Here is a 57,671-nt window from a genome sequence, read left to right on the forward strand (position 1 = left end):
GTTAAAAATGGCCTGTTTTTAACAATGAATCAAATCGGAAATGTTGTAGGTACACATACAGGTTTTGTTATGAATCAGTACGATATAAGTATCAGTTCTGAAACATATCAAATTGCTATAATATATTTTTGGAGCTTTTTATCTTTAATTATAGCCTTTATTTGTGCTTTAACTGTGAAAAATAATAGTAGTTTACTTTTGTGGGTTGTTGTTTTACCATTATTCATAGTAGAAGTATTTACAGGAATAATGCCTAATTTTATATATAATTTAATATTATTTTTTGCTGTTGTTTTATTAACTAATTATTCTTTTATAGGGGTTTCTGAGAACAATAAAATACTTGGTAAAAGTAAGAATAGTATGATATTATATGTAGCTTTTATGATATTTTTATTGTTCCTAGTATTTTCACTTGTGCTTATAGCGGTGAAACCAGCTTCAAACTATTCAAAAAACTCTATTGTAGCTAATATAAAAAATAACGTAGAAGACAAGGTACAAGATTTTAGATATGAAAAGAACAAAACTAATACATTTACTCAAGGAAACTTTAGAAAATTAGGCAAATTAGAATTATTAAATTCAAAAGCTTTAGAGGTAACTATGGACAAACCTACCTCTCTTTATTTAAAGGGATATACTGGTTCTGAATATACTAAAGAAGGATGGACAGATTTAGACAGTAGTATATATTATAATTCCTATGAACTTTTTTATTGGCTTCATAAGTATCAATTTAATAGTTTAAACCAATTGAGTTCAATAAGTGATTTAATGAAAGATTCAAAAGATAAAAATGAAAAGATAGATATATCTGTTAATAATATAAATGCAAATAGTAAATATCTTTATGTACCTTATGAATTAGATACTGAATTGGATAATTCTAAGGATATAAAAATATTCAATGATAGTAAACTAATGTCAACTTCTTTCAAAGGGAAAAGAAAATATAAATATAAATCAAATACAAATTTAGTAAAAAAGTATCCTTTATTAGCAAGCAATTTATATGGAATGAAAGATGAACCAAAAATAAAAGAGTATCTTAAAAATGAAAGTCATTATAATGAATTTGTCTATAAAAACTATACAAGAATTCCAAAGGACATAGAGTCTTTATTTGAAAATCAATTAGGTAAAGTTCCTAAAACTGAAGATGGACATATTCCATATGAAAAAGCAATAGAAATTATAAAAAAATATTTAAATCAAAATATAAAATATACCGTAGATCCAGAACCAGTGCCAAAGGATAGAGATTTTCTAAAATATTTTCTAGAAGAAAGTAAAGAAGGGTATGCAACCCACTATGCAACAGCTGCAACAACAATGTTTAGATATTTTGGTATTCCTTCACGATATGTAGAAGGTTATCTTATTACACCAAAGGATGTAAAGAATATTTCAGAATATAAGCCTATAAATATCAATGGAACTAATGCCCATGCTTGGACAGAAATATATATTGATGAAATAGGTTGGATACCTATAGAAGTAACACCACCTTATTATAATGTGATGGAAACTGTAGATACTTCCCAATATCCAGGTGGGGGAAGTTTGGAAAAAAATAAGAATAATAATTCACCTAGTGATTCAACTCAAGGGAAACAACAGATTATAGATGATGAACAAAAACCACATACTAAATCTAAGGAAGATGATAAAAGAACATTAACTACATTAGAAAAGCTCGGTATTGGAATTAGTTTATTATTGTTAATAACTATTTTAATTTATATTATATATGTAGTTAAAAATAGAAGAAAACTTAAAGAAATGGAAGAAAGTTTTGAAGACTCAAATTATAAATTAGCTATTTCTAGACTTTTTGCATATTCCATGTTTCTAATGCATTATGATGGACTTCCTAAAAAAGGTGGATCAACCTATGATTATATAGAAGATATAGAAGAAAATTACTCTAAAAAATATGTAAAAATATTTAAAAAAGCAATAAGTATTAATCAAGAGGCGATATTTAGCAATCATGAAATATCAGAAGAGCAATATGAATATATGAAAAGGTTTAAAAATCAAATACTTTATGACCTTATAGAATCAAAAAATATTTTCCAACGTATAAAGATGAAATTCTGGGATTTTATATACTAAATATTTGATATAATATAAAAGAAACTTAAATTGTAAGGAGATATAGAATATGAAGAAAACAGTATTAATCACAGGATCTTCTAGAGGAATTGGAAGAGCTACAGCAAAAAAGTTTGCTAAAGAAGGTTATAATGTAATTATTAATTATTATAAAAATAAAGATAAGGCATTTTCATTATTAGAGGATTTGCTTTCTAGTGGTGCTAATGCTATTGCAATACAGGCTGATGTTTCTAATAGAAAACAAGTTGAAGAAATGTGTGAAAAAGGCTATGAAAAATTTGGGAAGGTTGATGTTTTAGTTAACAATGCAGGTATAGCTGATATGACTTTATTTACTGATATTACAGAAGAACAATGGAGAAGAATCTTTGATGTAAACGTCAATGGAATGTTTAATTGTTGCCAATGTGTTCTTCCTAAAATGATTAGTGAAAAGTCAGGAAGAATTATTAATATTGCATCAATTTGGGGACTAGTTGGAGCTTCTTGTGAAGTTCATTATTCAGCTACAAAGGGGGCAATTATAAGTTTTACTAAAGCTTTAGCCAAAGAACTAGGGCCTTCTAATATATTAGTTAATGCTATTGCACCTGGGGCAGTAGATACAGATATGATTGGAGGAGTTAGTGAAGAAATTCGAGAAATAATTAGAGATGAAACTCCCCTTGAAGTAATTGCAAAACCAGAAGAAATTGCAGATGTAATATATATTTTATCAACAGAAGAAACTAAACTAATAACAGGCCAGATAATCAATCCAAGTGGTGGATTTGTAATAGTTTAGAAAAAGCCTATCTATCTTATTTTATTTCAGGAAGTTTGACTTTTAAATAAGAATATGGTATCGTATATGTAATTAGTTAGTTTTGCATATTAAATAAGGGAAAAATCTACAATTTAACTTGAGATCAAAGAAAGCTGAAGTATTATATTCAGCAGGATAATATATATTGTTATCTTTCTGGAATCAGGCGTAAATCCTGAACAGATGCGCTACCGTAAGGTTATGATATAATCAAGTCGGATACAGATTCTTTGAAACAGAAAACTAACCTCGCATATAAGGTATAGTTTCAAGTAAAGTTCTACAGCATATATAGAGCTTCTGTCTAAAGTGTTTATTCACTTATGACGGAAGCTTTTTTGTTTATTTATATTTTGCTGAAAAAGGAGGTTATATGAAAACAACTACTAAAATAATAGAAAGAGTTTGTCCAAGATGTCAGAAAGTTTTTAAGACAAAAGCGTATGACATATTAAACATCAATTTAAACTTAGAAATGAAACCAAAAGTTTTAAATGGAAGTATATTTGATTTTAAATGTGCAAACTGTGGAGCTTTGTTTAGAAACCCATATTCTATAGTTTATGAGGATATGAAGAAAAAATATATTATATTTTTAAATATGGAAGATAAAAATTATGATAAAAAAATAGAAAAGTTAGAAGAATTATATCCTGAGTATAAGATTAGAATAGTTTCTGATATGATGGATCTTATTGAAAAGATATATATATTTGAGGTTAAATTAAATGACAAGATTATAACTTATCTTAGTTACAAAATATATCAAGATGTAACTAGAAAACTTTTAGATATGAAGTCCCCTATAAAAATAAGCAAAGTTTTATTTGATTCTTTTAATCCTTCAAAAAATCAAGTTAATTTCGGAGCACTAAATAACTTTCAAAAACGTATTTTTATCTCAGCTACATATACAGATTATAAAACACTTCAAAATTCTCTAAAGTATATGCAATGTTTTAAAGAAAATTTAGGGGAATATAAAATTGATCAAAACTGGGCAAGAAGAATTTAAAAAAAGGTCTAATGTCCAGTTGAGATAATCTTATATATTGGGAGGGGTGAGGACAAGCATAGTAGGGTGGATGACATCAAAACCAAAACAGGGGAGAACTTATTTTGGTTAGGATTGACAAAAAACAATAATAAAAGGGAGGAGAAGTTATGAAGATCAAAAGAAGTGGAAAAAAAGTATTTGCTTTATTGTGCAGTTTGATTATGATTTTTGCATTTGCAGTTCCAAATTTTGCAGCAAATGAAAGTGCTACAAAGACAGTATATGTAGATGTAGAAAAAAACATTACTGGACAAGATCTTATTCAAGAGCCAGTAAAGGTAGTATTAGATGAAAATAAAACAATTGCAGATGCTACTAAAGAAGCAGTAGGGGTTTACAATGTTAGAATTAGAGGTACTCAATACGGAACTTACATTGAAGCGTTTAAAGATGATACGCCTGATTTTCAGTATCCATTTAAAGAAATATTGTCAGAATTAACAAAGGGTATTGTATTTAGAACAGATATTCCAAACCAACCTATTGTAAATGAAGAAGGATGGTTAGCAGAAAAAGAATATGATGGTATTTCAGGATGGATGTTTACTGTAAATAATACAATGGTTGATGATAATGGTATTTATTATACAGGTGATACTAAATTATCTGATTTACCTGATAATGCAGTAATACGTTGGGAATACTCCATGGCTGTAGGATGTGATCTAGGTTTAGAAGGATATCTGCCAGATGGCACATTAAATGAATGGGGATATTATAATTGGAATACGGAACCAACACCACCTTTTTTCAGTACTAGAGTGGACAAGTCTCATTTAATTAGGAAGATGGCAGATCATGAGAACAAAAATAGTGCTGAATACCTTGATGCAATGGAAGTTTTGAGAGATTTAACAACTGAAGGATATACTCAAGCTGATGTAGATGAAATCGCAGACTCTCTTTAGGAAGTAAAAATAATTAGTTATTAGATTCTTAAGAATTGAAGAGAGAAGTTTCTCTCTTCAATTCTATTAATTTTTTATATTAAAGGTGAGGAGAATTAGTATGAATAATGTAAGAAGTTATAAAAAGCTACTTTCTGTATTGTTGTTAGTAACTTTATTATTGCCGATTATATTTCCAATAGGGGCGGTTCATGCAGCTACTGTAACTATAGACCTATCCGATGAAGAACCATCACTGTCTAAAAATGCAAAAGGCATATATACTATAAAGACTGTTGAAGATATCAATACTTTCAGAGCAGATATTGATAAAGGAATTGATTATACTGGATTGACTGTAGAACTAATGAATGATATAGATATTGCTCAATCTAAAACTTCTTTAAATTCTTTTAAAACAAGACTTAATGAATATGGAGAAGAAGTAGTAGGGATTTTTAATGGTATATTTGATGGAAATGGACATACTATTAAGAATTATAATGATAAAGTGTCAGGTTTTTTCTGTGTAGCAGGTCCAAATGCAGTATTGAGAAACTTTAATATTCATGGAGATGTACTATTGGATGATGCAGATGCTATTTTATTTGATGTTTGGAATGATTCTAATAGTATTTTTAAGAAAGACACAGGATATGGTATGTTAGCAAGTTCTTGTGCTGGTGAGGTTAGTAGATGTTCATCATCAGGCAGTATTGTAAATAAGCTAGCAAATATACATATTGGTGGTTTAATAGGAGAATCTAAGGTATCTATAAAAAAACATGATGGTAGCGAGTCATACTATGGAAATATGAGAGATTGTTATAGTCGTGTAAATTTTGATAATCAATATACTGAAGATATGGGTTCTATACCTCCTGAAATTGGAGGATTAGCTTATGATGGTGGAAAGAGGATAATTAGATCTTATTTTGCAGGAACTTTTAAAGGATATAGTACTGATAGTGTAAGAGAATATAGGAAAATATATCATCCAATTAGGATAACCTGTAGTGCCTATGAATCTGAAAGTGGTGAGAGTTGTGCTTATGACAAGGAGATCTGTGGCTTCTATACACTAGGAAATCGTGGTGGTACAAAGTATACAACGGAGGAAATGAAAAAGAAAGAAACTTTTACTGCTGAAAAACATAATTTTGATTTTGAATATTGTTGGAGTATAGATTCTAATATAAATGATGGTTATCCTTATTTAGACGCTAAAAAGCTAGATAAAAAAAGAACGATATACTTAGATATTCAAGGGATAGCGGAGGATAAAATTTATGATGAAAAACTGGATATAAAAGAAAATTTAAAAACTAAGATAAAAGATGTAAATTTTGCTAATTTAACATCCGAAACAGAAAAATTAATAGATAAGTACGATATAAAATTAAATTGGAAAGTTAATCCATCCAAAAATCCTTCTTTTGATCCAATACATGGTGATAAAGTCAAAGTAAATGTAGAATATGAATCATTGGATCTTGAGTATGATGCAAATCAAGAATATTTATTTAAGATAGGCAAGATATTGCCAGTATATGCAAAATTTGAATACAATGGAAAGAATACTTTAACTAAAGAAGAAAAAGATGAAAAAATAGAAAAATTAAAGGAACTAGAAGGTTATGTAGTAAATACAATTCAAAAGAGACATGGTTTTTTAATCAAAGACATACCTGAGATGAGTTATGATAGAAAAAAAGATCAGTGGGGAAATAATATAATATTAAATGATCATGATTGGTTCGTATTTTCAGCTGCACGTATGGGCTATATTCCAGAAGAAAATCCAGAATTTTATGATGATTGGTTTGAAGAAGTACAAAAGTTTATGGCTAAGTTAAAGGAAGATGGTATTAATGTAGACGATATTCATGCAGATTCAATTAGTAAACTCGCATTAGCTGTTTCAGCTACTGGGTATGACATTCGTGATATTGAAGATTGGGATCTATTAGGTTCATTAACAAAGCCTGGTAGACAAATGTCAGGGTTTTTCTCATCTCAATATAGTTACTATGCTCGTCATTCTCAAGATTATTATACTGATTTCTATCCTAAGGATAAAGAAATGAGTAAAAAAATAAAAGAAAAAGATGAGAAAATGATACATGACCAAGCAAAGACTTTAAAAGAAAAAAATGGCGGAAGTGCAGCTGATATGGTTGTTATGGCATATCAACCTTGCTTACCATTTAATGAAAAAGAAGGATATGAAGATGTAACAGAGGCAGTACAACTTATGAAAAAGGCCTTTTCAGAGCATCAGACTGCTGAAGGAACTTTTTGGGGAGGTTTTGCAGGAGACTTTTATAACCCCTGGACAAATGCTCAAGTATTTATGAATATAAGTATGGCAGGACTCGATCCTTTTGATTCTGCATTTATAAAAAATGGAAATACTATAGTAGAATCTTATCTTAAAGGACAATATTTTAATTTTGATGAAAAAACTTTTAATGGTACCTATGAAATAGGACAAATAATTAGAGGATTTGATTCAGTCGTAAGAGCATATGAAGGACGAACCCATATATTTGATTGCAGAGATTTAGAAGATACATTAGGGCTTAAAACTTCAACAGTAACAGTAAACAATCAAATATTATCCTTAATGGAAAATAGTACTCCTGAAGAAGTATTAGCTGCAAGAGATGCTTATAATGGACCAGGAAGTAAATTAACAGACCGTCAACGTGATTCTATGAGGGAATCTACAATAAAACATTTAGAAGATATAGAACAAAAAGTAATAGAAAATCCAGATAAAGAAGCTGCAGATAGAGTAAATAAATTAGTTGATGAATTGAAATTAGATAAGTTTACAAATGAAAACAAAGAAGCTGTTATTAAGGCAAGAAAAGCTTATAAATTATTAACAGAAGAGCAGAAGAAACTAGTAGACATTGCAAAACTTGAAGAATCAGAAAAGAAAATGAATGAATTAGAGATTAAGAATTTTAAATCTTTAGTAGAAGTCATTGGAGATATTTCAAGTCCACCTACAGAAGAAAATATTAAAGATGTAGAAAAAGCAGAAAATGCATATAATAATATGTCCGAAGAACTTAAAAAAAATTCAGGAGTTATTACAGCTAAAGCTATTTTAGATAAAGCAATAGAAAAAATAAATGAGAATTCTTATGATAAAGAAGTAGAATCAGTTATAAATGCAATAAAAGCATTGCCAAAGTCTATAACATTAGAAGATAAACCAGCAGTAGAAGCTACAAGAAAGTCCTATGATGTATTAGATAGCAAACAAAAAGAAAAAGTAGGAGCTGAAAATCTAGATATTTTAGAAGAAGCTGAAAGAACTATTAAAGAATTAGAATCAGAAGATGATGAGTATGTTGGTACTATTACATTTGCATTAGAAAGATTTACCTTAGGATTAGGATATTTTACGGAACCTATGGAAGTACTAATCTATAAGGGAGAAAATTGTAGAGATATACTTGACCGTATTCTTGAAAAAGAAAATGTAGTTGGAAAGTATGATTATGTAGAAGCTATAAAAGGAGCAGATGAAGGAGAAGTAAATATTCCAGAAGAATTGTTAAGTATGATAGAAGAGAATCCAACTAATGGACAATCATTCCATGGTGAATTAAATGAGCCAGGCCAATTAGGTGAATTTGATTATAGTTCTATGTCTGGATGGATGTATTCTATAAACAATGTACTTCCAAATGTAGGGATGAATGCTTATACTCCTAAAGATGGAGATGTATTTAGAGTTCATTTTACTCTTTGGGGATATGGTGCTGATTTAGGTCAAGATTTTCCAGAAGGAACACCACCACTTCCTGTTGGAGATAAAACTACACTAACTAAAAAAATTGCCGAGATAAATGGAAGACCAGATAAAGGAGAGTTATTAAAAGATCCAGATTTTAAAAAGGCCTATGACTATTCCTATAAAGCTGTTCAAAGAGTAGTAGTTTCAGATGAAGAACTTGAAGAATGTGTTAAATTATTAGATACTTCAATGAAAAAAGCAGATGAAAAAATTATAAAAGAAGTAGAAAATATGATATCTAAACTTCCAAAAATAGATAAATTAACGCTAAATGATAAAGGAAAAGTAGAAGAAGTAAGAAAAGCTTATGATGAATTGACAGCAGAACAAAGAAAACTAGTATCTAATGTTGATAAGCTTATTAAAGTAGAAGATAAAATAGTTGAACTAGAGGCTATAGAAAAAGATAAAGAAAAAGAGAAAAACAAAAAAGCAGCTGACAAAGTAACGAAACAGATAGAAAGCTTAAAACTAGATAAATTTACAAATGAAAATAAAGAGGCTGTCAAAGCTACAAGAAAAGCTTATGAAGCTTTAACAGATGATCAAAAGAAATTAGTAGATGTGAAAAAACTTGAAGCAGTAGAAAAAAAGATTAAAGAATTAGAGATTGAAAACTTTAAGAACTTAGTAGAGGATATTGGAGAAATTTCCAAGCCAGCAACAAAAGAAAATATTAAGGCTGTAAAGGAAGCAGAAAATGCATATAACAATATGTCAGAAGAACTTAGAAAAGATTCTGAGGTAATAAGATTAAAAGGTATATTAGATGAAACTAAAAATGAATTAGATGAAGATATAGCTCCAGATAATGACAATAAAGATACAAAGGATGATAATAACAAACCTCCAAAGATTGATCCAGATGGTGACAAAACAGGAGGAAGCAATGGCAAAGTAATAGACATAAATGATAGGGATAAAAATATAAACAATAAAGGAAAGAGAAAATTACCAGCTACTGGAACAAGTGATAAAGTTAAATATGTAGGTATAGCTATATTATTGGTAGGATTACTTTTACTAAGCAAAAAGCATTTTAAATTAGCTAAGAATACTCATCAAGATAAATAGGGAAATGAGTAAGTATAAATATATTCCTGCTTTCAAAAAGAAGGCAGGAATATATTTGCATTTGCTATGTCATGGCATGTATTAAAGTCTAAGTAAAATCAAAAGTTATATAGTAAAATGAATTATTTGGTTTGATTTCTAGATTAAGGTATGATATCATTTATTCATGTGGATATTATTTTATAAAATTAAGGAAGAAATATTTTTTTATATTGTATTTTGATAATTGAACTTGAAATCAAAGAAAGTTAAAATACATTATATTTAACAAGATAACATATATTGTTATCTTTCTGGAATCAGGTGCAAGTCTTGAACAGATGCGCTACCGTGAAATTATGATAATAATTCATAATTAAGTCGGAAACAGATTCTTTGATAACAGAGACTAACTCCGTATACAGGTTAGTTTGAAGTAAAGTTCTACAGCATATATAGAGCTTCTGTCGGAAGTGTTTATTCACTTATGACAGAAGCTATTTTTGTTTATTTATTTACTTGAAAAATTATATTTTGTTCTATTTTTATAAAATATGAAGATTAAAAAATAGTTATTAATTAGATAAAAGAAAATTAAAATATTTAATTAAGATAGAAATTTGAAAGGAGTGAGTAAATTTAATTGTATTCAAATATCAATAATATGAGGGGGGATGGCGATAAAATCAAGTCAAATTTATAGTTATCACTATTTGGGAGTAGGTTAATTTATTATATAGGAGGTATAATAATGGAAACTAAAAGAATAGTATCATTACTGTTAATTTGTGCGATTTTAGTTGTAACAAATTCAAATGTGTTTGCTAATGAGAATTCTAAATTGAAAGTTATTGAATGTGTAAAAAAGGATGGAAAAACTATTAAAGAAATAAGTAAAATTGGTAATACCTATTATTATTATGAAGACAATAACAAATTTACCTTGTCTATTTCTCGAAATTCTAATGGAGACGTTGAGGTTAATATGAAAGACAAATCTAACCCTAGTATTATTAATTCAACGATGCTGAATAATAGAATTGAAAAAGATTATGTAACAGATTTTAAAGAAATTAGAGAAAATATATTAGAAGAACATATAGAATTAAATAAAAAAGTATTTATACCTGAAGATTACACTAACTTGATAAAAGATGAGCATCATGCAGAAATTGCTAATAATGATATTATGCTTATTAGAGGAGGATTGGTAGATAAATATGGTGAACCTTATAGAAATAAATATTTAGAAAGCTTAACAGAGCGTGGATTAACTGCTAAGTTATATGAAAGTAAGAATTTTGAAATATATAGGTACCACGATTGGCTTGTATATGCAGGGACAACAGCAGGCGCAATAGCAGCATTAATTTCAATTCCAATGAGTGCAGTAGCTGCAGTTCTTACCCTTGTTAGTCTAGGTTCTGGAGTATATGGTGTTGTAGAAGATATTATGGTAAGAGAATTTGTAGCAAATGTACACTATAATAAAACTGTAAATGTAGGTAATAGTTATCCCTATAGAGCAGGAAAAACAGAAAAAAATAGAGCTATTGTAGGAGATAAAGATATAGTAATCTTGCATAAAGATACAATAGCCGACCATGATTATAATGATAATTATAGTTTGTTGAAAAAAGGTATAGATAATTATATTAAGTTTAATTAAAGTTTAATGTATTTAATTAAGTATAACTCATAGTTATATAACTATGAGTTATACTTAAAAAATATAATTTTGTTTTTGAGTTAAATTATAAGGGGGTCAAAAATGAAAAACAATAAACCAAATAAAGTTTTAATTATAATATTGTTAATTAGTATTTTAATATCTACCAAAAGTATTATTAGAAATAAGAAAATAGAAAAATGGATAGATTTGCTAGAAGGGTTACATGAAGTAGATAAGATTGAGGTAATAGGTTATGAAGGTAATAATATGATATTTGAAGATAAAGAGGATGTAGGAGATATAGTGAGGAATTTTTATCCTCTCTGGAATGTTGATATAAATAAAAAGAAAATAGATAAATATGTAGATAAATCTGAGCCTTCTTTCAAGATTAAATTCCATAAGAATGGTTCATTAATAATGACAGAAGAAATTTTAAAACTATCAAAAAATATTGAAAAAGAAAATTCAGCTGAAGATTTAAGGAATTTAACATTTAAAATCAAAGGGGATTATTACATAGTTAAAATTAATAATAAATACTGTAGTGTACAAATGAAAGACGATAATGTATTAGAATTATTTGAAAGATATTAATATTGATATCTTTTATTTTGCCACTATTTATAAATTTACGAAAGCTGAAATAAATTTTATGGTAGGTGATGAAATATGTCAGTTAGAATTTTTACTTTTATTATGATTTTTATAATATCTTATTTAGTATTAACTAAAATAAACTATTTTTTAGCTGAATTGCTTCCTGGAGATAAAAATATAAATTTAATTTCAAATGCAATTATATTATTGGCCAGTTTATTATTAGCAGGCATGATTTAGTATACATATTAGGATTTATTTAATCTTAGTTTTATCAATAAAATCAGGGTATATAACATACTTCTAAAGAGGTGTGCTATTATACCCTAATGAATATATATATGTTTTATTTATTAGCAATATAAGACCATGGCAGTAAATAAAAATATTGCTCCTATTATTCCAAATATAACTTGATATTTTAATATCTTATAAAAAAACTTCTCTTTCTTTTTATTTAAGAGTACATTCCTATCTCTTTTTAAATTGTAGCTAGCTCGAAAGCTCATGGAAAGTAATCCAAAGGTAAGTCCAATACCTAAAATAATTTTTTTCATTATCACTATAGACCTTCCTAGCAAATATATTTAAAATAGAGAAATAACAATAAACATACTGCAATTAAAACATATTGAAACTTAGCTAATTTGACTAAGTTCTACCTTGTTTTTTCTTTTTCATCGTGGCTTTTTTTAGATGTTACGTAAATATTTGCTTCAATATTATAAATTACGCCTATCATAGCAACTATTATACCGATAATAAATAATAAAATAATTGGAGTAATATTAGATCACCTATTTCCTATACATATTTTCTCTTTTCCACTCCATTTTCCTTAAGTATATATAAAATTTGACTTCTTTCTTTGCCTTTAGTATGTACTGTTATTTTTCCCTGCTCTAGCTCTAGAAAGAGTTCCATCTTATCTTGTAGTGGAATGTATCCATCTATATTTGCATATGGATAAAAACCTGTAGGATTATTAAGAGGTTGTCCTAAAGGTATATCTACCCTTAAATCTAATCCTGTGATCATAACTCCATTTTTTAATAATATAATTTCCATAGTCTTTTCTGAAAATTTTAATAGAAAATGTACTATAATAAAGAAGGATACAAAAAGTAATATTTTTTCTATTGTAATAGATGTAAAGAATAATTCTTTAAATACTTGTCCAAAATATATAAATATTAAAAATATATAAATCCATAACTTTTCCGTTTTTGTGAAATTGTCTCCTTTAACTCTTATGAGTTCTTTATTTTTCTTCAATATTTTTTTATTCCAATTCCATTTTAAAAATCCTTGAAAAAACATAAAAAATATAAGTCCTAAGGATAAGAGAAAGGGTAGTATTGTGTTTTTAATTGAAGGCTTTGATATATCCTTAAGTATAGGGTCTAAAAGTATTGTAAAAAATGTAATAAATATGACAGTAACTATAAAAGATAGGAAAAAAGCCATGGACTTTTTCATTGTCTTCATTTGGAAACCTCCTAAAATATTCTAATTATTTATATTATATCTTATAGAATATTGTACTTCAAATTGTTTATGGTATTATAATAATATACCTAAATGATGTTATTTTAGAAAGGTGGTTTTATGTTTAATATAGATGAAGAACTGAAAAAATTGCCTGATAAACCAGGAGTATATATAATGAAGAATGAAAATGGGGAAGTAATATATGTAGGAAAAGCTATTTCTCTAAAGAAAAGAGTTAGACAATATTTTCAGTCTTCAAGAAATAATACTTTAAAAGTAAGAACCATGGTTAAAAATATTAGTGAGTTTGAATATATAATAGTGGACAATGAGGTAGAAGCTTTAATTTTGGAAGCAAATTTGATTAAAAAACATAAACCTAAATACAATGTTCTTCTAAGGGATGATAAACAATATCCTTATATAAAAATAACTACTAATGAGAAATACTCTAGAGTTATAAAAACTAGAAAAATATTAAAAGATGGAGCTAAATATTTTGGCCCTTATCCAAGTGGATATGCAGTAAATGATACATTAGATATAATTAGGACTCTTTATCCAATTAGAACTTGTAAACTAAAGCTTGATGGAACTAAAGTCATAAATAGACCTTGCCTTAACTATTATATAGGAAGATGTTTAGCACCTTGTCAAGGAAATGTAGATGAAAACAAATATATGGAAATGATTGATGAAATAATCATGTTTTTAAATGGAAGGGAAGAAAAACTTGTAGAAGTCATAGAAAATAAAATGGAAGAAGCGGCTAAAAATTTAGATTTTGAAAATGCAGCAAAATATAGGGATCAAATCAACTCCTTGAGAGTGATTCTTGAAAAACAAAAAATTGTTTCTACAAATAATTTAACTGACCAAGATATAATAGGAATGGCAAGAGGAGTTGAAAATATTTGTATTCAAGTATTTTTCATAAGAAATGGCAAAATTATGGGAAGGGAACATTTTTTCATTTCAAATGTAGAGAATACAGAAAGAGCAGAGATTTTAAGTTCATTTATAAAACAATTTTATTTAGGTACTGCCTATGTGCCAAAGGAAATATTTATAGAAGAAGATTTTGAAGATATAGATGTAGTTTCTAAGTGGCTCAGTGAAAAAAGAGGATCTAGAGTTTCCATTAGAATCCCTAAAAGGGGAGAAAAGAGTAGATTAATGGAAATGGTAAGAAAAAATGCAATAGATACTTTAAATCAGTATGATCAAAGTGTTATAATAAGAAAAAGGGAAGAGGAAGAGCCATTAGAGGAATTAGCTAGAGTTATGGACTTAGATGAAGTACCTTTTAGAATTGAAGCATTTGATATATCTAATATTCAAGGAGTAGAGCCAGTAGGTTCTATGGTGGTATTTGAAAAAGGTGTACCTAAAAAGAGTGACTATAGAAGATTTAAAATAAAGACAGTCATTGGTCCTGATGATTATGCTAGTATGGAAGAAGTTATAAAAAGAAGATTTAGACGAGGATTAGAAGAAAAAGAATTAATAAAAGAAAACAATATTAAAGTAAAAGGATTTTCAGTTTTTCCAGACTTAATCATGATAGATGGTGGCAAAGGTCAAGTCAATGTAGTAGAAAGAATACTTTTTCAAATGAATATAGAAATACCTGTGTGCGGTCTTGTTAAAGATGAACACCACAATACAAGAGGAATTATATATAAAAATAAAGAAATATCTTTAGAAAAAAATAGTACTACTTTTAGGTTTATTACTAGAATCCAAGATGAGGCTCATAGGTTTGCTATTAGTTATCATAGAAGTTTGAGAAGTAAGAAAATATTTAAATCTGTACTAGATGATATAAAAGGAATAGGGGATAAAAGAAAGAAAGCTCTTCTTAAAACCTTTGGAAGTATTGAAGGGATAAAAAAGGCTTCTATGGAAGAATTAAAAGATGTGGAAGGCATGAATAAAACTGCAGCAGAAGAAGTCTATAATTTTTTTAGAAAAGGATCCTAGAATACTAAAGGATGTGAATTGAAATGGACTATGTAACCCTTAGTAAATTAGTTGAAGCTTTAGATTTAGAAGTTATGTATAGTTCAAGTGATATAGATGAAGTTAAGATAAATAAAAGTGATGTAAATAGACCAGGACTCCAGTTAGCAGGATATTTTGACCATTTTGCTCATGAAAGACTTCAATTGATTGGAAATGTAGAATGGTATTATTTAAATAGCTTACCTGAAGATATAAGGCGTGAAAGAACAGAAAAAATGTTCTCTTATCCAATACCAGCAGTTGTTATATCTAGGGGATTAGAGCCTTTTCCTGAAATGATAGAATTTGCTAAGAAAAGGGATGTAAGCTTTTTAAGAACAGAGCATTCTACTACTAAGTTTATAAATCTTTTAATAAATTATTTAGATTATGCATTAGCACCAGAAATTACTGTTCATGGAGTATTAGTTGAAGTTTATGGTATGGGAGTGCTCTTAATTGGACAAAGTGGAGTTGGAAAAAGTGAAACTGCTTTAGAATTAATAAAAAGAGGTCATAGGCTAGTAGCTGATGATACTGTAGAAATAAAAAGAGTTGAAGATGATATAAGAGGAACAGCCCCAGAGCTTATAAGGCATTTTATGGAAATAAGGGGGATTGGTATAGTAGATATTGAAAGGCTTTATGGAGTTAGTGCAGTTAAAAACTGGGAATTTATAGATTTAGTTATTGAACTAGAATTTTGGGATGAAGAAAAAGAATACGATAGAATAGGACTAGATGAACGATATGCTAATATATTAGGTATAAAAGTTCCGAAACTAGTAATACCAGTAAGACCAGGCAGAAATACTGCTATGATAATAGAAGTAGCAACTAGAAATAATAGGCAAAAAATGTTAGGTTATAATGCGGCAAAAGCATTAGATAATAAGGTCAAAAAAGAAATTAAAAAAAGGAAAAGAGAAAAGCAAGAAGACTGATAAAAAAATCACAATATTTTGTTTCTTAATATGCATATGTAATCTTTTTATATTCACAATTACGACATAAATAACTATTTTTTTTCCTAGTTGACTTTATTTATAATGTTTAATATACTAAAAATATAGTAATATATGAATTTAATCCTTGTTTAATAAGGAAAGTATGTCAATTTTTATACAAAGTTAAAAATTAGTAAGTACTATTTTAAGGGGGTCTATAAATGGCAAAAGTTATGAAAACCATGGATGGTAATACAGCAGCGGCGTATGTTGCATACGCTTTCACAGATGTAGCAGCAATTTATCCAATCACACCTTCATCAACAATGGCAGAGTTAATTGATGATTGGGCAGCTCATGGTAGAAAAAACATCTTTGATCAAGAAGTAAAGGTAACAGAAATGCAATCTGAGGCAGGAGCAGCAGGAGCAGTACATGGCTCATTAAGTGCAGGAGCCCTAACTACAACATTCACTGCTTCTCAAGGACTATTACTAATGATTCCTAATATGTATAAAATGGCTGGAGAACTTCTTCCAGGTGTATTCCATGTAACAGCAAGAGCAGTTGCAGGCCATGCATTAAGCATCTTTGGAGATCATTCTGACGTAATGGCAACAAGACAAACAGGATTTGCATTACTTGCATCAGGAAGTGTTCAAGAGACTATGGATTTAGCTGGAGTAGCACATTTAACATCCATTAAGAGTAGAGTACCTTTTGTACATTTCTTTGATGGATTTAGAACTAGCCATGAAATTCAAAAGATTGAAGTTATAGATTATGAAGATCTTAAAAAATTAGTAGATATGGATGCAGTTAAAGCATTTAGAAATAGATCTTTAAACCCTGAACGTCCATATACTAAGGGTACTGCACAAAACCCAGATATTTTCTTCCAAGCTAAAGAAGCTGCAAATCCATATTATGATAGAATACCAGATATGGTTAATGATTATATGAAAGAAATATCTGAATTAACAGGAAGAGAATACAAACCATTTAACTATTATGGTCATCCAGAAGCTGAAAATATAATAATTGCAATGGGTTCTGTAACTGAAACAATAGAAGAAACTGTTGATTATTTAATAGATAAAGGAGAAAAAGTAGGTGTTATAGAAGTACATCTATATAGACCTTTCTCAGAAAAATACTTCTTTGATGTATTGCCAAAAACAGTAAAGAAAGTATCAGTTCTTGATAGAACTAAAGAACCAGGAGCATTAGGAGAACCTTTATATTTAGATGTTTGTTCAATGTTCTATGGCAAAGAAAATGCTCCATTAATTGTTGGCGGAAGATATGGATTAGGATCAAAAGATACTACTCCATCACAAATAAATGCTGTATTTGAAAACTTAAAATCAGAAGAACCAAAGAATGGGTTTACAATAGGTATTATAGATGACGTAACTCACAAATCATTAGAAATTAAAGAAGACATAAAAGCAGCTCCAGAAAGCACTATTAGATGTAAATTCTGGGGATTAGGTTCAGATGGTACTGTAGGTGCAAATAAGAGTGCTATCAAAATCATTGGAGATAATACAGACATGTATGCTCAAGGATATTTTGCATATGACAGTAAAAAATCAGGTGGAGTTACTATATCTCACTTAAGATTTGGTCATGAACCTATAAAATCCACTTATTTAATAGATGAAGCAGACTTTATATCCTGTTCAAAACAATCCTATGTTCATCAATATAGTGTAGTAGATGGACTAAAAGATGGAGGTAAATTCTTATTAAATACAAACTGGTCAGTTGAAGATTTAGATAAGCATTTACCAGGGGACGTTAAGAAATATATAGCAGAACACAATATTGATTTCTACACAATAGATGCTACAGCTATTGCAAATGAAATAGGTCTTGGAAACAGAACAAATATGATTATGCAATCTGCATTTTTTAAACTAGCTAATGTTATACCAATAGAAGATGCAGTTAAATATCTAAAAGATTCCATAGTTAAAACTTATGGCAAAAAAGGTGAAGATGTAGTTTCTATGAACCATGAAGCTGTAGATAAAGGTATTGAAGCATTAGTAAAAATAGATATACCTGAAAGCTGGAAGAATGCTGAAGTAGCTGAAGAAACAGCAGTTGATAAAGAATTACCAGATTTTATAAAAGATGTATTAGTTCCAATGAATAGACAAGAGGGAGATAAACTTCCTGTAAGTACTTTTGTAGACAGAGAAGATGGCTCATTCCCACATGGAACTGCAGCATATGAAAAACGTGGTATTGCAGTAAATATTCCAGAATGGCAAATAGACAATTGTATACAATGTAACCAATGTTCTTTTGTATGTCCACATGCTGCTATTAGACCATTCTTATTAGATAAAGAAGAAGTAGCAAACAAACCAGAAGACTTTGAAACTAAGAAAGCAATGGGTAAAGGATTTGAAAACCTAGAATATCGTATACAAGTAAGTGCATTAGATTGTACTGGCTGTGGAAACTGTGCTAATGTATGCCCAGCAAAAAATAAAGCATTAGTTATGAAACCACTAGAAGAACAAGTTGAAAAACAATCCAAGAACTGGGATTATGCAATGACAGTTAAAGTTAAAGACGACTTAATGGCAAAAGAAAATATAAAAGGTAGTCAATTCTCTCAACCATTACTAGAATTCTCAGGAGCATGTGCAGGTTGTGGAGAAACTCCATATGCAAAACTTGTTACTCAACTATTTGGTGACAGAATGATAATCGCAAATGCAACAGGTTGTTCGTCTATTTGGGGAGCTAGTGCACCGGCAACTCCATATTGTGCAAATCAAGATGGAAGAGGACCTGCTTGGGCAAATTCACTATTTGAAGATAATGCTGAGTATGGCTATGGTATGGCGACAGCTGTTAATCAATTAAGAAATAAACTTGAAGTACTAATGAAAGAGTTTATCTCATTAGACATAGACAACGAAATAAATGAAGTATTCAATGAATGGATAGAAGGAAAATCTGATGCTAAAGCTTCAAAAGCAGCAACATTAAAGATTCTTCCACTATTAAATAAAGAAATAGGAAACGATAAAGGAAAAGAAATACTAAATGAAATTGAAGAACTTAAAGAATATCTAATCAAGAAATCTGTCTGGATTTTTGGTGGAGACGGATGGGCATATGATATAGGATTTGGAGGACTTGACCATGTACTAGCATCTGGAGAAGATGTAAATGTATTGGTATTTGATACAGAAGTATATTCAAATACTGGAGGTCAATCATCAAAATCAACTCCAACAGCTGCTGTAGCTAAATTTGCAGCTTCAGGTAAGAGAGTTAGAAAGAAAGACTTAGGTATGATAGCAGCATCCTATGGATATGTATATGTAGCACAAGTGGCTATGGGAGCAAATAAAAATCAATTGCTTAAAGCATTAAATGAAGCAGAACAATATGATGGCCCAGCACTTATCATAGCATATGCACCATGTATCAATCATGGAATAAAAGGTGGAATGGGCAATAGTCAAGAACAAGAAAAGAGAGCAGTAGATGCAGGATACTGGCATCTATATAGATATAACCCAGTATTAAAAGAAGAAGGAAAGAATCCATTTATTCTAGATTCAAAAGAACCAACAGAAGATTTCGTTGAATTCTTAAATACTGAAGTAAGATATACATCATTAAAACGTACTTTCCCAGAAGTAGCAGATCAACTATTTAAGAAAGCAGAAGAAGATGCAAAAGAAAGATATGAAAAATATAGAAGAATGGCTGAATAATTGAATAGGCAAATCTAAAGTAGAGGCTTAAGCCTCTACTTTTTTACATAAAGCTCACCCTATTTGAATAAATATTTAAAGGGGTGAATTTTATGTCCATAAGAAAAGGTGAAGAAATAATTGGAATGTTATTGATTGCATTTATTATATTCTGGTCTTTTTATGTTTCTTTAAATGACCCAGATTTATTAATAGAAGAACCAGAAGAACGTTATACTGGAATTATAAGGGTGTGGGATTATCCAAGGTTAGATATTGATACAGGAAGTAGATACAGTTGGATTCAAGCTAGAATAAAGGAATTTGAAAAGGCAAATCCTGGAGTGTATATAGATTTTACACCACTGGATTGGGAAAGTGGGCCTGAAAAGATAGAAAATGCTATTAAAGATGATGAAAGTCCAGATATTGTACCTATAAGTTATGATTTTCCTTGGATAGATAAATTAGAGGTATTAAATGATTATTTAAAACATGACGAACTTAAAGAGTTTAAATTTGAAACTTTAAAAACAGTAAACTATAATGAAGATATAATTGGTTTGCCTTTTGCGATGACAACCTATACTATGTATCTAAATTTAGATTTATTTAATGAAAGAGGAGTTTCGCCTCCACTAGATGGAAATTGGACCTATGAGGAGTTTGTTCAAAGTTTAAAAGATCTTACCTTTGATTCTGATAATGATGGAGTAGATGATTCTTTTGGTTTTGTTTCTTTTATTGAACCTAATTATTATAATATTTGGGGAATAATCCTTAGTGATGGTGCTGAAATAATAAATTTCAAAAAGAATAAATATAGTTTTTATGGAGATGAAGCTATAAAGGGAGTCCAAAAGGTGGTAGATTTAAAATATAAATATAAAGTAACTCCTAAGGATTTCGGTATTCTTGGAGAAAAAGAATGTTGGGATATGTTTTATAAAGATAAAAAAATAGCTGTATATCCAACTGGGTCTTGGGCATTGAAAGTCTTAGAAGATCTTCAAAACAAAGGAGAAGGATTTAATTTTGATGTGGCAAATTATCCTTTAGGAGATGAAAAACTTCCAATAGCTTTAAATAATGGGGTAGCTTCTTTTGGAATATTTAAGCAGGAAGATGAAAAAAAGTTGGAAATGTGTATTGAGTTTTTAAAATTTTTAACTCAAGATTCTAGTCAAAGGACTTTAGAAGAATTGGGAGTATTTACAGTTAAAAAGGGAATAAATGATATGTATAAAGATAATCCAAAGATGAAAAGAATTGAAGAAACATTGAGTTATACTAAAGTTGTATCTAGAGACGAAAAGTGGAATTCTATAGATATTATTTTACAAGAGGAAATAAAAAAGGCAGTATTGAAAGAAAAGACTGCAAAAGAAGCTATAGAAGAAGCTAAGATACGGGTAGAAAACTTGACAAAATAAAGTATAATATTAGATATGAAAGAAAAAATAAAGGTAGGAGTGGTTTTGTTGGAAAAAATAGATGTTAAAAAGATATTTAGTAGCAATGTAAATGTGGGAAAAGTTCTTTTAGATGAACCTATGAAAAATCATACTTCTTTCAAAATAGGTGGTCCAGTGGATGTAATGATTGTACCTAGTAATGAAAGTGAGTTAATTGAGGGAATAAAAATATGTAGAAATAATAATATAGATTTTTATATAGTGGGCAATGGCTCTAATTTATTAGTAAGTGATAAAGGTATGGAGGGCGTAGTTATTAAAATCTCAGAAGAATTTGGAGATATAACAGTAGAAGGAGATATTATAAGAGCAGAATCTGGAGCCCTTCTTACTGTTGTAAGCAAAAGAGCTTTAAAAAACTCTCTCACTGGATTAGAATTTGCAAGTGGTATACCGGGAAGTATTGGAGGAGCCATAACTATGAATGCAGGAGCCTATGGTGGAGAGATGAAGGATATAGTAACTAAAGTAAGATGTTTAAATAAAAATGGTGATATAGTAGAATATTCTAATGAAGAGATGAATTTTAGATATAGAAAAAGTAGAGTAGAAGAAGAAGGACTTATAGTTTTAGGAATTGAAATGAAACTTGAAAAAGGGGATTATGATGTTATAGATGGAAAGATGAAAGAATTGACGGAAAAGAGGACTTCAAAGCAACCTTTAAATTTTCCTAGTGGAGGAAGTACTTTTAAGAGACCAGAAGGACATTTTGCGGGTCAATTGATTGATGAATCAGGACTTAGGGGAATAAAATATGGGGACGCTCAAGTATCTGAAAAGCACTGTGGTTTTGTAATTAATTGTGGAAATGCCACAAGTAAAGATGTTAGAACTTTAATAAAAGTAGTGCAAAAAGTTGTAAAAGATAAATATAATGTAGAATTAGAACCAGAGTTAAAGATTATTGGAAGAGAATAAAAGGAGAAATATATGAAAATTATTGGAGACTATCATACCCATACTATATATAGCCATGGAAAGGGCACTATAAGAGATAATGTGGAAAAAGCCTTTGAAAGAGGATTAAAAGAGATAGCTATTTGTGATCATGGACCAGGCCATTTTACCTATGGTGTAAAAAGAGAAAATATAAAGAAGATGAGAAAGGAAATAGATGAACTGAATAAGGAGTTTCAACCTAAAGGTTTGAAAATACTTTTAGGAATAGAAGCTAATATCATAGGGTATGATGGTACTCTAGATATAGATGAAGAAATATTAGAAATGCTGGATATTCTTCTCTTAGGATATCATTTTGGAGCAATGCCAAGAACATTTAAAGATGGCTATAAATTGTATTTTTTAAATTTTTTATCTAGGATTATACCAAAGATGAGAGAATCTACAAGAAAAATGAATACTTTAGCTTTGCTTAGAGCTATGGATAGATACCCTATTGATTTAATAACACATCCAGGTTCTAAAGTATATGTAGATATAAAAAAAATAGCTAAGAAGGCTAAGGAAAAAAATACTGCACTAGAGATAAATTCTAGTCATAGCCATTTAACAGTTGAAGAAATAGAAATAGCTTTAAAAGAGGGAGTTTATTTTTATATAAATAGTGATGCTCATCACCCAGAAAATGTTGGAAATTTAAAGAATGGAATAGAAAGAGCTTCAAAGGGAAAGGTACCTGTGGAACGGATAAGAAATATTATAGACTAAATTTTGGAGGTGGCTTTATTTGGATATGGAGTTTGTTATAATCACAGGGCTATCGGGAGCAGGAAAGAGCCAAGCCATGAGGGCATTGGAAGACATTGACTATTATTGTATGGACAACCTGCCACCCCAGTTATTGCCTGAATTTGCAGAGCTTTGTTATGAATCTAAAAGAGATATTAAAAAGGTAGCAGTAGTAGTAGATATTCGAGGGGGAATATTTTTTGATGCTCTTTTTAATAGTTTAGAAAAACTTGGGAAAAAAGGTTTGAAATATAGAATACTATTTTTAGACGCTTTAGATAATGTATTGATAACAAGATATAAGGAACAAAGACGTCCTCATCCTTTAAGTTTAAATGGGAGACTTATAGATGGTATAACTAAAGAAAGGAAACTCCTTAAGGAAGTGAAGGAGAAGGCAGATTATATAATAGATACTTCTAAATTGACTATTGGAATGCTAAAAGGTGAAATAAGGAGAATATTTGTAGAAGGAGGAGAATCAAAAAAGCTTACTATATCAGTAGTTTCTTTTGGATTTAAACATGGTATGCTTTTAGATGCAGATTTAGTATTTGATGTTAGATTTTTACCAAATCCTTACTACATTAAAGAGTTAAGAGATTTTACAGGAAGGGATGAAAATGTAAGAGATTATGTATTAAAATGGGAGCAAACAAAAATATTTATTAATAAGCTTTTAGATATGTTAAATTTTCTCATACCTTATTATATAGAAGAAGGTAAAACTCAATTAGTCATAGGCATAGGATGTACTGGAGGAAAACATAGATCAGTTACTATAGCAAATGTACTATATGAAGAGTTAGCTAAAGAGGGGAATAGAGTTATAATAAATCACAGAGATTCTTAAAGGGTTCTATAAACCCCAAACCTATTTAGTTGGGAGGAATAAAATAAATGGCATATAGAAATAGGATATTATCAAAAGGGCCTAAAATAGTAGCTATTGGAGGAGGAACAGGCCTTTCCATACTCCTAAGAGGGCTAAAAGAATATACTTCAAATATTACAGCTATTGTAACAGTTGCAGATGATGGAGGAGGCTCAGGAATTCTTAGAGAGGATCTAGGGATGCTACCACCTGGAGACATAAGAAATTGTATATTAGCCCTTGCAAATACAGAACCTGATATGGAAAGAATACTTCAATATAGATTTAAAGAAGGTAGCTTAAAAGGACAAAATTTTGGCAATTTATTTATAGCTGCTATGAATGAAATATATGGAAGTTTTGAATTAGCTATAAAAGAGACTTCAAATGTGTTAGCAGTGACAGGAAAAGTTCTTCCTATGACATTAGAGGATGTAGTTTTATATGCGGTTTTAGAAAATGGAAATGTAGTAGAAGGTGAGTCAAATATACCTTTAAAGAATAAAGAAGCATCAAGTAAAATAGACAGAGTATACATGGAGCCAAAGATTAGTTATCCTGTAGAAGAAGCTGTAGAAGCTATAGAAGAGGCAGATATAATTGTATTGGGGCCAGGTAGTTTATATACTAGTGTTATTCCAAACTTATTAGTAAACGATATGGTAGGACATATTTATAAATCTAAAGCTAAAAAGGTATATCTACCTAATGTAATGACTCAACCAGGGGAAACAGATGACTACACTGTATTTGACCATGTAGAGGCTATACTTAAGCATAGTAGAAAAGATTTATTAGATTATGTAATTGTAAATATAGAAAAGATACCAGAGGAGACTTTAGAAAAATATAAAGAAGATGGTTCCAAGCCAGTTATTTTAACTGAAGAAGATGAGAAAAGATTAAATAATTTAAATATAAAAATGATAAAAAGCAATTTAATAGAAGTTAAGAAGGATTATATTCGTCATGATAGTTTAAAAGCTAGTGAATTAATATTTAATTTATCAGTAAGGAAGGATAAATTAAAGAAAGCTTATTCTTAAGCTTTCTTCTAATGTTTTTTATTCTTCTCATTTAACATTCTAGATATTAAAGTTCCTGCTGTTCTTTTAGTTAAATTTTCATAGGGGATTACAAAATTTAATTCATCTGATAATCTTTTTATGGTGTTTAATTGTCTTTCAGTAGGTGGTTCTTCATAGATATTATCAGATGGAATATTTTTATTTTCCTCTTTATCTTCATCTAAAGATACTTCCTCAAAGGAAGTCATACCTATATTATTTAAATCTCTTAAAACTCTTGCTTTGGCCCTAGTAGAAGCCATTCGTATTAGATGAGGAGCTATATTTGAATTTACTGATTGAGGACTAGCATCTCCTATATCAGAGAACTTTTCATTGTCTGTAATAGCAGTGGCCTTGCAAATAGCAGTCATGTTATTTTCTACTGTAGGGATTTGAATAAGGTCTACATCTATAGATTTTAAGTTTTTTTTATGGGCTAGATCTAATAGACCTTCATAGGTTATGAAATTTTTTCCTTGTAGATTTATAATGAATTTTTCGTTTATATTCATATTAGCACCTCCAATATTAGTGTTTGAATTATTTTTAAAAATAAACTGGAAAAATCGAGAGGATTTACAATAAAAATATAAGGGAGTTTTAATATGGGCAGTATGGAAAAGCTTGTAGAATATATAAAGAATGAGAATATTATTTATTTGGGGAAGATACCAACGAATAATATAATAATAGATGAAAAAGTAAGGGAATATTGCAAAGATAATAAATGTGGACAGTATGATAAAAATTTTATGTGTCCTCCAGATATAGGAGAAATAAAAGATTTTAAAAATAAATTAGAAAAGTTTAACTATTGTATTGTAGTTTTAATAAAACAAAAAATTTTGAATAAAGAAGATAGAGAAGAATACTTTAGACTAGCAAGGAAACTTCATAAAATACTTTTAGAGATAGAAAAGAAAGGAAAAGATTTAGGATTTGAAAATGCCCTTGCATTAATTGCGGGAAATTGTAAACTTTGTAATCCCTGTAAAAAGGTGTTGGGATATAGAGAGTGTCCCTACCCAGAGTATTCAAGGCCTTCTTCAGAATCTTTAGGAATAGATGTTATAAATACAGTAGCCAAAATGGGATTAGAGATTGAATTTAAAGATACAGAAGTGACTTGGGTAGGGATGATTATTATTTAGTTAGATATAATATACCTAATTTAATAGTATTTTCTAATGCTTCCTTGTGAGTTCTTTCAAAAGAATGAGAAGCATCTACTCCAGGACCAATAAGTCCAACTTTAAAATCATATCCAGCTCTTAATGCAGCACTGCCATCAGAACCATAATAAGGGTATATATCTACCTTATAGTTTAGATTATTATTTTTAGCTAGATCAATTAAACGTCTTTTTAAATCTAAATCATAAGGACCAGTAGAGTCTTTTGCACAAATAGTAACACTATACTCATTAGAGGTCTGGCCTTCTCCTGGAGCTGCCATATCGATGGCGATAAATTTAGTAGTTTTTTCAGGAATAGCAGCACTGGCACCATGGCCAACTTCTTCATAATTGCTTATAAAAAAGTTAGTAGTGTAGTTAGGAGTTATATTATTGTCTACTAAATATTTTGCAATGCCTAATATGGAAGCAACACCAGCTTTATCATCTAAATGTCTAGATTTAATAAATCCAGAGTCAGTAATTTTAACTCTAGGGTCAAAGAACACATAATCTCCTACAGATATTCCAAGCTTTTCTATATCTTCACTATTTTTAACTTTTTCATCAATCCTTATTTCTATACTATCTTCATTCCTTTCAAGAGTACTAGTATCATCGCCATGAACATGAGTTGAAGCTTTTGTGGTTAAAATTGTACCACTATATAATTTGTCATTAGCACTTTCTATAGTACAATATTCCCCTTCAATTGAGTTCCAAGGGTATCCACCTATTTGAGTTATTTTAAGCCTCCCATTGGATTTAATTTCTTTAATCATTCCACCTAAAGTATCTACATGACCTGATAAAGTAACTTCTTCATCTTTATTTTTTCCATCAATAGTCCCTATAATTGCACCTTTATTAGTCTTATAAGTTTTTATACCTAGTGAATGAAATTCATTTTCTACAAAATTTATAGCTTTTAATGTATTTCCTGAAGGGCTAGGTATATTTAACAATTTATAAAGTATATCTACTACATAATTCATTGAAATTTCCATATAAAACCCTCCTAAGTTTTTAATATATATATATTTATATTCTATAAAAGCTGAAAAAATCCTTTATAAAATGTTATAATATAAATATATAGAGCATAATGTTTTAAATGATACAGGAGTGGGAAGAATGATTGAAGAGGTGAGTGCTGGAGGAATAGTTAGATTTGGAAATGCAATTTTATTGTTGAAAAAATTTAATGGACATTGGGTTCTTCCTAAAGGAAGGGTTGAAAAAGGAGAAGGATTGAAGGCTGCAGCTTTAAGAGAAGTTTTTGAAGAAACGGGAATAAAAGCTGAAATAATAGAATATATAGGTAAAATTAATTATAATTTTATGAATATTAGGGGAGATGAAAATATAAACAAAACTGTACATTGGTTTTTAATGACAGCTAAAAATATGGAATGTATTCCGCAAAAAAAAGAGGGTTTTATTGAAGCCCAATTTATTCATATAGATAGAGTATTAGATAAATTAAGATATTTAGATGAGAAAAAAATAGCAATAAAAGCTATAAAAGTGTATAAAAATACTTTACAATAGAGGTTACATAGAGTATATTATATTAAAGTAATAAAGAATTAGGAGAGATATAATGTCATTTTCTTCTTTTACAAAAAATGAACTTTCACGAATACCAATAAAAAACAAATGCTGTGCAAAGGCTGAACTAGCTGCAATTGTACGTATGAATGGAATTATTCAAATAAATGGTGCCTATGGAATAAGTCTTAAATTCACTACGGAAAACGCTGCCATAGCCAGAAGGATTTTTTCACTGTTGAAGGCTATGTACAATATAGATGTAGAGGTAATGGTGAGAAGGAATAAACAATTAAAAAAGAATAATAATTATTTAATTGTAGTAAAAAATACAAGAGCTACAAAAAAAATACTAAGAGATATTGAGCTGATAAAATCTAATGAATATGATTCTTTCCATCTAGATTATAGTATATCTAAAAGCATAATAAGTAAAAGATGTTGTAAAAGATCTTTTATAAGAGGTTCTTTTCTAGGAGGGGGTTCTATTAGCAATCCAGAAAAAACCTATCATTTAGAATTCGTTACTAATAATGAGGAACATGGGAAAGAACTTTCAAATTTAATTAACAGCTTTGGATTAAATTCCAAAATTGTGACAAGAAAAGAAAATTTCGTCATATATTTAAAAGAAGGGGAACAGATAGTGGATATTTTAAATATTATGGAAGCCCATTTAGCATTATTAGAATTAGAAGATATACGAGTATTGAAAGATGTAAGAAACAATATAAACAGAATAGTTAATTGTGAAACAGCTAATTTAGGTAAAACCATAGATGCATCCTTAAGACAGATAAAAAATATTGAGTATATAGATAGTACTATAGGATTAGAAAAACTACCTAAAAACTTATTGGATTTAGCATATTTAAGATTAAAGCATAGAGATGCTAGCCTGAAAGAACTAGGAACTATGCTAAGTCCACCTGTAGGAAAATCTGGTGTAAATCATAGGTTCAGGAAAATAGAAGAAATTGCAGATGATTTAAAAAAGGAGAGGGGGAGTTAATATTGGAATCAAAAAAAGTTGTAGTTAAAAATGAAATAGGACTTCATGCAAGACCTGCAGCATTATTTGTTCAAACTGCTAACAAATATTTAAGTAATATATATATAGAATTAGATGGAAAGAAGGTTAATGGAAAAAGTATTATGGGGGTAATGAGCCTGGGAGTATTTCAGGGAGAAGAAATAAATATTATTGCTCAAGGAGAGGATGAAAAGGAAGCTGTTAAAGATTTATCCGATTTAATAGAAAATAGAATACTAGATGCTTAAAATAGTAGATTTTTGTTCTTTTATTTATAAATGCTAGTGGGATACTAACTTAATAGTGAAGGCTTAATAGCATTAAAATAGAGAACTTTTTAACAAACTCCTAGGATGCCCTAGGAGTTTTTAGATTATTATTTTTAGTATTTTTATGATAGAATCATATTTATAATAAGAAAACATAGAAAGGGAATGGATATGACTGAAAAAGGAAAATTTGTTCACCTTCACGTTCATACAGAATATAGTTTACTTGATGGTGCCAATAGAATAGGAGAATTATTAGATAGGGTTAAAGAACTGGGAATGGATAGTATTGCCATTACAGATCATGGTGCCATGTTCGGAGTTGTTGATTTTTACAAAGAGGCAACTAAAAGAGGTGTAAAACCTATTTTAGGATGTGAAGTTTATGTGTCTATGGGCAAATATACTGATAAAAATCCTAGAGAGAAAAATCAATATCATCTAGTTTTACTAGCGGAAAATAATATAGGTTACTTAAATCTTATGAAAATAGTATCTGAAGGATATGTAAATGGGTTTTATTATAAGCCAAGAGTTGATTATGATGTACTTAGGGAATACAGTGAAGGAATAATTGGATTAAGTGCTTGTCTTGGAGGAGAAGTTCAGAAAAAAATTTTAAATGGCAATTTTGAAGGGGCTAAAGATGCAGCTTTAGAATATAAGGATATTTTTGGAGTGGAAAATTTTTTCTTAGAGCTACAAGATCATGGAATTAAAGAACAAGAACTTGTAAATAAAGAGCTAATTAGGCTTAGTAAGGAAATAGATATTCCACTAGTTGCTACTAATGATGTACATTATTTAAAAAGGGAAGATGCAAAAGTTCATGATGTACTGTTATGTGTTCAAACAGGGAAAACTATAGATGAAGAAAACAGGATGAGATTTCCTACAAGTGAATTTTATTTAAAATCCTATGATGAAATGATAGAATTGTTTGGATATGTAGAAGAAGCAATAAAGAATACTGTTTTAATTGGTGAAAGATGTAATGTAGATATAGATTTTGATACATTACATTTACCAGAATATGAAACTCCAGAAGGATATACTGATGTAGAATATTTAAAAAAATTATGTCTAGATGGACTAAATGAAAGATATGATGATATTACTGATGAGATATTAGAGAGATTTGAATTTGAATTTAATACTATTGTGGACATGGGTTATACAGATTACTTCCTTATAGTATGGGATTTTATTAAATATGCTAAAGACAATGGAATAATGGTAGGACCAGGAAGAGGTTCTGCAGCAGGGAGTTTGGTTTCTTATGCCTTAGGGATTATAGATATTGATCCACTTAAAAATGGTTTAATATTTGAAAGGTTTTTAAATCCTGAAAGAGTTACTATGCCAGATATAGATGTAGATTTTTGTTATGAAAGAAGAGAGGAAGTTATAGATTATGTAGTTGAAAAATATGGAGAAGACAAAGTAGCCCAAATAGTTACTTTTGGTACTATGGCAGCAAGAGGTAGTATAAGAGATGTAGGTAGAGCTTTGAATATGCCTTATGGACAGGTAGACTTTATAGCTAAACAAATACCTATGGAATTAGGTATGACTATAGATAAAGCATTGGAAGTAAATAAAAGCTTAAAACAGATTTATGATGAACAGGAAGAAATAAAAGAACTAATTGATATAGCAAGGAATGTAGAGGGTCTTCCACGACATACATCTACCCATGCTGCAGGAGTAGTTATATCTAAAGATCCTATTACCCAATATGTACCTCTATCGAGAAATAAAGATTCTATAACTACTCAATTTACAATGACTGAATTAGAAGAATTAGGCCTTTTAAAAATGGACTTTTTAGGTCTTAGAACTTTAACTGTGATAAGGGATGCAGTGAAATTAATAGAGGAAAATCATGGAATTAAAATAGATTTTTCAGATTTTACCTATGATGATCCTAAGGTATATGAAATGTTTAGCAATGCTGAAACTTTAGGAATTTTCCAATTTGAAAGTGCTGGTATGAGACAATTTTTAAAAGAGTTAAAGCCTACTGGTTTTGAAAATATTGTAGCTGCTAATTCATTATTTAGGCCAGGACCTATGGATCAAATTCCTAGATATATAGAAAATAAAAATGATCCTTCTAATATAAAATATATACATTCAAAATTAAAGCCTATATTAGATGTTACTTATGGTTGTATTGTATACCAAGAACAGGTAATGCAAATAGTTAGAGATATTGGTGGCTATTCTATGGGAAGAGCAGATTTAGTAAGGAGAGCCATGAGCAAGAAGAAAATGGATGTAATGGAGGAAGAAAGAAAGCATTTCATATATGGGAAACTAGATGAAAATGGAGAAGTAGAAATTCAGGGTGCTATAAGAAATGGAGTAGATGAAAAGTCGGCAAATATAATATATGACGAAATGATAAGTTTTGCTAAATATGCTTTTAATAAATCTCACTCAGCTGCCTATGCTGTAATAGCATATAGAACAGCTTGGCTAAAATATTATTATCCTGTAGAATTTATGGCAGCTTTAATTACGAGTGTTATGGAAAATACTAATTCTGTTTCATTATATATTCAAGAATGTAAAAGATTAAAGATAGAAATACTTCCTCCAGATGTAAATGAAAGTGGTGGAAAGTTTACAGTATCTGATGGAAAAATCAGATTTGGCCTTATGGCTGTTAAAAATGTAGGTAAAAATCTTATAGATACTATAGTAGAAGCTAGAAAAGATGGGCCTTTTGAAAGTTTTACTGAATTTTGTCAGCGAATAGAAAACATAGATGGAACAGTTATGAACAAAAGAGCTATTGAAAGCTTGATAAAAAGTGGGGCTATGGAATCGTTAGGTGGCAATAGAGCTCAATTTTTAGCTGTATTTGAAAAAATAATAGATGGAGTTCATGAAGATAGAAAAAGAAATATACAAGGACAATGTTCATTATTTGATAATATTGAAGATCAGGTATCAGAAGATAATTTGCCAGATTTAAAGGAATTTCCTCAAAAGAATTTGCTGACTATGGAAAAAGAAAGGCTGGGTATATATATAAGTGGACATCCACTAGCTCCCTATGAGAAGGAATTGAAGAAAATATCAACAATAACTACTACGGAACTATTCCAAATGTCTGATGAAATATCTGGAGAAATGACAGATATAGGTTTAAGGGATGGGCAAAGTATAGCAATTGGAGGAATAATAGCTAATAAGAAAAATAAAATAACTAAGAACAATAATATGATGGCTTTTGTTACTTTAGAAGATCTATATGGCGTTGTAGAAATAATTATTTTTCCTGCAACTTATGATAAGTATCAAAAGTATATAGAGGAAGATACTATAGTAGTAATTGAAGGTAGACTGAGTATAAGTGAAGAAGATGAACCTAAAATAATTAGTGAATCTATAAGGCCATTAAATAAATATAAGAAAGAAAAACTTTATATAAAAGTTGAAGAAGGTGATTTTAATACTGCTTTTAATAATTTAAAAGAAATATTTGAAAACTACAGAGGTGATGTTCCAGTATATGTGTATTTAGCGAAGGAGAAAAAGGTTGTAATGGCAGATAGGAATTATTGGGTTAATGCAGAAGATGATGGATTATTAGATGAAGTACGAAGGGTAGTAGGTAAGGATAGTGTGAGAATTTGTTAAAGAAAATCAAATCTAATAAAAAAACAAGATATATTGTGTTATAATATTATTTAATAATATTATTTTTAAGGAGTGCGAGAATATGTGGACTGCAATTCATGTAGTTGATGATTATAGCAGGGCAAAAGAAATAGAAAATATACTAGTAGAAGAAGGTTTTTTAGTTAAAATTAGGATATTTGATAAAGATGGAGATAGCTCTCTATATAAAATTCTAGCACCGGAACTTGAGGCAGAGGATATTCAATTAGCATTAATGGATTTAGGAATTATTTAACTATCATTATGTATTAATGTAAGGAGGATTTTAAATGAAAACTATAGGCGTTCTAACTAGTGGAGGAGATGCACCAGGTATGAATGCAGCTATAAGAGCTGTTGTAAGAACTAGTATTTATAATAATGTAAGAATATTAGGCATAAAACAAGGGTACAATGGTCTTATAAAGGGAAATATTGAAGAAATGAATCTTTCCAGTGTAGCAGATATTATCCATAGAGGTGGAACTATATTAAGAACTGCAAGATGTGAGGAATTTCAAACAGATGAAGGGATTGAAAAAGCATTAAATGTAATAGAAGTATTTAATATAGATGGTTTGATAATACTGGGCGGCGATGGATCTTTTAAGGGAGCAAAAAAATTAAGTGAAGCAGGAGTCCCTACTATTGGAGTGCCCTGTACAATAGATAATGACATGGGATATACAGATTATACTATTGGCTTTTTTACAGCTGTAGAGACAGTTGTAGATGCAATAAGTAAGATAAGAGATACATCTAGCTCTCATGGTAGGGCAAATATAGTTGAAGTAATGGGAAGAAGTTGTGGAGATATAGCACTATTTGCAGGACTTGCTGGTGGAGCAGAAAGTATTATAGTACCTGAAGAAGCTATAGATATAGATAGCGTTTGTAGGAAAGTAATCAAAGGTAGAAACAGGGGAAAGCTTCACAGTATTATAGCTTTAGCAGAAGGAGTAGGAAATGCCTATGAACTTGCAAAAGAAATAGAAGAGAAAACAGGTGCTGAAACAAAAGTAACAATACTTGGACATATACAAAGAGGAGGAACACCTACAGCTTTTGATAGAATTATAGCTAGCAAAATGGGCAATAAAGCTGTGGAACTTTTAATAGAAGGAAAATCAGGAAGAGCAATGGGCTTTAAAGATAATGATATTATTGATTTAGATATAGATGAAGCACTTTCTCAAGAGAAAGCTTTTGATAGAGAAATGTATGAAGTTGCAAAAATACTTTCCATTTAAAAGGGTGGGTGAAAAAATGAAAAAGACAAAAATAGTATGTACAATAGGGCCAGCTTCCGAAAGTGAAGAAATTTTAGAGAAGCTTATGTTATCAGGATTAAATGTAGCGAGGCTTAATTTTTCTCATGGAGATCATGAAGAGCACAGAAACAGAATAAGAAATATAAAAAAAATTAGAGAAAAATTAGATCTTCCAATAGGAATTATGTTGGACACAAAAGGTCCAGAAATTAGGCTGAAAAATTTTAAAGATGATGGAGTAGAACTTGTAGACAATCAAGAGTTTACTTTGACTACAAGAGAAGTTTTAGGAGATGAAAAAATAGTTGGAGTAAGCTATGAAGGTTTAGCTTCTGATGTAAAAAGTGGAGATACTATATTAATTGATGATGGATTAATAGAATTGGAAGTTATTGAAGTAGTTAAGGATACAGATATAAGGTGTATTGTTAAGAATGGTGGGTCAGTAAAAGACCATAAAGGCGTAAATGTTCCAGGGGTAAAAATAAATTTACCAGCCGTTACCCAAAAAGATATAGACGACATAATATTTGGAATAGAAAATGGTATAGATTTTATAGCAGCTTCCTTTATTAGAAAGGCAGAAGATGTTTTTGATATAAGAAAGATATTAGAAGAAAATGGTGGAGACTATATTCACATTATATCTAAAATAGAAAATCAAGAGGGAGTAGAAAATATAGAGGAAATAATAAATGTTTCTGATGGAATAATGGTAGCAAGAGGAGATCTTGGAGTAGAGATTGAAACAGAAGAAATTCCAATTATTCAAAAAGAAATAATTAAAAAATGTAATGAAGTAGGTAAGCCTGTAATTACTGCTACCCAAATGTTAGATTCTATGATAAGAAATCCTAGACCTACAAGGGCAGAAGTAACTGATGTTGCCAATGCAATATTTGATGGTACAGATTCTATTATGTTATCTGGAGAAACAGCAGCAGGTAAATATCCATTAGAAGCAGTAAAGACTATGCACAATATTGCTATGAGAACTGAAGATTCCCTTGATTATAAGAAACTTTTAAAAGAAAAATCAAAGAATAGAGGAATATCTACGACTAATGCTATAAGTAAGGCAACTTGTACAACAGCAGAAGATTTAGGAGCAAGTGCTATAATTACAGCAACTTCCTCTGGATTTACTGCAAGTGCGGTATCAAAGTTTAGACCTAAAGCGCCAATTATTGCGGCAACTATTACGGAACAAATAAGAAGAAGAATGGCTTTACTTTGGGGAGTTTATCCTGTTTTATCTTTGAAAAGTGTTTCTACTGATGAGGTAATAGACCTTTCCATACATAGTGCATTGGAAAAGGGCTATATAAAACAAGGAGATTTAATAGTTATTACGGCAGGAATTCCAGTAGGAGTATCAGGTACTACTAATTTAATTAAAGTTCATACAGTAAGTGAAGTGCTTCTTAAAGGTGTAGGAATAGGAAATAAAGCTATTTCTGGCAAAGTGATTATAGGAAATACAAAAGAAGAATTGGAAGGAAAGTTTGAAGAAGGAGATATTTTAGTATGTACTTGTACAGATAAAGATACAGTGCCATATATGGAAAAAGCCTCAGCAATTGTATCAGAGCAAGGAGGACTTACATCTCATGCAGCTATAGTAGGATTAAATCTAGATAAACCTACTATTGTAGGAGTAGAAAAAGCAACAGAAGTATTAAAAGTGGGTGATATTGTTACAGTAGATAGTATTACTGGCTCAATATATAAAGGAGAAGCTAGAGTACTATAAAGGGGGCAATAAAATGATACAAGAAACGACTATAAGAGCTAGATATAAAGAAACAGATCAAATGGGTGTAGTATATTATGGCAATTATTTTACTTGGTTTGAAGTAGGAAGAAATGAATTTTTTAGAGAATTAGGTCTAGCTTGTAGTGAATTAGAAAATGAAGAAGTTCTTTTGCCAGTAATAGAAACAGGATGTAAATATATAAATTCAGCAAAATTTGATGATGAAGTTATAATAAAAACAAAATTGACAAAACTAAAAGGTGTAAGGCTTGAATTAAGATATGAAATATATAGAAAAAGCAATAATGAATTATTAGTAGAAGGTTTTACTAAACATGCTTTTGTAGATAAAGAATTGAAGCCTGTAAGGTTTAGAAGGAAATTTAAAAAAGAATGGAGTATATTACAGAACTCTTTAGAAAAGGGAGAATGATAAATGGGGAAAATACTATTATTTATAATAGTAACACCTATAATAGATCTATACATTCTGATAAAAGCCTCTCAAAATATGGGATTCTGGACAACAATAGGACTTATAATAGCTACAGGAATTGCAGGATATTATTTAGCTAAAAGTGAAGGAAAAATAGTATTATCCAATATTAATAATCAGCTATCCCAAGGTAGGGTTCCAGGAGAAGAACTTTTGACAGGACTAAGTATTTTAATAGGTGGAATATTTTTAGTAGTGCCAGGTATTGTAACAGATATAATGGGGATAACTATGATACTTCCTGGTACAAGGGAGATATATAAAAATATTATAAGAAGATATTTTACCAATAGGATTAAACGTGGAAATACAAGGATCTTTCTAAGATGGTAATTATTTCATAGCATATAGTATATAAAAAATTATATTGGTCTATAATCCTAATATGATATAAGAGGACAAAGGTATACTGATTCTATTAGCGGGCACACTGTTGGTGTGCCTTCTTTTTTGTTAAATTGTAAGAAGTTTTTTGCTTAATTATTAGATTATTTGGATTAATTTAAAAAAGTGTAATATTAATGTAATTAAATTGCAGGGAGAAAATTATATAATGTATAAGAAATACTATTGGATTCCTATTAAGACAAAATTAATAAATATAGAGATGATATAATAGATATGGTAGATTATGCTAAATCATATCTAAAAGAAGGCGATGCACTTTTTTAGTGAGAAAGTAGTATCTATAACTCAGTGACGGGCATATAATGTTTTAATTATTAAACCATCTAAATTTGCTATAAAGGAAGAAATGTATAGGGAATTTTAAACAATTGTTTAACTGTAGATAAGATATGTGTAAAGAAATATTTGTAGATAATCCACTAGGTCAAACTCATTAACAAACGCCAATGGCAATTGTAAGAAAAGTTGAATAAATAAAGCTATGTTTGAGAAATTAGTATAAGTTTTATTTTTCAGGACCTTTTAAATATTCGGCTTTTTGGTAAAATAATAGTTGAACTTTAGCATGTTTTATTGTTAATAATAAATAACATAATGCTAGAGTTTTTTATGAAGATCTAATATACTAGGTATTAATAAAATATTTAAAAATCAATCTGGTAGGAGGAGTAGCATATGAAAACACCAGTTAATATAGGCGATATATTAGAACTGAAAATAATAGATATATCTAGCTATGGATTGGGAGTAGGAAAGGTAGATGGATTTACTATATTTGTTGAAGGTGGATTTCCAGGAGATGAAATAATAGCAGAAATTAAAAAGGTGAAAAAAAGATTTGGAGAAGCTAAATTAATTAAAATAAAAAATCCTTCTTCAGATAGACAGATATCAAAATGTAAATACTATAAAGATTGTGGTGGCTGTCAGTTACATGAGATTAACTATAAAACTCAATTAGAAATAAAAACAAATATAGTAAAAGATGCAATAGAACGAATAGGAGGACTTAAAAATATTAAAATAAACCCTATAATAGGCATGGATACACCTTTCAGATATAGAAATAAAGGAATGTTTAAGGTAAGTGGAAAATCTATAGGATATTTTAAAAAGAAAAGCCATGATGTAGTAGATATAGAAGGATGTATTATACAGAATGAAACTTCGGATAAAGTTCTAAAAGCAGTAAAGGACTATGTGCATAAATATAATATAAATAAAAATATTATTAGAGATATAGTAGTTAGGACTGCTAAAGATGGTTCTACTATGGTGATTATAGTAACAACTAATGAAAAACTACCTTATATAAATGAACTTATAAAAAATTTAAAAAATATAGAGGGTGTAATATCTATATACCAAAATATAAATAGAAAGAAAACTCCAGTAGTATTAGGAAATGAAAATATTAAACTATATGGAAAAGATAAAATAATAGATTACATAGATAAATTTAAGTTTTATATTTCACCAAATTCTTTCTTTCAAGTAAACCCTACTCAAACAGAAGTATTATATAGAAAGGCATTAGAATATTTAGAGGTTAATGACAAAGAAACTGTATTTGACTTATATTGTGGAATAGGTACTATATCCTTATTTGTATCAGAAAAAGCTCAAAAGGTTTATGGTGTGGAAATTGTGCCAGCAGCTATAGAAGATGCTAAAGAAAATGCAAAATTAAATAATATTGAAAATATAGAGTTTATAAAAGGAAAAAGTGAAGAGATAGTTCCAAAACTTCTAAAGGAAGGGATATCTGCAGATAAAGTAGTAGTAGATCCACCAAGAAAAGGTTGTGATGAAAAATTATTAGAAACAATTATAAAAATGAATCCAAAACGGGTAGTATATGTATCCTGTAATCCTTCAACATTAGCAAGAGATTTGAAATATTTAGATGAAAAAGGATATCAAGTCATGGAAGTCCAACCGGTGGACATGTTTCCTCAAACAATGCACGTAGAGAGTATAGTGTTGCTACAAAGACAATAAGGCTGGAAATCCTTAATTTCAAGCACTTTTACAAGCATATGGTATTTGTATCAAAGGGTGATAAAATCAGAAATAAGGAGTTAAGGAACCATATCAATGTTTCAGTAGTTATCGACCTAGAGTGTGGGAACACAACAGATTGTTCACGCAATTGAATTATCACGGGATGTTTTGATTGGTGATTATTCTACATTTAATGAACATTTTTGGTGGACAATTGGATATGCAGTTTTATCGTTAATTATTACTATATTAGCTTTCATTAGGATCTGTAAAAGATGAGAAAAAAGGGAGGAGTTACTGATGTTATCTAAAGTAAATAAGAATTACATTTGGGCATATTTTATATCATTCTACGCTTTATGGTGTATTAGAGAATTATGGTTGGTTCAGTATTTAGATTTGATGGATTCTGTTCCTAGGGCTATAATATCAGCTACTATTAAAATGATTATTTGGGTTATTCCCGTTATCTTATTAGTTAAATTGGTAGAAAAAAGTAATCCGTCTTCTTATTTAGGATTACGCCATAACTTTGGGAAAGGCATAAAATGGGCAGGATGGATATCCTTAGTCTTTATAGCCTATTTTATCATTTTAAATCTTATAGTTTTAAAAAATGACATCGATTTTCATATAGGGTTTAATGAATGGCTTAATACCATTCTATTAGTTGGCATAATTGAAGAAATTGTTTTCAGGGGCTTTTTGTTAAGAAAATTTATGGAGTTATCTAGCTTCTGGAAAGCAAATACAATTACATCATTACTCTTTGTATCGATTCATTTTCCTATTTGGTTTTATAAAGGGTTGTTCGAATTTCCTTATATTATAAGTTCCATAGTAGTAGCTTTTGTTTTGAGTATTATATTTGGATTAATATATAAGAAAACTAACTCGCTTTGGTCAGTAATTATTATTCACTCTTTGTATAATTTATTAGTGTCACTCTTCTACTAAAGAAGGGGTATTTGAGCTGGATTTGATTTGATACGAAGGAGTCCCGCCCATTAGCGTGTAAATACCCTTCCTAGGGGGACGAATCGTAGATCAGGTTTAAAAACTTAATTGGTCATCTTATTTTGAAGATGATGGAAACAATTCCGGGACAAAATCCACAATCCACTTTCTCCATTACTGGAGCGATAAGTAATAAAATGCGTTTTGATCTTTTGAGCTTACAACATATTTCTTCACACACTAATACAACCTAAAAACCGTGGATTGTCAACACTTATTTAGACAGTTTTTTTAAGGTTATGTAATTTATATTCTTTAGGACTCAAATACCCTAAAATTGAATGAATCCTAATATTGTTGAACCAATTTACATAGTCAGCTAACATAATTTCTAACTGTTCTAAGCTTTTAAAATGATAGTTATTAGCGAATTCAGTTTTAAATATCTTGAATGTAGCTTCAGCTACAGCATTATCATAGGGACAGCCTTTCATGCTTAATGAACGCTTAATTTTAAAAGTATCCAGAACTTCATCTATTATTTTGTTTTTGAATTCGTTGCCTCGATCTGTATGAAATAGTGTAATATCATTTAATCTAGTTTTAACCCTTGCAAATGCTCTATAAACTAGAGGTGCATCTTTATTAGGGCCAGCACTATAACCAATTATTTCTCTATTAAATAGGTCAACTAATAAACATACATAGTTCCATCTTTTATTAACTCTAACGTATGTTAAATCACTGACTACAGCTGCGTACGGTTCATCTGCATTAAACTCTCTATTTAGTTCATTAGCAATTTTTGATTCATTACATTTATCCACATAAGGCTTATACTGAGCAACCGTATAGTTTGATACTAAGCCATTTTGCTTCATTATTCTACCTATTTTTCTTCTAGATACTATATAGCCTGCTTTTTTAAGCTCGACTTTAATTTTTCTAGTACCATAGTTATTTCTACTCGCTTTAAATATTTCTATTACTTTAGGTGTTATTTCATCTGTAGATTCTTTTGCTTTTGATTCATAATAATAGGTACTTCTAGGGATTTGTAGGATTTTACACATTGCTGATATACTGTATTTGTGAGCATTGCTTTTTATCACATTTACTTTCGTCCTAATATCAGCGCCGCTTGCTTTAAAATATCATTCTCCATCTTTAATTGTTGATTTTCTTTCCTTAACTTTATTAGTTCATTTTCTTCTGGGGAACGATTATCTTTTTCCTTAAAAGATCCAGTAGTTTGGCTTCTTTTTATCCAGGTATTGAAAGCAGTAGGTGTTAAGTCATATTCAGCCATAATATCTTTCTTAGGCTTACCACTTTTAAATAGTTTTACCATTTGTTCTTTGAATTCAGGGGTATAGGTTCTTCTTTCTCTCTTTGTCATATAAACTCTCTCCTTTTTCTATTATTAGTTTACATGACCTTATTTTTATTGTCTAGTTTATTGTAGCCTATCCACCGTTGTTTGTTAGGAGTGCAAAAACTATATGGATAGTTAAAATATCAAACGGCGGTTTTGAAAATAAGAAAATTCAAAGCCGCCGTTTTTCTAAAAAAATAGAATTACGGAAGATGTATTAAGTTCGCCCTTTTTTTAGATAGAACACGGTGGTATGAAGGAGGTTATCGCCGTGTTTATTTATGTTTACTCTGATTGGATTTCACACGACATATCGAGAAACGTCTTGAAGTGTTATGGGATTATTGTGGCTGTAATGTGCAAACACACAATTTCTAATAAAATATATCAACTTTTATGCCCAGCTGGCTTATGTTCAGTTGGGCTTTTTTTGTGTTTAATAAGATTTTTTTCAAAAGAATTGCTTCTATTTTCGGCATTTAGAAAAAACGCTTGTTGAGGGCTATGAAGGGGGAAATCATCACCCGCCTTTGCAGTTGCGAAGGGAGGCGAACAAATGGAACCTGCTCGTATCCAATGGCAAGTGCGATGTGCTTTTAATGGATTTTGCAAAAGGGTGTTGAAAAATGAAGCAATTAATGCCTATAACCAAAGGCGGCAACGACAGTCACGAGAAATGACTTTTTCCGATCGGACTGACCCCTTAATATTGGACAAAAACTCACGAGAACTTTCTTTTTCTTAGATTATCTATATTTTAATATTTTTCGCCTTTTTATTATACATAAATATTTATCTTCATCAAGGGTAAAGCCCCTGCTGCGGCAGGCCCTTGATTTCAGCTAAATATTTATGTATTGTTTTTCCTAAGTGAAAAAACATTAAAGCTTTACTATTAAAGATTTTGCTGTTCCATCTAAGATTTTCTGATAGAATTCCATTGGTGAAATATATCCTAAGGAACTATGTATTCTAACCTTATTGTAGGATTTCATATACTCCGATACTGTTTCATAAGATTCAGCATAGCTTTTAAATTCGTACCTTGATAAACATTCATCTTCCAGTAATCTATGGAAAGATTCTATATGAGCATTTTTATTTGGGCTTTTAAACGGTATTCTTTCATGCTCTAAATTTAGTTCTTTGCAGGTATCTTCAAACTTATGACTTATAAATTGTGGCCCATTATCTGACCTTATTACTAAACCAGTTTCTTTATTATATAGATTTCGCTTCATTAATGCTCTCTTGAGGGTTATGACTATATCTTCTGCAGTACATAATAGACCCATATGGTATTCTACTATATTTCTATCATATACATCTAAGAAAGAAGCTATATAGAAGAATCTGTCTTCACCATTGATATAACCATATTTAATATCTACTTCCCAAAGAGAATTTGGTTTTGTAATCTCCCTATTTTGGGCTATCTTTCTTGGATGTTTTGGTTTAACTTGCCTTTGAGACCTTAGTACATTTAATTCTTTACATAATCTATATACTTTCTTTTTATTTATAATTAACTTAAATTTTCTTTTTAGCATTATGGTTATTTTATAGTAACCATAGCATAATCCTTTGGATTCAATGATTTCACAAATATATTCTTTAACTTGTTCATCGGAAATTACTTTACCATTATTAGTTTTGGATAAACCTGAAATTGGTCTACCGCCTTTATTTACTATGTTTTGTTCTTCTAATAATTTAGTATTTGAATCTTTATTTATATTATAATAATAAGTTGATTTATTTAACTGAAGTATTCTAAGTACTTTAGTTACTGGATATCCATAACTTATCCACTTATTAGCTATGTTTACTTTATCTTCTATCTTTGGCTCGTTTTTTTTAGCAGGTCTCTAAGAATAGCTATTTCAAGGTCTTTTTCACCTAATAGCTTCTTTAATTGCTCGTTTTCTTTATCTAAAGGTGAATTAGTACTATAATATGTATTAAGAGGGTTATTGGTTTTATTAGCTTTCTTTGATTCTCTAACCCATCTTGTAACTGTACCTGGGACTTTTGTCTGCTTTCTTGCTACTAAAGTTGCATTGCCAACTTCCTCTACCTCTTTAATGATTTGATTTTTAAATTCTTCTGAGTATCTTGTATTTTTGCTTCTCATTTTGGCAACCTCCTGTTGATTATATTTTAATATAATCGTGTGCGATTGTCCAAAATGGTTAGGGGGCTAAATAGAAAGAGTATAGAGCGATAGCTCATTAAAAATGAGATTTTAAATTTAATACTTTAATTTTATAGATTTGCAAAAACCTCCTATTAGTGTTAACATTCAAGCATTTATATGCCGTTAGACAGCTTTATTTAATGATTTACTTTAGTTTACTGCAATAGTTCTAGATATTAAAATTATGCAATTTAATAGTGCATGTACTTTAACTTAGTAGTGTAAATAAATCTGTGCCTAAGTGAAAATAAATGCTCTTTTCTGACAAAAATCAAAATAAGAATAAAAACCAGAAAGGAGCATTTTTATGTCAACAATACCAAAAGAAGTTTTAAGAGAAATGATTAATGATGGGAATCTGAAAACAGCAGGAGACCTTCATTCATATTTAAAAGATGTTTTTAAGGATGCCTTGCAAGAAATGTTAGAAGCAGAGCTTGAAGTAAAGTTAGGATATTCTAAAGGTGATAGAAAAAATAAAAGAACTGATAATCGTAGGAATGGATATTCACAAAAAACTGTGAAAACTCAGTTTGGAGAAATGGATTTAGATATACCAAGGGATAGAAATGGTGAATTTGAACTAGTAGTTGTTCCTAAAAATAAAAGAAATATATCTGGTATAGAACAGAAGGTGATTTCTCTTTATGCTAGAGGAATGTCTACAAGAGATATACATGATCAAATTAAAGATATTTATGGAATTGAAATGTCTGCTGAAATGGTTAGCAAAATAACCGATAGGTTGATTCCTGAAATAAAGGAATGGCAAACAAGGCCTTTAAAGCCCATATATCCATTTGTTTTTATAGATGCAATACATTACAAAGTTAGAGATGATGGTCAAATTAAAAATAAAGCAGCTTACGTTGTATTAGGAGTTGATTTAGATGGATTTAAAGACATACTAGGTATTTGGATAGGTGAAAGCGAATCTTCCAAGTTCTGGTTAGGAGTACTTAATGAGCTAAAAAATAGAGGATTAGAAGATGTATTAATATTTAGTGTTGATGGATTAACAGGACTTAAGGAAGCTATTCAAACTGCTTATCCTAAAGTTGAAGTACAAAGATGTATAATTCATCAGCTTAGAAATTCTTTCAAGTATGTTAGTTATAAAGATAAAAAAGAATTTGCAAGAGATTTTAAAGCAGTATATACAGCTATCAATGAAGAGGTTGCATATGAAGCATTAGGGGAACTTGAAGAAAAATGGAATAGTAAATATCCCTTTGCAATTAAAAGCTGGGATATGAATTGGGATGTATTATCCCCATTCTTCAAGTACCCTAATGAAATTAGAACCATAATGTATGCAACAAATATTATAGAAAGCTTGCATAGACAATTTAGAAAGGTTACAAAGACTAAATCAGTCTTTCCTTCAGATCAATCTTTAGAAAAAATGCTTTATCTAGCAAGCCAAAATGTAATGAAAAAGTGGAGTAGACGTTATAAAAATTGGGATTATATCTTCAATCAGCTAATTATATATTTTGAAGGAAGGATAGAACCTTACCTGTAAAATAAAACTACAATTTGATTGAAAATTAGTCATCTAATAAGTAAAAAAGTAGCATTACTTCTTACTTATTAAGCTCACTTATCTATTATAAGAATTATTGCCATTAGTATCTCTTTTCATTCCCCAGTTAGGGTTGGTACCATCATCTATGATAGATTTCTTAGGCTTGGCAGCTTCATATGAATCTAATTTTGTTGAATCAATAGAAACGTGTTCTCCATCAACAATATTTAATTCTTTAGCCTTAATAACTAGATCATAAAATAATTGTCCAAGTTCTTGTATATCAGTGAGTTTATCCAAGAATCTACTAAAAGTAGACTCAGATGGAACTTTACCAAGAACATCAAAACCACAGTAGTATCTTAAAACTAGATTTTCTTTAAGTTTCAAAACTAAATCTTTAATGCTTTGAATTTTTTCTATTTGCATAGCTATTAAAGAATATATTAATTGTTTAGATTCATAGCCCTTCGGGCCTCTAGAATTACTAGGTTTTCTCAGAACATTAGCAAGTTTTGATACATCAATTTGAGATAAAATTAATTCTAATTTAGTTTCTTGTTGAAATTCCATAATTTCCTCAAAGGAAAATAGAGTTGTTTGTCGAATATACATATTAAGTGGTTTCACTCCTCTCGGATGATTTTTGTTTGCACTTAATTAATTCGACAAATTGGGGTGAAACCCTTTTTGTTTTAAGATAAAATTAAGTAAAATCAATATTTTAGAATTATGAAATTTGCTCATATAATTAAATTTAAAATATCCAATTTAAAGATTAAGATATAAGAGTAAAAGCATAGGACGTTTTTTCCTATGTTTTTCAAATAATAAGCCAATCATGTTAGGGTTAGAATTTTAAATCAAACTACTGGCAGAAAATTATAGGGGGTGAGGATTTATATGATTTTAGAATCATATTACATATATGCTGGAGAAGTTATGTCAAAGGATTTTATTATCCAAAAAGATAGTATTAGTCTAGATGAAATTTCATCTATATTGATTAAAAGTAAAAATGAAGAAATTTTTATTGTTGATAACTCAAATAAATTAATAGGGATTATTACTTTAAAGGATTTATATGAAATTTATAATAGTGATAATAATGTTAAAGAGATAAAAAGATTTTTTTATAAAGATATAGTTTATGCAAAGCCTGAGGATACATTATTAAACTGTAGAGATATTATGTTAGATAAAAAGATTGGAAGATTACCAGTCTTAAAGGATGGAGAATTTGTTGGTATTATTAGACAGGAACATATTAGAGATTATTTATATATGGGAATTGAGCAAACTGGAGTTATATTAAATTATATATTGGATAATATTCAGGAGGCAATATGTGTAATAGATTCCCAAGGTAGAGTAATAATATGGAATAATAATTCAGAAAAATTATATGGAATTAGTGCTTCTGAGATAATGGGTAAATATTTGACAGACTATTTTCCTAATGCTATAGATGCAAAAATAATTAAGACTAGAAAACCAGTGAAAAATGTATTTCATACTCCTAAAAAAGACTGTCATATAATTATTAGTTCAGCACCTATTTATATTAATGATAAATTTATTGGAGTTGTAAGTACTGATAGAGATGTATCAGAAATCACAAATATTCAAAAAGAATTAAAAAAGGCAAATGATATAGTGGAATTTTTAGAAAAAGAGGTTAGTAGGTATTCAGATAGTAATTTTGGACAGGTTATATGTAAAAGTAAAGCTATGCAAGAAAAAATAGAAATGTCTAAACAAGTTGCAAAAACCAATACATCTGTATTAATTATAGGGGAAAGTGGTACTGGTAAAGAGGTATTTGCTAGGGCGATACATGATTATAGTGGAGTAGAAGGATATTTTGTTCCTGTAAATTGTAGTGCAATTCCAACAGAATTATTCGAAAGTGAATTTTTTGGATATGAAGAAGGTGCATTTACTGGTGCAAAAAAAGGTGGGAAAATCGGATTGTTTGAATTAGCGGACAATGGAACTATATTTTTAGATGAAATTGGAGATTTGCCCCTATTTATGCAGGCAAAACTTTTAAGAGTTCTTCAAGAAAAAAAGATTCAAAGAATAGGAGGAGAAAAACTTATTGATATAAGTGCTAGAATTATCTCCGCAACCAATAGAAATTTGGAAAGAATGATAGAAAAAGGTGAATTTAGGGAGGATTTATATTATAGAATAAATGTAATAAAAATAGATATTCCCCCGCTAAGGAAAAGAAAAGAAGATATTGTTTTGCTTTTTAACCACTTTTTAAAGAATATATGTGATGAAAACAATATAGAAATTCCTAAGGTAGATAGCGAAGTTATGGATATATTGATTAAATATTATTGGGAAGGCAATGCAAGAGAATTAAAAAATGTTGTAGAACATATGGTGGTTTTAAACAGAAGAGATACAATAACTAAAGATTTATTACCTAGTTATATTAAGGAAAAGGCATTAAATGAAAAGAATATAGGGAATAATACAAGTAATCTAGATTTGAATAGTTCAGTTAGGGATTTAGAAATATCATTAATAAAAAAAGCATTGGAAATTTCCAATGGAAATAAATCCAAAGCGGCTAAATTATTAAATATACCTAGAACTACATTGCATTCTAAACTAAATCATTATAATATAGATTGACTAAAACTCGACTATGTTTAAAAATAGTCAAACTGTATATAGGTGTGACTATATATAGTTTTAAGCAGAAAATTAAAATAAAAAAAGAATTAAGATTGACTAATATTAGTCAATATATAAAAATAAAAAGATAAATAAAAAGAAGGTTTAAACTCAGCTTTTTTAATGAGTTTAGACCTTTCTTTAATATTGGCACATCTTTTGCGTTTAATCTATGGCGTAAAAGAAATTAATAATAAATGGGGGGTGAAGTATTGAATATAACAATACTACTAAAACAACATGTAGGAGGATTATGCAAGGCAATTGTAACAGAAGGACAAGAAGTTAAACGAGGAGAATTAATTGCAATACCTGATGGATTAGGGTCAAATATTCACTCGAGTGTATCAGGTAAAATTAAAAGGATTGAAGAAGATAGAGTAATAATTGAAGCTGATGAAAAGCAAAGTTCAAAATATGTAAAAATCAAAGTTTATGATGATTATCTAGAAAGCGTAAAAGCAGCAGGAGTTGTTGGATCAGGTGGGGCAGGTTTTCCAACCTATATAAAACTAAATGTCAATTTGGAAAATGGTTATGTAATAGCAAATTGTGTTGAGTGTGAATCTGCACTTCATCACAATATAAAGCTTTTGGAGGACAACCCTGAGATAGTTATAAAGGGTATAAAATATGCCATGAAAATAACAAAGGCACCAAAGGCATATATAGCAATAAAAGAAAAAAATACTAAGGCAATTGATTCTATAAAAGGGTGTTTGTCAGGCGCTGATGATATTGAAATAAAAAAATTAAAAGATATATATCCAATGGGAGAAGAAAGGGCCATTATCCACGCTATATTTGATAAATGGCTTGAACCAACACAGCTTCCACTTGAAGCTAATTGTGTAGTTTTAAATGCAGAAACTTTATCTAATATTACAAGGGCCATTGAGAACAGAAAACCTGTTATAGACAAAGATATAACTGTTGTAGGAAAAATAAAAGGTGGAAACAAAGCCCATGTTCTTTTTCAGGTACCTATAGGAATGCCAATAGCAAATCTTATAGAAAAATGTGGTGGAATTGATGGAGAATATGGAGAGATAATCATTGGAGGACCTTATACCGGAAAGGCTGAAGACATAAATAATGCATTTGTAACTAAAATGTCAGGTGGTTCAATAGTAACCATTCCTTTCCCGAAATATGAAGGACCTGTTGGACTTTTAGTATGTGCTTGTGGAGCTAATGAAGAAAGATTAAGAGATATTGCTGAAAAAATGGGTGCAGAAGTTGTTGGTGTAGTGGAATGTAAGAATGTTATAGATGTAAGAGGAGCTAAGAAGTGTAAAACTCCAGGAGATTGTCCGGGACAGGCACAAAAGATTATGTCTCTTAAGAAAAATGGAGCTAAGAGAGTTATTATTTCAAATTGTAGTGATTGTTCTAATACAGTCATGTGTTGTGCACCAAAAATAGGGGTTCCTGTATATCATCATACAGATCATGTCTTTAGAACATTGGACTACCCATTGACTAGGAGATTGTCCCTTTAAGAAAATAAGCGAAAGGAGATGTTATAAATGTCAATAAGTGCAGAACAGGCAGCAGAAATGAAAAATGAAGTAGCTGTTGTATGTTGTAGGACAGAAGAAGGCACAGTAATTGAATCAGCACATTTAGAGGATCCAGATATATTTCCAGACCTTGTGGATTCTGGATTATTAACTATTCCGGCCAATTGTCTAAAAATAGGGGAGGTTCTGGGAGCTAAAGTAACAAAAACTATAGATTCATTGACACCACTTACTTTAGATATAATTGATGGAGCAAAAGAAATAGAAGAAGAAATAGAATTAGTAGAAGAAGATGAAAAGGCTGTTTTAAAATACAATAAAAAAGCAGGAGAAACTATAAATATAGAGGATTTAGAAAACCCAATGCATTTTGACAAACTATCAGATTCCCTTCTTTTAGATTTAGATGACAAGGTACTTACTAGAAAAGAAGTTGTAGGTAAAAAACTAATAAAAGATGTAGTAGCTTTAACTCCTATAACAGGGAATATGCTTGAAGGATATGAAAATACTGAGAAAGAAATAGACGAAGTATCACAAATTCCTATGAGTAGTAGAGTTCTAAAAATAAAAATTGATGAAGGAAAGGGAATAGATATAGAAGTTCCTTTAGGATTTGGAGACATAAACACTAGTACCATAGAAAAATCTCCAAGTCTTGAGGTAGTCGGAAATGCTACAGAAGAAATAACAAAAGAGGAAAATGAAGAAATAGTTGTAAGAAAATTAATTAGAAAACATTTTAAAATAGATGAAGTTAAATTTGGATCAGAAACTAAGATAGAAGGTACAACTTTATATATTAGAGAAGATATTTGCAAAGATGCTATAGAGGTAGAAAAATTAGTTACAGATATGAAAATAGATATTATTACTCCAAATGAATACGATCAATTCAGCAATACTATTATGGACGTACAGCCTATAGCTACCAAAGAGAAAGGTGAGCTAGGTGAAGGAATAACCAGAGTGATTGATGGGGTAGTGGTATTAGTTACAGGAACAGATGAAAAAGGAGTCCAAATTGGAGAATTTGGTTCTTCTGAAGGAATATTAGAAAGAAATATTATGTGGGGTAGGCCTGGATCTCCAGAAAAAGGAGAAATATTTATAAAAACTGATGTAACAGTTAAAGAAGGTAAGGGTATGGAAAGACCAGGACCTATGTCAGCTCATAGGGCAACAGATATAGTAGTGCAAGAAATTAGAGACGCATTGAAAAAATTAGATGAAGATTTAGTTATAAATACTGATGAATTAGTTCAAAAAAGACGTCCAGGAAAGAAAAAAGTTGTTATTATAAAGGAAATAATGGGACAAGGTGCTATGCATGACAATTATCTATTACCAGCCGAACCTGTAGGTACTTTGGGAGCAAAGGCAAATGTAGACTTAGGTAATGTTCCTGTTATAGTATCTCCATTACAAGTATTAGATGGATGTGTTCACGCTCTAACATGTATTGGACCAGCTTCTAAAGAAACCTCTAGACATTATTGGAGAGAACCTTTGGTATTAGAAGCTATGAAGGATGAAGAGATAGATTTAGCAGGAGTAATATTTGTTGGTTCACCACAGATAAATTCTGAGAAATTTTATGTATCTAAATTATTAGGAATGACAGTTGAGACAATGGATTTAGATGGTGCTATAGTCACTACAGAAGGCTTTGGAAACAATCATATTGATTTTGCATCTCATATAGAACAAGTAGGTAAAAGAGATATACCAGTAGTAGGAGTGACATATTCAGCAGTTCAAGGTCAATTAGTCGTTGGCAATAAATATATGGATGCTATGGTTGATTTAAACAAATCCCGACAAGGTATTGAAAATGAAATCTTAGAAAACAATTGTTTAGCGTATGAAGATGCAGTGAGGATTTTATATATGCTTAAAGCAAAAATGGCTGGAGAAGAAATAATAGCGCCAGAAAGATCCTGGAATCCAGATGTAAAATTGAATAATATTAATTTAATAGAAAAAGTAACTGGTAAAAAAATAGAAATTGCGCCAAATGAAACTTCTTTAAAGATGAGTAAAAAGAGAAGAGAAATCTATGAAAAAGATGAATTAGAGGTTGCAGAGGAGAATTAAACCATGGATAGATTAAATTATATTTCCAGTGAAAAATATTTTGAAGGTATAATCGTAGATGTAAATGATTGTGCCATTACTATAGATTTTAAAGGCAGATTAGGTAAATTAAGAATTCCAAAAAGAATGCTTATTAGTAGTTATGAATTGGAAATAGGGCAAGAAGTCGGTTTTATGATGAGCTATCCAGAAGTTTTAGGACCAGAGATTAATGAAGATTATGTTAATAATATTAAAAAAAGAAATTGTCAGAAGAAGGAGGAGAAATCATGAATTTAACAGTAATAAAAGGTTTACAATCGGAGATATATGTACCAATAACGCCTCCTGTAGTATGGACTCCGGTTGAAAAACCATTAAAAGAAATGACTGTAGCTTTAGTAAGTGCTGCAGGAGTTCATCTTAAAAGTGATAAAAGATTTAATTTAGCTGGAGACACAGGTTTTAGGATTATACCAGGAGATGTCAATAGTAAGGATTTAATGGTATCTCATGGGGGATATGACAATAGTGATGTAAATAAAGATATAAATTGCATGTTCCCGATAGATAGATTAAAGGAATTAAAAGAGGAAGGTTTTATTAAGGAAATAGCTACAAAACATATAGGGTTTATGGGTGGAGGTGGCAATGTAGAGGCATTTACCAATGAAACAGGACCACAAATTGCCAAAGTATTGAAAGAAGAAAATGTAGATGCAGTTTTATTAACAGCTGGGTGAGGAACATGTCACCGCTCTGCCGTGATTGTGCAGAGAGCGATTGAGGAAGCTGGAATTTCAACTATAGTTATTGCAGCTCTACCTCCAGTAGTTCGCCAATGTGGCGCACCTCGAGTAACAGCACCGTTAGTGCCAATGGGTGCTAATGCAGGTGAACCAAATAATCCTGAAATGCAAGGAAATATAGTAAGAGATACATTAAAACAATTAGAAATTATTGAAACACCAGGAAGAATAGTTAATCTTCCATATGAATATATCGCAAAGATTTAAAATAACCCTCTAAACATATTATATAAGGAGTGTTAAAATGGTAAATATACTTTTTGCTATCTTAGGCTGTATATGTATATTCTATTTAATTTATTTTATCAAAGATTTTATACAACATAAAGATAATTTGGAAGATAACTCATGGTGGAAATTATCAATAATAGCTTTTGTAACTAATTTTTTTGATGTACTAGGCATAGGTTCTTTTGCTACAGGAGCATCATTACTTAGGATATTTAAACAAAGTAATGATAGGGTCATCCCTGGAACGTTAAATGTTGGATATTCTATTCCAGTTATGCTAGAAGCTTTAATATTTATTAAAGTAATAGAAGTTGAACCTCTAACACTAATAGGAATGATCATATCAGCTCTTATAGGTGCTTGGTTAGGAGCTGGAATTGTATCACGTTTTTCAGAAGAAAAAGTACAAAGAGTTATGGGAGGTGCTCTTGTAGCCACAGGTATATTAATGCTTATGAGCCAAATAGGATTAATTCCTAGTGGTGGAGAGGCCATAGGTCTTGAAGGTGGTAAATTAATATTTGCATTAGCTGTCAATTTGGTACTGGGTGCTTTGATGACTGCAGGAGTAGGTCTTTATGCGCCATGCATGGTATTAGTATATTTTTTAGGTATGTCACCTAAAATTGCATTTCCAATTATGTTTGGATCTTGTGCTTTCCTAATGCCTATAGCTTCAATAAGATTTATTAAAGAAGGTGCTTACAACAGAAAAGCTGCTATGGCACTTTCTACAGTTGGAGTATTAGGCTTATTAATAGCAGTCTATTTTGTTAGATCACTGCCTATCCATATACTTACTTGGGTAGTCATATTAGTAGTATTTTATACAGCTATATCTATGCTAAAAGCATCATCAAAGTCAAAAGTGGAATCAGAATCAAAAGTGAAATCAGAATCAAATGTACGAAAAGTACAAGAAATCAAGAATTAAAAAACAATCCCTTAAGTAAATACTTAAGGGATTGCAGACTGAAGACAAAACAGAATGGATTTCCTTTACTTATAAAAAAGGAAGTCCATTTTTTATATATTTACTATAATATATATTCAGAAAAAAATCTCGTAGAGAGAGCGAAAAAATGATTGCTAAAAATATTAGAAATGTAAATTTTCGCAAGTATCTTGAAATTTATTACTTATAAATTGAGAACCATTATCTGACCGTATTACTAATTCTATTTTTTTATTATTAAGGTTTCGTCTCATTAAAGCTCTTTTAAGAGTTATAATAATATTTTCAGTTTTACATGAAAGTCCAATGTGGTAATCAACTATACTTCTATCATATATATCTATGAAATAAGCTATATAAAAAAACCTATCTTCACCGTTTATATAACCATATTTAACATCTACTTCCCAAAGGGAATTCGATGTAGTTATTTCTCTATTTATAGCGATTCTTCTAGGGTGTTTAGGTTTAATTTTTCTTTGTGGTCTTAGTATATTAAGCTTTTTACATAACCTATATACTTTTTTCTTATTTATAATTAAATTAAATTTTCTTCTTAATAATATAGTTATTTTATAATAACCATAACATAATCCTTCATCTTTGATGATTTATAGTATATATTCTTTTATTTGTTCATCACATATACGATTGCCATCTTTATCAAAAGAATAACCAGGAATTGGTCTACCACCTTTATTTGCATTTGTATTTTTTTCTTTAACTTTATTATTAATATTATAATAATAAGTAGATCTACTTAAACCAATTATTTTAAGAACAGTAGTTACAGTATGTCCTAGATCAATCCACTTTCTTGCTACAGCGACTTTGCCTTCTATCGTCGGTTCGTTTTTTTAAAAGATCTCTAAGAATAGCAATTTCTAAATTCTTTTCTCCAAGTAATTTTTTAAGCTGTTCATTTTTCTTTTCTATTGAATCACTATTAGTATTTGAAATATAATGATTGTTTTGAGTTAATTTATTGTTTTTCTTAGACTCCCTAACCCAACGAGTAACTGTACCAGGGACCAAGTCATGTTTTCTTGCGACTAAAGTAGCATTGCCAGTTTCCCCTACCTCTTTAACAATTTGACGTTTGAATTCTTCTGGATATCTTTTGTTTTTACCTTTCACTTCAGACAACCTCCCATTAATTTTTATTTTACTAAATTAGTGTGCGATTGTCCAAAGAAGTTATGGGGCCTAATAGAAAGTTACAAGGAGGATTTTTGATGAAGAAACATTCTGTCCGTTCTCCCACTGAAAAAACTGTAATCAGTGAATCAACTAAAACTAATTTACAGGAGGAAATCAATTACGGAATTAAAACATGTTATCCCAAACATGGAAAAAACATTCGGAAAGTTAGAATACGCTGGTGAGGGTGAAATCGAACAGCCAAGAATCAACAGTCGCATGACGGTTTGATATGTCAATATTTTTTTAGACATTTTTTTACCGAACAATTAAATACTTCTTTAAAACTTCTTGGACTTGATATTCATATTAGGTTAAAAACCAACCTAACATAAATATCAAGTGGTATAGTTTGTTTTTAAATTCCTAGACTCAAGGTGTCATATAATCTAGGGAACCATGAATTCTTAGATTATTATACCAATTCACATAATCAAATAACTCAGTTTCTAAAGTTTTTAAACTATCAAACTTTCTTTTCCTCTAGCACCATTTGATATACAGGAATTAAGGGATTTAATGAAGGAAGATTTCCCATACATGTAAGATTACTTTTAGATTAGTTTGCGAATAGTGGACAAATTCCTAAATTTGAAAAGCTGATTGCAACTATAAGAAGTAGAGAGATTTCAGCAAGTATTATTCTTCAATCACAATCACAACTGGAGGCAATTCATAAAGATAACTGTGATACCATTGCCGGAAACTGTGACACCATTGCCGGAAACTGTGACACCACTATGTTTTTAGAAAAAAAGGAAAAAACTACTCTAAAAGAGATAACAGAGATATTGGGTAAAGAGACAATTGATTTATATAATACTTCTGAAAATAGGAGGCGGGAAAAATCTCATGGACTAAATTACCAGAAACTTGGGAAAGACCTTATGTCTATGGATGAACTATCATTAATGGATGGTAGAAAGTGCATAATGCAACTTAGAGGAATTCTCCTTTTTCTATCTAATAAATATTATACTAACATCAGAACGTACTGATATTTTTTGTTAAATAGGAACTGTACTAACGCCCAAGTTATGGATTATTGGGCTTGCTTGTTTTAACCTTATTTATTATAATAAACTCTCCATTATAACACCAGACTTTAAGTATGGGTTATGATAAGGTTAAACGGAGGTGAAAATATCGTGGAAAATAAATATAAGACAGCACAGGTAGCAAAAATAATTGGAATACATCCTAATACCGTACGATTGTATGAAGAACTTGGTTTAATACCTAAAGCGCAGAGGTTACCCAATGGATATAGAGTTTTTACAGATTTACATATTGCACAATTCAAGCTGGCAAGAACAGCACTTAAAGTTGAGGTACTGCAAAATGGTCTTAGAAAAAATATGATTAATATTATTAAGCTATCTGCCAAAGGTGATTTCCAAAATGCAATTGTATGCACAAATGAATATATAAATCAGGTTAAAATAGAGCAGAAAAACGCAGAAGAAGCTATTGAAATTGCAAAAAAATTGCTTTCTGGTATACAAGAGGAAGGAAATGAGGTGTACTTGACAAGAAAACAAACAGCAGATTATTTGCAAGTTACAATAGATACGTTAAGAAATTGGGAAATGAATGGATTACTTTCTGTAAAAAGAAAACAGAATGGATATCGGGTATATACGAAAAATGATATTCAATTATTAAAGATAATACGTTCTTTACGATGTGCCAATTATTCCCTTGCTGCAATTTTACGGATGATAAATGCCCTGTCCAATAATGCGGAAATTGATATACGAGAAGTCATTAATACACCCAAAGCGGATGAAGATATTGTCACAGCTTGTGATAAACTTCTTACCTCACTAAGCAATGCAGAATTAAATGCAAATTGCATTTTAAGTCAGCTAAAAGTTATGCAAGAAAAATTTAATATAAACTCTACAGTTTAACACCAGACTTCTTTCTGGTGTTATTCTTTTTTATATACTAAGAAAGAGGAGGTTTATAAATATGAAAACAATTAGAATAGATGCTTTGTGCAAAGCATACGGAAGTACACAGGCTGTAAATAACGTTAGCTTATCAGTTGAACGTGGCGAAGTATTTGGATTGCTTGGTGCTAATGGAGCTGGGAAAAGTACAACTATTGAATGTGTTTTAGGTACAAAGAGGTTTGACAGTGGATCAATTTCAATTTTAGGAATGAATCCACAAACAGAGAGAAAGGAGCTATTTGAAAGAGTTGGAGTCCAATTTCAAGAATCAAGTTACCAAGATAAAATAACAGTAGCAGAACTTTGTGAAGTTACCCAAGCTCTTTACAAATATCCTTTAGATTATACAGGATTACTAAAACAATTTGGAATTTCAGATAAATACAAAAGCCAAGTGAGTGAGCTTTCGGGAGGACAAAAACAACGCTTATTTATTGTACTTGCTTTAATTCCTAATCCAGATGTTGTTTTCTTAGATGAACTAACAACAGGGTTAGATGTCAGAGCAAGGAGAGATGTATGGAAATGCCTTTCGAATTTGAAGAGGAAAGGACTTACTATCTTTTTAACTTCGCATTTTATGGATGAAATAGAAGCACTGTGTGATAGAATTTGCATTCTTAAGAAAGGAACCAGCATTTTTTATGGAACTGTGCAAGAAGCAATTGCAGGAAGTCCATTTGAAAAATTTGAAGAAGCTTATTTATGGTATACAAACGAGGAGGAAGATGATAATGAAAGTATTTAAAACAATGTTAAAAACTGAGTTGAAATTGTCTATACGGGGCATGGATATGTTCATTTTTGCAATTTGTATGCCAGTAGTTGTAACAATCATTGTCGGAATCATCTACGGAGATAAAATAGCCTTTGATGGTGCAGAATACACATTTTTAGAACAATCTTTTGGAGCTATTGTCACGATTGCAATATGTGCAGGGGGTGTGATGGGGTTACCGTTGGTCGTGTCTGACTATCGTCATAAAAAAATTTTAAAGAGGTTTAAGGTAACACCTATAAGTCCAGCTATGATTTTAGCAGTACAAGTAGTAATTTACGCACTTTATTCTATTGCTTCACTTATATTTGTTTATGCCACAGCAACAATTTTTTTTGGTTTTCGATTTAGCGGTTCATGGCTTCAGTTTTTAGGTTTCTATTTTTTGGTAATGATATCTATGTTTAGCATCGGCATAATGGTAGGCGGTATTGCCCCAAATATAAAGATAACAAGCATTATTGCA

At 30.0% G+C, this 57,671-nt stretch carries 50 protein-coding genes and 2 pseudogenes (2 of these 52 cut by a window edge); 41 read left to right on the forward strand and 11 right to left on the reverse strand.

What is annotated here, in order from left to right:
- From NSA23_RS07410 to NSA23_RS07445, 8 genes are all read left to right on the forward strand, one after another.
- Positions 1-2,121, forward strand: partial view of a transglutaminase domain-containing protein gene (locus tag NSA23_RS07410; RefSeq protein ID WP_042683029.1) — the 3' portion only. 315 nt of this gene lie to the left of the window's left edge; only the last 2,121 of its 2,436 coding nucleotides appear in the window; its start codon lies beyond the left edge, outside the window; the stop codon is at positions 2,119-2,121.
- A 49-nt stretch (positions 2,122-2,170) separates the two neighbouring features.
- A complete protein-coding gene (gene ymfI / locus NSA23_RS07415; protein WP_042683028.1) occupies positions 2,171-2,908 on the forward strand; it encodes an elongation factor P 5-aminopentanone reductase in 738 nt (245 codons plus the stop codon).
- A 394-nt stretch (positions 2,909-3,302) separates the two neighbouring features.
- Positions 3,303-3,944 (forward strand): CpXC domain-containing protein, encoded by a 642-nt coding sequence (locus tag NSA23_RS07420; RefSeq protein ID WP_042683027.1) that lies wholly within the window; start codon positions 3,303-3,305, stop codon positions 3,942-3,944.
- A gap of 149 nt (positions 3,945-4,093) precedes the next feature.
- Positions 4,094-4,894 carry a hypothetical protein gene (locus tag NSA23_RS07425; RefSeq protein WP_042683026.1) on the forward strand — a complete coding sequence of 267 codons (801 nt, stop codon included), beginning with the start codon at positions 4,094-4,096 and terminating at the stop codon, positions 4,892-4,894.
- A gap of 100 nt (positions 4,895-4,994) precedes the next feature.
- Positions 4,995-9,761: a DUF4430 domain-containing protein gene (locus NSA23_RS07430; protein ID WP_257490365.1), complete on the forward strand. Its 4,767-nt coding sequence runs from the start codon at positions 4,995-4,997 to the stop codon at positions 9,759-9,761.
- A gap of 730 nt (positions 9,762-10,491) precedes the next feature.
- Positions 10,492-11,409 carry a hypothetical protein gene (locus NSA23_RS07435; RefSeq protein WP_042683024.1) on the forward strand — a complete coding sequence of 306 codons (918 nt, stop codon included), beginning with the start codon at positions 10,492-10,494 and terminating at the stop codon, positions 11,407-11,409.
- A 102-nt stretch (positions 11,410-11,511) separates the two neighbouring features.
- Positions 11,512-12,009, forward strand: coding sequence for a hypothetical protein (locus tag NSA23_RS07440; protein WP_042683023.1), 498 nt, complete (start codon positions 11,512-11,514; stop codon positions 12,007-12,009).
- A 75-nt stretch (positions 12,010-12,084) separates the two neighbouring features.
- The gene (locus tag NSA23_RS07445; RefSeq protein WP_187116692.1) at positions 12,085-12,252 is read left to right on the forward strand and encodes a hypothetical protein; all 168 of its coding nucleotides are present in this window, start codon (positions 12,085-12,087) and stop codon (positions 12,250-12,252) included.
- Between the two features lie 113 nt (positions 12,253-12,365).
- Here NSA23_RS07445 and NSA23_RS07450 read toward each other — a convergent pair whose 3' ends face one another.
- A complete protein-coding gene (locus NSA23_RS07450; RefSeq protein ID WP_257490366.1) occupies positions 12,366-12,569 on the reverse strand; it encodes an aspartyl/asparaginyl beta-hydroxylase domain-containing protein in 204 nt (67 codons plus the stop codon).
- A gap of 247 nt (positions 12,570-12,816) precedes the next feature.
- The gene (locus NSA23_RS07455) at positions 12,817-13,500 is read right to left on the reverse strand and encodes a hypothetical protein (protein WP_042683021.1); all 684 of its coding nucleotides are present in this window, start codon (positions 13,498-13,500) and stop codon (positions 12,817-12,819) included.
- A 120-nt stretch (positions 13,501-13,620) separates the two neighbouring features.
- Between NSA23_RS07455 and uvrC the strand changes: the two genes are divergently transcribed.
- The 8 genes from uvrC (at position 13,621) to NSA23_RS07495 (ending at position 25,269) form a co-directional block, all read left to right on the forward strand.
- The gene (gene uvrC, locus NSA23_RS07460) at positions 13,621-15,486 is read left to right on the forward strand and encodes an excinuclease ABC subunit UvrC (RefSeq protein WP_042683020.1); all 1,866 of its coding nucleotides are present in this window, start codon (positions 13,621-13,623) and stop codon (positions 15,484-15,486) included.
- Between the two features lie 23 nt (positions 15,487-15,509).
- Complete coding sequence (gene hprK / locus NSA23_RS07465; RefSeq protein WP_042683019.1) at positions 15,510-16,451, forward strand: HPr(Ser) kinase/phosphatase; 942 nt, start codon at positions 15,510-15,512, stop codon at positions 16,449-16,451.
- Positions 16,452-16,675: 224 nt separating this feature from the next.
- Positions 16,676-20,203, forward strand: coding sequence for a pyruvate:ferredoxin (flavodoxin) oxidoreductase (nifJ, locus tag NSA23_RS07470; protein WP_042683018.1), 3,528 nt, complete (start codon positions 16,676-16,678; stop codon positions 20,201-20,203).
- Between the two features lie 92 nt (positions 20,204-20,295).
- On the forward strand, positions 20,296-21,615 hold the full coding sequence (locus tag NSA23_RS07475) for an ABC transporter substrate-binding protein (protein ID WP_042683017.1): 1,320 nt from the start codon (positions 20,296-20,298) through the stop codon (positions 21,613-21,615).
- Positions 21,616-21,630: 15 nt separating this feature from the next.
- A complete protein-coding gene (gene murB / locus NSA23_RS07480; RefSeq protein WP_081915271.1) occupies positions 21,631-22,578 on the forward strand; it encodes a UDP-N-acetylmuramate dehydrogenase in 948 nt (315 codons plus the stop codon).
- A gap of 12 nt (positions 22,579-22,590) precedes the next feature.
- Positions 22,591-23,328, forward strand: coding sequence for a PHP domain-containing protein (locus NSA23_RS07485; protein WP_042683016.1), 738 nt, complete (start codon positions 22,591-22,593; stop codon positions 23,326-23,328).
- Positions 23,329-23,353: 25 nt separating this feature from the next.
- Positions 23,354-24,202: an RNase adapter RapZ gene (gene rapZ, locus NSA23_RS07490; RefSeq protein ID WP_042683103.1), complete on the forward strand. Its 849-nt coding sequence runs from the start codon at positions 23,354-23,356 to the stop codon at positions 24,200-24,202.
- A gap of 47 nt (positions 24,203-24,249) precedes the next feature.
- Positions 24,250-25,269, forward strand: coding sequence for a gluconeogenesis factor YvcK family protein (locus NSA23_RS07495; RefSeq protein ID WP_081915270.1), 1,020 nt, complete (start codon positions 24,250-24,252; stop codon positions 25,267-25,269).
- Between the two features lie 8 nt (positions 25,270-25,277).
- Here NSA23_RS07495 and NSA23_RS07500 read toward each other — a convergent pair whose 3' ends face one another.
- Positions 25,278-25,805 (reverse strand): hypothetical protein, encoded by a 528-nt coding sequence (locus tag NSA23_RS07500; RefSeq protein WP_042683015.1) that lies wholly within the window; start codon positions 25,803-25,805, stop codon positions 25,278-25,280.
- A 93-nt stretch (positions 25,806-25,898) separates the two neighbouring features.
- On the opposite strand from NSA23_RS07500, the gene NSA23_RS07505 reads away from it, so the two are divergent.
- Entirely contained in the window at positions 25,899-26,444 is a 546-nt protein-coding gene (locus tag NSA23_RS07505; protein WP_042683014.1) for a DUF2284 domain-containing protein, read from the forward strand.
- On the opposite strand, the gene NSA23_RS07510 is transcribed toward NSA23_RS07505, so the two are convergent.
- Positions 26,437-27,474 carry a M42 family metallopeptidase gene (locus NSA23_RS07510; protein ID WP_042683013.1) on the reverse strand — a complete coding sequence of 346 codons (1,038 nt, stop codon included), beginning with the start codon at positions 27,472-27,474 and terminating at the stop codon, positions 26,437-26,439. The genes NSA23_RS07505 and NSA23_RS07510 overlap by 8 nt on opposite strands.
- 127 nt (positions 27,475-27,601) lie before the next feature.
- Between NSA23_RS07510 and NSA23_RS07515 the strand changes: the two genes are divergently transcribed.
- From NSA23_RS07515 to NSA23_RS07565, 11 genes are all read left to right on the forward strand, one after another.
- Positions 27,602-28,018: an NUDIX hydrolase gene (locus NSA23_RS07515; protein WP_042683012.1), complete on the forward strand. Its 417-nt coding sequence runs from the start codon at positions 27,602-27,604 to the stop codon at positions 28,016-28,018.
- A gap of 52 nt (positions 28,019-28,070) precedes the next feature.
- On the forward strand, positions 28,071-29,030 hold the full coding sequence (gene whiA / locus NSA23_RS07520) for a DNA-binding protein WhiA (protein WP_042683011.1): 960 nt from the start codon (positions 28,071-28,073) through the stop codon (positions 29,028-29,030).
- A 2-nt stretch (positions 29,031-29,032) separates the two neighbouring features.
- Positions 29,033-29,299: an HPr family phosphocarrier protein gene (locus tag NSA23_RS07525; protein WP_042683010.1), complete on the forward strand. Its 267-nt coding sequence runs from the start codon at positions 29,033-29,035 to the stop codon at positions 29,297-29,299.
- A 192-nt stretch (positions 29,300-29,491) separates the two neighbouring features.
- Entirely contained in the window at positions 29,492-32,971 is a 3,480-nt protein-coding gene (locus NSA23_RS07530; protein WP_042683009.1) for a DNA polymerase III subunit alpha, read from the forward strand.
- Between the two features lie 82 nt (positions 32,972-33,053).
- On the forward strand, positions 33,054-33,248 hold the full coding sequence (locus NSA23_RS07535; protein ID WP_042683008.1) for a hypothetical protein: 195 nt from the start codon (positions 33,054-33,056) through the stop codon (positions 33,246-33,248).
- 34 nt (positions 33,249-33,282) lie between these two features.
- Positions 33,283-34,242, forward strand: a complete 960-nt coding sequence (gene pfkA / locus NSA23_RS07540) for a 6-phosphofructokinase (protein ID WP_042683007.1) — start codon at positions 33,283-33,285, stop codon at positions 34,240-34,242.
- 16 nt (positions 34,243-34,258) lie between these two features.
- On the forward strand, positions 34,259-36,016 hold the full coding sequence (pyk, locus tag NSA23_RS07545) for a pyruvate kinase (protein ID WP_042683102.1): 1,758 nt from the start codon (positions 34,259-34,261) through the stop codon (positions 36,014-36,016).
- Positions 36,017-36,029: 13 nt separating this feature from the next.
- Positions 36,030-36,452 (forward strand): acyl-CoA thioesterase, encoded by a 423-nt coding sequence (locus NSA23_RS07550; protein ID WP_042683006.1) that lies wholly within the window; start codon positions 36,030-36,032, stop codon positions 36,450-36,452.
- Between the two features lie 3 nt (positions 36,453-36,455).
- Positions 36,456-36,848, forward strand: a complete 393-nt coding sequence (locus tag NSA23_RS07555) for an FxsA family protein (RefSeq protein WP_042683005.1) — start codon at positions 36,456-36,458, stop codon at positions 36,846-36,848.
- A 750-nt stretch (positions 36,849-37,598) separates the two neighbouring features.
- Complete coding sequence (rlmD, locus tag NSA23_RS07560) at positions 37,599-38,924, forward strand: 23S rRNA (uracil(1939)-C(5))-methyltransferase RlmD (RefSeq protein WP_042683004.1); 1,326 nt, start codon at positions 37,599-37,601, stop codon at positions 38,922-38,924.
- 303 nt (positions 38,925-39,227) lie between these two features.
- Positions 39,228-39,884 (forward strand): CPBP family intramembrane glutamic endopeptidase, encoded by a 657-nt coding sequence (locus tag NSA23_RS07565; RefSeq protein ID WP_042683003.1) that lies wholly within the window; start codon positions 39,228-39,230, stop codon positions 39,882-39,884.
- A 278-nt stretch (positions 39,885-40,162) separates the two neighbouring features.
- Here NSA23_RS07565 and NSA23_RS07570 read toward each other — a convergent pair.
- From NSA23_RS07570 to NSA23_RS07580, 3 genes are all read right to left on the reverse strand, one after another.
- Positions 40,163-41,283, reverse strand: a protein-coding gene (locus tag NSA23_RS07570; protein WP_097668048.1) for an IS3 family transposase whose coding sequence is annotated in 2 segments (ribosomal slippage) — positions 40,163-41,034 and positions 41,034-41,283 — 1,122 coding nt in all. Because the reading frame shifts where the segments join, the coding sequence is not laid out codon by codon here.
- A gap of 857 nt (positions 41,284-42,140) precedes the next feature.
- Positions 42,141-43,100 (reverse strand): IS3 family transposase, encoded by a 960-nt coding sequence (locus NSA23_RS07575; protein ID WP_075052136.1) that lies wholly within the window; start codon positions 43,098-43,100, stop codon positions 42,141-42,143.
- Positions 43,097-43,393, reverse strand: coding sequence for a transposase (locus tag NSA23_RS07580; protein WP_042682998.1), 297 nt, complete (start codon positions 43,391-43,393; stop codon positions 43,097-43,099). Before NSA23_RS07580 ends, NSA23_RS07575 begins: the two co-directional genes overlap by 4 nt.
- Positions 43,394-43,763: 370 nt before the next feature.
- On the opposite strand from NSA23_RS07580, the gene NSA23_RS07585 reads away from it, so the two are divergent.
- Positions 43,764-44,981: an IS256 family transposase gene (locus NSA23_RS07585; protein WP_042682997.1), complete on the forward strand. Its 1,218-nt coding sequence runs from the start codon at positions 43,764-43,766 to the stop codon at positions 44,979-44,981.
- Between the two features lie 78 nt (positions 44,982-45,059).
- Here the strand turns inward: NSA23_RS07585 and NSA23_RS07590 are convergent, their stop codons facing one another.
- Entirely contained in the window at positions 45,060-45,599 is a 540-nt protein-coding gene (locus tag NSA23_RS07590) for a transposase (protein WP_050069862.1), read from the reverse strand.
- 288 nt (positions 45,600-45,887) lie between these two features.
- Here NSA23_RS07590 and prdR point away from each other — a divergent pair, with 288 nt between their 5' ends.
- The 7 genes from prdR (at position 45,888) to NSA23_RS07620 (ending at position 53,248) form a co-directional block, all read left to right on the forward strand.
- Complete coding sequence (gene prdR / locus NSA23_RS07595) at positions 45,888-47,633, forward strand: sigma-54 dependent transcriptional regulator PrdR (RefSeq protein ID WP_042682996.1); 1,746 nt, start codon at positions 45,888-45,890, stop codon at positions 47,631-47,633.
- A gap of 254 nt (positions 47,634-47,887) precedes the next feature.
- Complete coding sequence (gene prdC, locus NSA23_RS07600) at positions 47,888-49,177, forward strand: proline reductase-associated electron transfer protein PrdC (RefSeq protein ID WP_222704810.1); 1,290 nt, start codon at positions 47,888-47,890, stop codon at positions 49,175-49,177.
- A 27-nt stretch (positions 49,178-49,204) separates the two neighbouring features.
- Entirely contained in the window at positions 49,205-51,295 is a 2,091-nt protein-coding gene (prdA, locus tag NSA23_RS07605; protein ID WP_042682994.1) for a D-proline reductase (dithiol) proprotein PrdA, read from the forward strand.
- A gap of 3 nt (positions 51,296-51,298) precedes the next feature.
- Entirely contained in the window at positions 51,299-51,568 is a 270-nt protein-coding gene (locus NSA23_RS07610) for a CBO2463/CBO2479 domain-containing protein (protein ID WP_042682993.1), read from the forward strand.
- Positions 51,565-52,017: a glycine/sarcosine/betaine reductase selenoprotein B family protein gene (locus tag NSA23_RS16820; RefSeq protein ID WP_042682992.1), complete on the forward strand. Its 453-nt coding sequence runs from the start codon at positions 51,565-51,567 to the stop codon at positions 52,015-52,017. The genes NSA23_RS07610 and NSA23_RS16820 overlap by 4 nt, the downstream gene beginning before the upstream one ends.
- Positions 52,018-52,038: 21 nt before the next feature.
- Positions 52,039-52,290: a proline reductase gene (locus NSA23_RS16825; protein WP_042682991.1), complete on the forward strand. Its 252-nt coding sequence runs from the start codon at positions 52,039-52,041 to the stop codon at positions 52,288-52,290.
- Positions 52,291-52,327: 37 nt separating this feature from the next.
- Positions 52,328-53,248 carry a sulfite exporter TauE/SafE family protein gene (locus NSA23_RS07620; RefSeq protein WP_042682990.1) on the forward strand — a complete coding sequence of 307 codons (921 nt, stop codon included), beginning with the start codon at positions 52,328-52,330 and terminating at the stop codon, positions 53,246-53,248.
- A gap of 164 nt (positions 53,249-53,412) precedes the next feature.
- Here NSA23_RS07620 and NSA23_RS16720 read toward each other — a convergent pair whose 3' ends face one another.
- Both NSA23_RS16720 and NSA23_RS07625 read right to left on the reverse strand, forming a co-directional pair.
- A complete protein-coding gene (locus NSA23_RS16720; RefSeq protein WP_420841077.1) occupies positions 53,413-53,880 on the reverse strand; it encodes a DDE-type integrase/transposase/recombinase in 468 nt (155 codons plus the stop codon).
- A gap of 193 nt (positions 53,881-54,073) precedes the next feature.
- Entirely contained in the window at positions 54,074-54,406 is a 333-nt protein-coding gene (locus NSA23_RS07625) for a transposase (RefSeq protein ID WP_042682989.1), read from the reverse strand.
- Positions 54,407-54,550: 144 nt separating this feature from the next.
- Between NSA23_RS07625 and NSA23_RS07630 the strand changes: the two genes are divergently transcribed.
- Complete coding sequence (locus NSA23_RS07630; RefSeq protein WP_438357574.1) at positions 54,551-54,700, forward strand: DUF961 family protein; 150 nt, start codon at positions 54,551-54,553, stop codon at positions 54,698-54,700.
- Positions 54,701-54,841: 141 nt separating this feature from the next.
- On the opposite strand, the pseudogene NSA23_RS16725 reads toward NSA23_RS07630, so the two are convergent.
- A pseudogene (locus NSA23_RS16725) lies at positions 54,842-54,940 on the reverse strand (IS3 family transposase); the annotation flags it as partial.
- 53 nt (positions 54,941-54,993) lie between these two features.
- On the opposite strand from NSA23_RS16725, the pseudogene NSA23_RS07635 reads away from it, so the two are divergent.
- The 4 genes and pseudogenes from NSA23_RS07635 to NSA23_RS07650 all read left to right on the forward strand — a co-directional run.
- Positions 54,994-55,443 (forward strand): annotated as a pseudogene (locus NSA23_RS07635) (TraG/TraD/VirD4 family protein); the annotation flags it as partial.
- A 174-nt stretch (positions 55,444-55,617) separates the two neighbouring features.
- Entirely contained in the window at positions 55,618-56,382 is a 765-nt protein-coding gene (locus NSA23_RS07640) for a MerR family transcriptional regulator (protein WP_042682988.1), read from the forward strand.
- A 61-nt stretch (positions 56,383-56,443) separates the two neighbouring features.
- Complete coding sequence (locus NSA23_RS07645; RefSeq protein ID WP_042682987.1) at positions 56,444-57,175, forward strand: ABC transporter ATP-binding protein; 732 nt, start codon at positions 56,444-56,446, stop codon at positions 57,173-57,175.
- A protein-coding gene (locus NSA23_RS07650) for an ABC transporter permease (protein ID WP_042682986.1) crosses the window boundary here: on the forward strand, positions 57,162-57,671 show its 5' portion. 234 nt of this gene lie beyond the right edge of the window; 510 of the gene's 744 nt are visible here — the first part of the coding sequence; it begins with the start codon at positions 57,162-57,164; its stop codon lies beyond the right edge, outside the window. The genes NSA23_RS07645 and NSA23_RS07650 overlap by 14 nt, the downstream gene beginning before the upstream one ends.

It is taken from the genome of Anaerosalibacter massiliensis, assembly GCF_024623155.1.
In the GTDB taxonomy this organism is placed as follows: Bacteria; Bacillota; Clostridia; order Tissierellales; family Sporanaerobacteraceae; genus Anaerosalibacter; species Anaerosalibacter massiliensis.

What these genes read in the sequence shown, in the direction of transcription:
- NSA23_RS07550 (WP_042683006.1), top strand. Translation starts at nt 36,030, where the DNA reads ATGATACAAGAAACGACTATAAGAGCTAGATATAAAGAAACAGATCAA.
- murB (WP_081915271.1), top strand. Translation starts at nt 21,631, where the DNA reads ATGAAAGAAAAAATAAAGGTAGGAGTGGTTTTGTTGGAAAAAATAGAT.
- rlmD (WP_042683004.1), top strand. Translation starts at nt 37,599, where the DNA reads ATGAAAACACCAGTTAATATAGGCGATATATTAGAACTGAAAATAATA.
- pyk (WP_042683102.1), top strand. Translation starts at nt 34,259, where the DNA reads ATGAAAAAGACAAAAATAGTATGTACAATAGGGCCAGCTTCCGAAAGT.
- nifJ (WP_042683018.1), top strand. Translation starts at nt 16,676, where the DNA reads ATGGCAAAAGTTATGAAAACCATGGATGGTAATACAGCAGCGGCGTAT.
- NSA23_RS07485 (WP_042683016.1), top strand. Translation starts at nt 22,591, where the DNA reads ATGAAAATTATTGGAGACTATCATACCCATACTATATATAGCCATGGA.
- prdR (WP_042682996.1), top strand. Translation starts at nt 45,888, where the DNA reads ATGATTTTAGAATCATATTACATATATGCTGGAGAAGTTATGTCAAAG.
- NSA23_RS07565 (WP_042683003.1), top strand. Translation starts at nt 39,228, where the DNA reads ATGTTATCTAAAGTAAATAAGAATTACATTTGGGCATATTTTATATCA.
- NSA23_RS07420 (WP_042683027.1), top strand. Translation starts at nt 3,303, where the DNA reads ATGAAAACAACTACTAAAATAATAGAAAGAGTTTGTCCAAGATGTCAG.
- NSA23_RS07475 (WP_042683017.1), top strand. Translation starts at nt 20,296, where the DNA reads ATGTCCATAAGAAAAGGTGAAGAAATAATTGGAATGTTATTGATTGCA.
- NSA23_RS07620 (WP_042682990.1), top strand. Translation starts at nt 52,328, where the DNA reads ATGGTAAATATACTTTTTGCTATCTTAGGCTGTATATGTATATTCTAT.
- prdA (WP_042682994.1), top strand. Translation starts at nt 49,205, where the DNA reads ATGTCAATAAGTGCAGAACAGGCAGCAGAAATGAAAAATGAAGTAGCT.
- NSA23_RS07500 (WP_042683015.1), bottom strand. Translation starts at nt 25,805, where the DNA reads ATGAATATAAACGAAAAATTCATTATAAATCTACAAGGAAAAAATTTC.
- NSA23_RS07645 (WP_042682987.1), top strand. Translation starts at nt 56,444, where the DNA reads ATGAAAACAATTAGAATAGATGCTTTGTGCAAAGCATACGGAAGTACA.
- NSA23_RS07450 (WP_257490366.1), bottom strand. Translation starts at nt 12,569, where the DNA reads ATGAAAAAAATTATTTTAGGTATTGGACTTACCTTTGGATTACTTTCC.
- NSA23_RS07430 (WP_257490365.1), top strand. Translation starts at nt 4,995, where the DNA reads ATGAATAATGTAAGAAGTTATAAAAAGCTACTTTCTGTATTGTTGTTA.
- NSA23_RS07530 (WP_042683009.1), top strand. Translation starts at nt 29,492, where the DNA reads ATGACTGAAAAAGGAAAATTTGTTCACCTTCACGTTCATACAGAATAT.
- NSA23_RS07425 (WP_042683026.1), top strand. Translation starts at nt 4,094, where the DNA reads ATGAAGATCAAAAGAAGTGGAAAAAAAGTATTTGCTTTATTGTGCAGT.
- NSA23_RS07535 (WP_042683008.1), top strand. Translation starts at nt 33,054, where the DNA reads ATGTGGACTGCAATTCATGTAGTTGATGATTATAGCAGGGCAAAAGAA.
- NSA23_RS07440 (WP_042683023.1), top strand. Translation starts at nt 11,512, where the DNA reads ATGAAAAACAATAAACCAAATAAAGTTTTAATTATAATATTGTTAATT.
- NSA23_RS07590 (WP_050069862.1), bottom strand. Translation starts at nt 45,599, where the DNA reads ATGTATATTCGACAAACAACTCTATTTTCCTTTGAGGAAATTATGGAA.
- NSA23_RS07510 (WP_042683013.1), bottom strand. Translation starts at nt 27,474, where the DNA reads ATGGAAATTTCAATGAATTATGTAGTAGATATACTTTATAAATTGTTA.
- NSA23_RS07445 (WP_187116692.1), top strand. Translation starts at nt 12,085, where the DNA reads ATGTCAGTTAGAATTTTTACTTTTATTATGATTTTTATAATATCTTAT.
- NSA23_RS07585 (WP_042682997.1), top strand. Translation starts at nt 43,764, where the DNA reads ATGTCAACAATACCAAAAGAAGTTTTAAGAGAAATGATTAATGATGGG.
- NSA23_RS07555 (WP_042683005.1), top strand. Translation starts at nt 36,456, where the DNA reads ATGGGGAAAATACTATTATTTATAATAGTAACACCTATAATAGATCTA.
- NSA23_RS07515 (WP_042683012.1), top strand. Translation starts at nt 27,602, where the DNA reads ATGATTGAAGAGGTGAGTGCTGGAGGAATAGTTAGATTTGGAAATGCA.
- NSA23_RS07505 (WP_042683014.1), top strand. Translation starts at nt 25,899, where the DNA reads ATGGGCAGTATGGAAAAGCTTGTAGAATATATAAAGAATGAGAATATT.
- NSA23_RS07495 (WP_081915270.1), top strand. Translation starts at nt 24,250, where the DNA reads ATGGCATATAGAAATAGGATATTATCAAAAGGGCCTAAAATAGTAGCT.
- uvrC (WP_042683020.1), top strand. Translation starts at nt 13,621, where the DNA reads ATGTTTAATATAGATGAAGAACTGAAAAAATTGCCTGATAAACCAGGA.
- NSA23_RS16820 (WP_042682992.1), top strand. Translation starts at nt 51,565, where the DNA reads ATGAATTTAACAGTAATAAAAGGTTTACAATCGGAGATATATGTACCA.
- hprK (WP_042683019.1), top strand. Translation starts at nt 15,510, where the DNA reads ATGGACTATGTAACCCTTAGTAAATTAGTTGAAGCTTTAGATTTAGAA.
- whiA (WP_042683011.1), top strand. Translation starts at nt 28,071, where the DNA reads ATGTCATTTTCTTCTTTTACAAAAAATGAACTTTCACGAATACCAATA.
- rapZ (WP_042683103.1), top strand. Translation starts at nt 23,354, where the DNA reads ATGGAGTTTGTTATAATCACAGGGCTATCGGGAGCAGGAAAGAGCCAA.
- NSA23_RS07435 (WP_042683024.1), top strand. Translation starts at nt 10,492, where the DNA reads ATGGAAACTAAAAGAATAGTATCATTACTGTTAATTTGTGCGATTTTA.
- ymfI (WP_042683028.1), top strand. Translation starts at nt 2,171, where the DNA reads ATGAAGAAAACAGTATTAATCACAGGATCTTCTAGAGGAATTGGAAGA.
- NSA23_RS07610 (WP_042682993.1), top strand. Translation starts at nt 51,299, where the DNA reads ATGGATAGATTAAATTATATTTCCAGTGAAAAATATTTTGAAGGTATA.
- NSA23_RS07455 (WP_042683021.1), bottom strand. Translation starts at nt 13,500, where the DNA reads ATGAAGACAATGAAAAAGTCCATGGCTTTTTTCCTATCTTTTATAGTT.
- NSA23_RS07580 (WP_042682998.1), bottom strand. Translation starts at nt 43,393, where the DNA reads ATGAGAAGCAAAAATACAAGATACTCAGAAGAATTTAAAAATCAAATC.
- pfkA (WP_042683007.1), top strand. Translation starts at nt 33,283, where the DNA reads ATGAAAACTATAGGCGTTCTAACTAGTGGAGGAGATGCACCAGGTATG.